The 55,719-nt window shown below is 56.5% G+C and carries 59 protein-coding genes and 1 tRNA gene (1 of these 60 only partly in view); 27 read left to right on the top strand and 33 right to left on the bottom strand.

Annotated features, from left to right (window positions below; all coding sequences use genetic code 11):
- Nucleotides 1–1,244, bottom strand: partial view of a SpoIID/LytB domain-containing protein gene (locus SynSYN20_RS00300; protein ID WP_255476303.1) — the 5' portion only. The gene continues 370 nt to the left of window position 1, outside the view; only the first 1,244 of its 1,614 coding nucleotides appear in the window; it begins with the start codon at nt 1,242–1,244; its stop codon lies off the left edge, out of view.
- A 76-nt stretch (nt 1,245–1,320) separates the two neighbouring features.
- On the opposite strand from SynSYN20_RS00300, the gene rpmI reads away from it, so the two are divergent.
- The 3 genes from rpmI (at nt 1,321) to SynSYN20_RS00285 (ending at nt 2,550) form a co-directional block, all read left to right on the top strand.
- The gene (gene rpmI / locus SynSYN20_RS00295) at nt 1,321–1,518 is read left to right on the top strand and encodes a 50S ribosomal protein L35 (protein WP_006855012.1); all 198 of its coding nucleotides are present in this window, start codon (nt 1,321–1,323) and stop codon (nt 1,516–1,518) included.
- 72 nt (nt 1,519–1,590) lie between these two features.
- On the top strand, nt 1,591–1,938 hold the full coding sequence (rplT, locus tag SynSYN20_RS00290) for a 50S ribosomal protein L20 (protein ID WP_006855011.1): 348 nt from the start codon (nt 1,591–1,593) through the stop codon (nt 1,936–1,938).
- Nucleotides 1,939–1,974: 36 nt separating this feature from the next.
- The gene (locus SynSYN20_RS00285) at nt 1,975–2,550 is read left to right on the top strand and encodes a tetratricopeptide repeat protein (RefSeq protein WP_186524260.1); all 576 of its coding nucleotides are present in this window, start codon (nt 1,975–1,977) and stop codon (nt 2,548–2,550) included.
- Here SynSYN20_RS00285 and SynSYN20_RS00280 read toward each other — a convergent pair.
- Nucleotides 2,518–3,039, bottom strand: a complete 522-nt coding sequence (locus tag SynSYN20_RS00280) for a hypothetical protein (RefSeq protein ID WP_186524259.1) — start codon at nt 3,037–3,039, stop codon at nt 2,518–2,520. The two genes, SynSYN20_RS00285 and SynSYN20_RS00280, sit on opposite strands and share 33 nt — an antisense overlap.
- Nucleotides 3,040–3,132: 93 nt before the next feature.
- Between SynSYN20_RS00280 and SynSYN20_RS00275 the strand changes: the two genes are divergently transcribed.
- The 4 genes from SynSYN20_RS00275 (at nt 3,133) to SynSYN20_RS00260 (ending at nt 6,661) form a co-directional block, all read left to right on the top strand.
- Nucleotides 3,133–3,945 carry a thiazole synthase gene (locus SynSYN20_RS00275; RefSeq protein ID WP_186525340.1) on the top strand — a complete coding sequence of 271 codons (813 nt, stop codon included), beginning with the start codon at nt 3,133–3,135 and terminating at the stop codon, nt 3,943–3,945.
- Nucleotides 3,946–4,079: 134 nt separating this feature from the next.
- A complete protein-coding gene (gene psb34 / locus SynSYN20_RS00270) occupies nt 4,080–4,247 on the top strand; it encodes a photosystem II assembly protein Psb34 (RefSeq protein WP_186524258.1) in 168 nt (55 codons plus the stop codon).
- A gap of 58 nt (nt 4,248–4,305) precedes the next feature.
- Nucleotides 4,306–5,502: an NAD-dependent epimerase/dehydratase family protein gene (locus SynSYN20_RS00265; protein ID WP_186524257.1), complete on the top strand. Its 1,197-nt coding sequence runs from the start codon at nt 4,306–4,308 to the stop codon at nt 5,500–5,502.
- Between the two features lie 13 nt (nt 5,503–5,515).
- Nucleotides 5,516–6,661: a glycosyltransferase family 1 protein gene (locus SynSYN20_RS00260; RefSeq protein WP_186524256.1), complete on the top strand. Its 1,146-nt coding sequence runs from the start codon at nt 5,516–5,518 to the stop codon at nt 6,659–6,661.
- 1 nt (nt 6,662) lies between these two features.
- On the opposite strand, the gene mrdA is transcribed toward SynSYN20_RS00260, so the two are convergent.
- The 5 genes from mrdA to cbiD all read right to left on the bottom strand — a co-directional run bounded on the left by mrdA (nt 6,663) and on the right by cbiD (nt 12,369).
- Complete coding sequence (mrdA, locus tag SynSYN20_RS00255; RefSeq protein WP_186524255.1) at nt 6,663–8,468, bottom strand: penicillin-binding protein 2; 1,806 nt, start codon at nt 8,466–8,468, stop codon at nt 6,663–6,665.
- Between the two features lie 5 nt (nt 8,469–8,473).
- Nucleotides 8,474–8,869 carry a hypothetical protein gene (locus SynSYN20_RS00250; protein ID WP_186524254.1) on the bottom strand — a complete coding sequence of 132 codons (396 nt, stop codon included), beginning with the start codon at nt 8,867–8,869 and terminating at the stop codon, nt 8,474–8,476.
- Between the two features lie 13 nt (nt 8,870–8,882).
- On the bottom strand, nt 8,883–9,494 hold the full coding sequence (locus SynSYN20_RS00245) for a hypothetical protein (protein ID WP_186524253.1): 612 nt from the start codon (nt 9,492–9,494) through the stop codon (nt 8,883–8,885).
- Nucleotides 9,495–9,558: 64 nt separating this feature from the next.
- Nucleotides 9,559–11,145, bottom strand: a complete 1,587-nt coding sequence (gene guaA, locus SynSYN20_RS00240) for a glutamine-hydrolyzing GMP synthase (protein WP_186524252.1) — start codon at nt 11,143–11,145, stop codon at nt 9,559–9,561.
- A gap of 105 nt (nt 11,146–11,250) precedes the next feature.
- Entirely contained in the window at nt 11,251–12,369 is a 1,119-nt protein-coding gene (gene cbiD, locus SynSYN20_RS00235) for a cobalt-precorrin-5B (C(1))-methyltransferase CbiD (RefSeq protein ID WP_186525338.1), read from the bottom strand.
- A gap of 54 nt (nt 12,370–12,423) precedes the next feature.
- Between cbiD and SynSYN20_RS00230 the strand changes: the two genes are divergently transcribed.
- Nucleotides 12,424–13,578 carry an alanine--glyoxylate aminotransferase family protein gene (locus SynSYN20_RS00230; RefSeq protein WP_186525339.1) on the top strand — a complete coding sequence of 385 codons (1,155 nt, stop codon included), beginning with the start codon at nt 12,424–12,426 and terminating at the stop codon, nt 13,576–13,578.
- Between the two features lie 51 nt (nt 13,579–13,629).
- Nucleotides 13,630–13,701 (top strand) — tRNA-Gly (locus SynSYN20_RS00225).
- Nucleotides 13,702–13,704: 3 nt separating this feature from the next.
- On the opposite strand, the gene SynSYN20_RS00220 is transcribed toward SynSYN20_RS00225, so the two are convergent.
- The 3 genes from SynSYN20_RS00220 to SynSYN20_RS00210 form a co-directional block, all read right to left on the bottom strand.
- A complete protein-coding gene (locus SynSYN20_RS00220) occupies nt 13,705–13,899 on the bottom strand; it encodes a hypothetical protein (protein ID WP_186525337.1) in 195 nt (64 codons plus the stop codon).
- Nucleotides 13,900–13,986: 87 nt separating this feature from the next.
- On the bottom strand, nt 13,987–14,190 hold the full coding sequence (locus SynSYN20_RS00215) for a hypothetical protein (protein ID WP_370586692.1): 204 nt from the start codon (nt 14,188–14,190) through the stop codon (nt 13,987–13,989).
- Nucleotides 14,191–14,228: 38 nt separating this feature from the next.
- Complete coding sequence (locus SynSYN20_RS00210) at nt 14,229–14,519, bottom strand: chemotaxis protein (RefSeq protein ID WP_186524250.1); 291 nt, start codon at nt 14,517–14,519, stop codon at nt 14,229–14,231.
- Between the two features lie 84 nt (nt 14,520–14,603).
- On the opposite strand from SynSYN20_RS00210, the gene SynSYN20_RS00205 reads away from it, so the two are divergent.
- From SynSYN20_RS00205 to SynSYN20_RS00195, 3 genes are all read left to right on the top strand, one after another.
- Nucleotides 14,604–15,119 carry an AbrB family transcriptional regulator gene (locus SynSYN20_RS00205; protein WP_186524249.1) on the top strand — a complete coding sequence of 172 codons (516 nt, stop codon included), beginning with the start codon at nt 14,604–14,606 and terminating at the stop codon, nt 15,117–15,119.
- 64 nt (nt 15,120–15,183) lie between these two features.
- The gene (locus tag SynSYN20_RS00200; RefSeq protein ID WP_186524248.1) at nt 15,184–15,609 is read left to right on the top strand and encodes a DUF6554 family protein; all 426 of its coding nucleotides are present in this window, start codon (nt 15,184–15,186) and stop codon (nt 15,607–15,609) included.
- A 32-nt stretch (nt 15,610–15,641) separates the two neighbouring features.
- Nucleotides 15,642–16,007 (top strand): hypothetical protein, encoded by a 366-nt coding sequence (locus tag SynSYN20_RS00195; protein ID WP_255476302.1) that lies wholly within the window; start codon nt 15,642–15,644, stop codon nt 16,005–16,007.
- On the opposite strand, the gene SynSYN20_RS00190 is transcribed toward SynSYN20_RS00195, so the two are convergent.
- A complete protein-coding gene (locus tag SynSYN20_RS00190; protein ID WP_186525335.1) occupies nt 15,962–17,470 on the bottom strand; it encodes a DEAD/DEAH box helicase in 1,509 nt (502 codons plus the stop codon). The two genes, SynSYN20_RS00195 and SynSYN20_RS00190, sit on opposite strands and share 46 nt — an antisense overlap.
- A gap of 279 nt (nt 17,471–17,749) precedes the next feature.
- Between SynSYN20_RS00190 and SynSYN20_RS00185 the strand changes: the two genes are divergently transcribed.
- Entirely contained in the window at nt 17,750–18,181 is a 432-nt protein-coding gene (locus SynSYN20_RS00185) for an HNH endonuclease (RefSeq protein WP_186524247.1), read from the top strand.
- Here SynSYN20_RS00185 and SynSYN20_RS00180 read toward each other — a convergent pair whose 3' ends face one another.
- Nucleotides 18,182–18,391, bottom strand: coding sequence for a serine protease inhibitor (locus SynSYN20_RS00180; RefSeq protein ID WP_255476301.1), 210 nt, complete (start codon nt 18,389–18,391; stop codon nt 18,182–18,184).
- A 54-nt stretch (nt 18,392–18,445) separates the two neighbouring features.
- On the opposite strand from SynSYN20_RS00180, the gene SynSYN20_RS00175 reads away from it, so the two are divergent.
- Nucleotides 18,446–19,375 carry an SDR family oxidoreductase gene (locus SynSYN20_RS00175; protein WP_186524246.1) on the top strand — a complete coding sequence of 310 codons (930 nt, stop codon included), beginning with the start codon at nt 18,446–18,448 and terminating at the stop codon, nt 19,373–19,375.
- On the opposite strand, the gene SynSYN20_RS00170 is transcribed toward SynSYN20_RS00175, so the two are convergent.
- On the bottom strand, nt 19,338–19,532 hold the full coding sequence (locus SynSYN20_RS00170) for a 4-hydroxythreonine-4-phosphate dehydrogenase (RefSeq protein ID WP_186524245.1): 195 nt from the start codon (nt 19,530–19,532) through the stop codon (nt 19,338–19,340). The two genes, SynSYN20_RS00175 and SynSYN20_RS00170, sit on opposite strands and share 38 nt — an antisense overlap.
- Between SynSYN20_RS00170 and pdxA the strand changes: the two genes are divergently transcribed.
- Complete coding sequence (gene pdxA, locus SynSYN20_RS00165; RefSeq protein ID WP_186524244.1) at nt 19,531–20,559, top strand: 4-hydroxythreonine-4-phosphate dehydrogenase PdxA; 1,029 nt, start codon at nt 19,531–19,533, stop codon at nt 20,557–20,559. The genes SynSYN20_RS00170 and pdxA overlap by 2 nt on opposite strands.
- On the opposite strand, the gene accB is transcribed toward pdxA, so the two are convergent.
- Nucleotides 20,546–21,025: an acetyl-CoA carboxylase biotin carboxyl carrier protein gene (gene accB, locus SynSYN20_RS00160; RefSeq protein WP_186524243.1), complete on the bottom strand. Its 480-nt coding sequence runs from the start codon at nt 21,023–21,025 to the stop codon at nt 20,546–20,548. The genes pdxA and accB overlap by 14 nt on opposite strands.
- A 2-nt stretch (nt 21,026–21,027) precedes the next feature.
- The gene (gene efp, locus SynSYN20_RS00155) at nt 21,028–21,591 is read right to left on the bottom strand and encodes an elongation factor P (protein ID WP_186517332.1); all 564 of its coding nucleotides are present in this window, start codon (nt 21,589–21,591) and stop codon (nt 21,028–21,030) included.
- 65 nt (nt 21,592–21,656) lie between these two features.
- Between efp and SynSYN20_RS00150 the strand changes: the two genes are divergently transcribed.
- Nucleotides 21,657–22,730, top strand: a complete 1,074-nt coding sequence (locus tag SynSYN20_RS00150; protein WP_186524242.1) for a peptidylprolyl isomerase — start codon at nt 21,657–21,659, stop codon at nt 22,728–22,730.
- 7 nt (nt 22,731–22,737) lie between these two features.
- On the top strand, nt 22,738–23,718 hold the full coding sequence (gene thiL / locus SynSYN20_RS00145; protein ID WP_186524241.1) for a thiamine-phosphate kinase: 981 nt from the start codon (nt 22,738–22,740) through the stop codon (nt 23,716–23,718).
- A gap of 65 nt (nt 23,719–23,783) precedes the next feature.
- On the opposite strand, the gene gap is transcribed toward thiL, so the two are convergent.
- Complete coding sequence (gene gap / locus SynSYN20_RS00140; RefSeq protein ID WP_186524240.1) at nt 23,784–24,809, bottom strand: type I glyceraldehyde-3-phosphate dehydrogenase; 1,026 nt, start codon at nt 24,807–24,809, stop codon at nt 23,784–23,786.
- A 166-nt stretch (nt 24,810–24,975) separates the two neighbouring features.
- Here gap and murC point away from each other — a divergent pair, with 166 nt between their 5' ends.
- Genes murC through SynSYN20_RS00125 form a run of 3 tightly spaced genes read left to right on the top strand, consistent with a single transcriptional unit; the run spans nt 24,976 to nt 27,707 of the window.
- Entirely contained in the window at nt 24,976–26,427 is a 1,452-nt protein-coding gene (gene murC, locus SynSYN20_RS00135) for a UDP-N-acetylmuramate--L-alanine ligase (RefSeq protein ID WP_186524239.1), read from the top strand.
- The gene (gene murB / locus SynSYN20_RS00130) at nt 26,403–27,341 is read left to right on the top strand and encodes a UDP-N-acetylmuramate dehydrogenase (RefSeq protein ID WP_186524238.1); all 939 of its coding nucleotides are present in this window, start codon (nt 26,403–26,405) and stop codon (nt 27,339–27,341) included. Before murC ends, murB begins: the two co-directional genes overlap by 25 nt.
- A 24-nt stretch (nt 27,342–27,365) precedes the next feature.
- Nucleotides 27,366–27,707 (top strand): YbaB/EbfC family nucleoid-associated protein, encoded by a 342-nt coding sequence (locus SynSYN20_RS00125; RefSeq protein WP_186524237.1) that lies wholly within the window; start codon nt 27,366–27,368, stop codon nt 27,705–27,707.
- On the opposite strand, the gene rsgA is transcribed toward SynSYN20_RS00125, so the two are convergent.
- The 4 genes from rsgA to grpE are packed head-to-tail and all read right to left on the bottom strand — an operon-like array spanning nt 27,682 to nt 30,808.
- Nucleotides 27,682–28,596, bottom strand: a complete 915-nt coding sequence (rsgA, locus tag SynSYN20_RS00120) for a ribosome small subunit-dependent GTPase A (protein WP_370586691.1) — start codon at nt 28,594–28,596, stop codon at nt 27,682–27,684. The genes SynSYN20_RS00125 and rsgA overlap by 26 nt on opposite strands.
- On the bottom strand, nt 28,583–28,825 hold the full coding sequence (locus SynSYN20_RS00115; protein WP_186524236.1) for a sulfurtransferase TusA family protein: 243 nt from the start codon (nt 28,823–28,825) through the stop codon (nt 28,583–28,585). Before SynSYN20_RS00115 ends, rsgA begins: the two co-directional genes overlap by 14 nt.
- A gap of 3 nt (nt 28,826–28,828) precedes the next feature.
- Nucleotides 28,829–29,959: a molecular chaperone DnaJ gene (gene dnaJ / locus SynSYN20_RS00110; protein ID WP_186524235.1), complete on the bottom strand. Its 1,131-nt coding sequence runs from the start codon at nt 29,957–29,959 to the stop codon at nt 28,829–28,831.
- A gap of 42 nt (nt 29,960–30,001) precedes the next feature.
- Nucleotides 30,002–30,808 carry a nucleotide exchange factor GrpE gene (gene grpE, locus SynSYN20_RS00105; protein ID WP_186524234.1) on the bottom strand — a complete coding sequence of 269 codons (807 nt, stop codon included), beginning with the start codon at nt 30,806–30,808 and terminating at the stop codon, nt 30,002–30,004.
- On the opposite strand from grpE, the gene SynSYN20_RS00100 reads away from it, so the two are divergent.
- The 3 genes from SynSYN20_RS00100 to SynSYN20_RS00090 are packed head-to-tail and all read left to right on the top strand — an operon-like array spanning nt 30,807 to nt 34,955.
- On the top strand, nt 30,807–32,579 hold the full coding sequence (locus SynSYN20_RS00100; RefSeq protein WP_370586690.1) for a GspE/PulE family protein: 1,773 nt from the start codon (nt 30,807–30,809) through the stop codon (nt 32,577–32,579). The genes grpE and SynSYN20_RS00100 overlap by 2 nt on opposite strands.
- Before the next feature lie 11 nt (nt 32,580–32,590).
- A complete protein-coding gene (locus SynSYN20_RS00095) occupies nt 32,591–33,664 on the top strand; it encodes a type IV pilus twitching motility protein PilT (protein WP_186525332.1) in 1,074 nt (357 codons plus the stop codon).
- Between the two features lie 16 nt (nt 33,665–33,680).
- Nucleotides 33,681–34,955: a type II secretion system F family protein gene (locus tag SynSYN20_RS00090; protein WP_186524232.1), complete on the top strand. Its 1,275-nt coding sequence runs from the start codon at nt 33,681–33,683 to the stop codon at nt 34,953–34,955.
- Here the strand turns inward: SynSYN20_RS00090 and SynSYN20_RS00085 are convergent.
- Complete coding sequence (locus SynSYN20_RS00085; protein ID WP_186524231.1) at nt 34,930–36,246, bottom strand: NAD(P)/FAD-dependent oxidoreductase; 1,317 nt, start codon at nt 36,244–36,246, stop codon at nt 34,930–34,932. The two genes, SynSYN20_RS00090 and SynSYN20_RS00085, sit on opposite strands and share 26 nt — an antisense overlap.
- Nucleotides 36,173–36,685 carry a peptide-methionine (R)-S-oxide reductase MsrB gene (gene msrB / locus SynSYN20_RS00080; protein ID WP_186524230.1) on the bottom strand — a complete coding sequence of 171 codons (513 nt, stop codon included), beginning with the start codon at nt 36,683–36,685 and terminating at the stop codon, nt 36,173–36,175. Before msrB ends, SynSYN20_RS00085 begins: the two co-directional genes overlap by 74 nt.
- Before the next feature lie 68 nt (nt 36,686–36,753).
- Here msrB and dusA point away from each other — a divergent pair, with 68 nt between their 5' ends.
- Complete coding sequence (dusA, locus tag SynSYN20_RS00075) at nt 36,754–37,758, top strand: tRNA dihydrouridine(20/20a) synthase DusA (protein ID WP_186524229.1); 1,005 nt, start codon at nt 36,754–36,756, stop codon at nt 37,756–37,758.
- Between the two features lie 18 nt (nt 37,759–37,776).
- Here dusA and SynSYN20_RS00070 read toward each other — a convergent pair whose 3' ends face one another.
- The 7 genes from SynSYN20_RS00070 to SynSYN20_RS00040 form a co-directional block, all read right to left on the bottom strand.
- Nucleotides 37,777–38,394, bottom strand: a complete 618-nt coding sequence (locus SynSYN20_RS00070) for an RNA-binding protein (RefSeq protein ID WP_186524228.1) — start codon at nt 38,392–38,394, stop codon at nt 37,777–37,779.
- 126 nt (nt 38,395–38,520) lie between these two features.
- Nucleotides 38,521–39,939, bottom strand: a complete 1,419-nt coding sequence (argH, locus tag SynSYN20_RS00065; RefSeq protein ID WP_186524227.1) for an argininosuccinate lyase — start codon at nt 39,937–39,939, stop codon at nt 38,521–38,523.
- A 31-nt stretch (nt 39,940–39,970) separates the two neighbouring features.
- Nucleotides 39,971–41,380 (bottom strand): PP2C family protein-serine/threonine phosphatase, encoded by a 1,410-nt coding sequence (locus tag SynSYN20_RS00060; RefSeq protein WP_186524226.1) that lies wholly within the window; start codon nt 41,378–41,380, stop codon nt 39,971–39,973.
- Between the two features lie 67 nt (nt 41,381–41,447).
- Nucleotides 41,448–43,121, bottom strand: a complete 1,674-nt coding sequence (gene ftsY, locus SynSYN20_RS00055) for a signal recognition particle-docking protein FtsY (protein WP_186524225.1) — start codon at nt 43,119–43,121, stop codon at nt 41,448–41,450.
- 4 nt (nt 43,122–43,125) lie between these two features.
- Nucleotides 43,126–43,758, bottom strand: a complete 633-nt coding sequence (nusB, locus tag SynSYN20_RS00050; protein ID WP_186524224.1) for a transcription antitermination factor NusB — start codon at nt 43,756–43,758, stop codon at nt 43,126–43,128.
- Between the two features lie 21 nt (nt 43,759–43,779).
- Nucleotides 43,780–44,529 carry a DUF502 domain-containing protein gene (locus SynSYN20_RS00045; protein ID WP_186524223.1) on the bottom strand — a complete coding sequence of 250 codons (750 nt, stop codon included), beginning with the start codon at nt 44,527–44,529 and terminating at the stop codon, nt 43,780–43,782.
- 54 nt (nt 44,530–44,583) lie between these two features.
- The gene (locus SynSYN20_RS00040) at nt 44,584–45,246 is read right to left on the bottom strand and encodes an HpsJ family protein (RefSeq protein WP_186524222.1); all 663 of its coding nucleotides are present in this window, start codon (nt 45,244–45,246) and stop codon (nt 44,584–44,586) included.
- Nucleotides 45,247–45,287: 41 nt separating this feature from the next.
- On the opposite strand from SynSYN20_RS00040, the gene queG reads away from it, so the two are divergent.
- From queG to SynSYN20_RS00025, 3 genes are all read left to right on the top strand, one after another.
- The gene (gene queG / locus SynSYN20_RS00035; protein WP_186524221.1) at nt 45,288–46,265 is read left to right on the top strand and encodes a tRNA epoxyqueuosine(34) reductase QueG; all 978 of its coding nucleotides are present in this window, start codon (nt 45,288–45,290) and stop codon (nt 46,263–46,265) included.
- Entirely contained in the window at nt 46,265–47,164 is a 900-nt protein-coding gene (locus SynSYN20_RS00030) for a tetratricopeptide repeat protein (protein ID WP_186524220.1), read from the top strand. The genes queG and SynSYN20_RS00030 overlap by 1 nt, the downstream gene beginning before the upstream one ends.
- A 69-nt stretch (nt 47,165–47,233) precedes the next feature.
- On the top strand, nt 47,234–49,696 hold the full coding sequence (locus SynSYN20_RS00025; RefSeq protein ID WP_186524219.1) for a DNA topoisomerase (ATP-hydrolyzing) subunit A: 2,463 nt from the start codon (nt 47,234–47,236) through the stop codon (nt 49,694–49,696).
- Here SynSYN20_RS00025 and purF read toward each other — a convergent pair whose 3' ends face one another.
- From purF to dnaN, 4 genes are read right to left on the bottom strand one after another with little or no spacing between them, the layout of a single operon-like run.
- Nucleotides 49,697–51,202: an amidophosphoribosyltransferase gene (purF, locus tag SynSYN20_RS00020; RefSeq protein ID WP_186524218.1), complete on the bottom strand. Its 1,506-nt coding sequence runs from the start codon at nt 51,200–51,202 to the stop codon at nt 49,697–49,699.
- Nucleotides 51,202–53,535 carry a phosphoribosylformylglycinamidine synthase subunit PurL gene (gene purL / locus SynSYN20_RS00015; protein ID WP_186524217.1) on the bottom strand — a complete coding sequence of 778 codons (2,334 nt, stop codon included), beginning with the start codon at nt 53,533–53,535 and terminating at the stop codon, nt 51,202–51,204. The genes purF and purL overlap by 1 nt, the downstream gene beginning before the upstream one ends.
- 36 nt (nt 53,536–53,571) lie before the next feature.
- Complete coding sequence (locus tag SynSYN20_RS00010) at nt 53,572–54,372, bottom strand: RNA methyltransferase (RefSeq protein ID WP_186524216.1); 801 nt, start codon at nt 54,370–54,372, stop codon at nt 53,572–53,574.
- Nucleotides 54,373–54,388: 16 nt separating this feature from the next.
- Complete coding sequence (dnaN, locus tag SynSYN20_RS00005) at nt 54,389–55,546, bottom strand: DNA polymerase III subunit beta (RefSeq protein ID WP_186524215.1); 1,158 nt, start codon at nt 55,544–55,546, stop codon at nt 54,389–54,391.
- Between the last annotated feature and the right edge of the window lie 173 nt (nt 55,547–55,719).

Genomic DNA, 55,719 nt, shown 5'->3' with positions numbered 1-55,719 from the left:
CGTAGAGCCTGGGCCACTTGGCCAGCGCTGTACGTCCGCGACCAACGAAAACGGGGGTGATTCGTGCCATAGGCACCCTCGCCGCGCGCCAGCAAGCCACGCACGGAGGAGACGTCCTGCAGCGGCAACACCATTCCGTTGATCCATGCTTTTGATCCATCGGCACGAGCCTGAACATATGGAAGTGAGTCCATCGCCCAGGCCTCGTCTCCTCCAGCCATCACCCCACCGTTACTGGCGTGATACCAGGCTTGAATCGGCTCACCATTCCAAGCCAAAACCTGTCCAGCCGTCGCACGAATCGCCTGACGCACCGCAGCACTGGCTTGACGGGGATCGCTGTACACCTGGCACTGCGTATCACTGCAGAGGTGATAGCCATCGATTGCAAACCGATGACTATTCGCCAGGGCCCAGGTTCTCGCCAACACCGCCTGAGCCTCAAGTGCTGCCCTAGGGGATCCAGCGCCGATTTCGTGGGGAACCACCCCCTCTAAATAACGCTCAAGCGGAACTTGCTCCAGCAACGTCCAGCTGCCGTAGGCATCCGGCTGAAGACGAAATGGGCCACGCAGAACGCCTCCCTGCCAGAGCAGACCGCTTGGAGCCTCCAGCATCAGCGGTCCCTGCAAGGTGCGTCCACCCGAGGGGCCCTCCAAGACGGCTTTCATCTCCGTTGTCAGCGTGCGCGCCGATCTCCGCACCGGGACCCCAGCGAGCCGCTCAGCATCCATGGGTGCCCACACCTCCCAGTCGCCGGGATGGGCAACACGGGCGACCACACCTTGCTCACGCCAGCGATTCGCAATGCGTTCCGCTGATTCAAAACTGGCGAAGGGGCCGGCAATCTGGCGTGCAATCTCTACAGGTTCCGCCAAAGGAGCAAGTCGCCAACTGAGACGCAGCGACCTCGCCTCGGCAACCACGGTTCCGGCTCCATCCCTCAAGCGCAAGGACTGCTGGCCAGCACTGCTCAAGCTCAGCAAGGGCCCGGAAGCTTGCGTGGTGGTGCCGCGACCAAGGTGATCATCCAGTGCCACCCATAAAGGCGCCGTATTGGCCTTGGGCGGCAATGGCACCGCTCGATGGGTCAAAACTGCAGTAGGGACGGGTTCGAGGCTCGCTTCTTGAGCGCGACAGCTACAAGCGACCGCACTGACCAAAGCCAGCGGAACAACGACCCGGCGCTTCAGCCAGCCAAAGGGAGGAGTCATCGCCACGTCCGCTGCAACTGAATTCAGCATGACGTGGCTTGAATTGATTGGCTTTAAGGAAGGCAACGTTCTATGGTTGTCGCTTATGCCGCGTGCAGCCAGACCCATGCCCAAGCTCAAGACCCGCAAAGCAGCCGCCAAGCGGTTCAAAGCAACAGGCACTGGCAAGTTCATGCGTCGCCGCGCCTTTCATAATCACCTTCTCGATCACAAATCGCCGAAACAGAAGCGTCATTTGAAGACCAAGGCAGTGGTGGATCGCACCGACGAGGAACGCGTCACGCTGATGATGCCCTACGCCTGAGCGCAGGCCTGAGTCTTGCCAGGTGATGAGCCACGCAAGACATTTTTCCCTCAATTTCTCCACATCTGATTCATGGCTCGCGTCAAGAGAGGCAATGTTGCCCGTAAACGCCGCAATAAAATTCTCCGCTTAGCCCGTGGCTTCCGCGGTAGCAACGGAACACTTTTCCGTACGGCAAACCAACGCGTCATGAAGGCGCTTTGCAATGCCTACCGCGACCGTCGTCGTCGCAAGCGTGATTTCCGCCGTCTTTGGATTGCGCGGATCAATGCTGCAGCACGGATGAATGGCGTGAGCTACAGCCGTTTGATTGGTGGCCTTAAAAAAGCAGATGTGCGGATCAACCGCAAAATGTTGGCTCAAATGGCTGTTGTTGATCCTGCGAGTTTCGCCAACGTCGTGAATGCCACTCAAGGTTAATGATCAGTCCCCATCGGGACGTTTCTTGGGTCTGACATGAATGCTTTGCTGCCTCAGACCTATCTATTGGGCCTGATTGGCCTCTTGGCGATCGTCGCTGTTGTCGGCGGTCGCCAATTTTTACGCGTCCGTCGCGACGAACAAAGCCTGCTCAAGATGGAGCAAGAGAAGGTCGCGTCCTCCAAAGACGCAGGTGCCTTGTATGAGCTGGCGTCAGTTCAATTACGCAAGCGCCTATATCCTCAGGCGATTGTGACCTTGCGACAGGCCGTTAAAAGGCTCAACAATGAGCCCGATGAAGCGCGCGCGCTCATTGAAAATGCCTTGGGCTATGCATTGGCAGCAGAGAAAGATTTCACGACTGCCGTACGCCACTACAAAGCGGCATTACGGGCCAAAGAGGATTACCCAGTGGCGATGAATAACCTCGCTTTTGCCCAAGAACGCTTACTAGAAAATGAAGAAGCCTGTGCCCTCTACCGCCAAGCACTTGCTCTTGACCCTAAAAACAAAACAGCGCGCAAACGACTAAATCGCTTGGAACGCTCTGCTGCAAGAGAAAAAAGCTCGAATCAAGCGTCACCAAAGGGCCCGGATGGGCGCGGATTCTGAAACCGCACAGCTGCGCGAAAGGTCAAGACGACCGCCAGGGTTGGTGAGCCTTGGAGCTTCCCATCCAGCCAGTGAAAAATCCTGTAGTCCTAAAAATCTCCCACCAATTTCCATGTCATCGGTGAGCTCAGGAGACAAAGGCAGAAGATCGAGCTGATCCGACTTGGCATTGAGATTGCCCTGAACAGGCGTAGAAATCGAGCCAATACGCATCTCACCGCGTAAATCCACCATCTGACCCATTGGCTTTAAACGGGTCAAGGTCAATTCCACATCCACGGTGGAGTTGGACGAAAAGGAGGTGTAATTTCCGCACCACTGGCGAGGCAGGCTGGCAGCCAGATCAGCCGCGCGCGCGACAGGGTCGAAACTCTCAACCGATCCCTCAAGTTCGAGAGGAATGGCTAGTTGTGAACTATCAAACGATTGGGAGGACGCAAACGGTGCCTGAATCTCAACCGGTATGTCGATGACGGGAGGAACGGGCATGCATGGAATAGATGATGGACGCACGGTAGAGCGGTTGCGGCCTGCTTGACCGCATCACGATCCGGTTCTCCAACCCAACCGCAGCTGACCCCTATGGATCCGACCCACTCCCACGACGATGCACTCCAAATCGGAGGGCGCAGCTTCCACAGCAGGCTGATCACGGGAACAGGCAAATACCCAAGCCTGGAGGCCATGCAGCACAGCCTGCAGCGCTCAGGCTGCGAGATGGTCACAGTTGCCGTGCGGCGGGTTCAGGCGGTCGCTGAGGGCCATGCAGGCCTGATGGAAGCGATTGACTGGTCTCGAATCTGGATGCTTCCTAATACGGCGGGGTGCACCAACGCAGAAGAGGCCGTGCGGGTGGCCAGGCTCGGCAGGGAGCTCGCCAAGCTGGCCGGTCAAGACAACAACAACTTTGTGAAATTAGAGGTGATCCCAGACAGTCGTCACTTACTGCCCGACCCCTTTGGCACATTGGAAGCCGCAGAAATGCTGGTGAAGGAGGGGTTCACAGTGCTCCCTTACATCAATGCCGACCCACTGCTGGCCAAGCGCCTAGAAGACGTGGGCTGCGCCACCGTGATGCCGCTGGGATCCCCCATCGGATCGGGACAGGGCTTGCGCAATGCCGCCAACATTGGCCTGATCATCGAGAACGCCAGGGTGCCGGTGGTGGTGGATGCAGGAATCGGCGTGCCAAGTGATGCAGCCCAAGCGATGGAGATGGGAGCCGATGCCGTTCTCATCAACAGCGCCATCGCCCTTGCGGGACAACCTCCGTTGATGGCAGAAGCGATGGCATCCGCTGTGAAGGCAGGACGCCAATCTTTGCTTGCTGGCCGGCTGCCAACCCGTGCACAAGCCTCTCCAAGCTCTCCCACCAGTGGACGCATCAACGCCTAGCAACGAACAACGCGCGCACCAGCCCATGTCATCGCCGCGAGGTAACAGCCATATCGGGGAGTAAAGGAGCATGAAGAAGCAGGGGCGCAACAACGATCAACTCCATAACGTCCCGATCAGTTGCAACTGGATTTATGCAGGTCATTCAGGAAGATGGCGGTCGCCTCAACGCCTTCGCGAAGGAACCTCGAATGGAAGTCATCAGCGAAGGAGCCTCTCTCAGCAACGGCTCTCGGCTCCTGATCATCTCCGGAGCAGTGCTTGTGATCGCCCTAATGGCTCTGTCCGTAGCCGTTAGCTAAAAAGCCTGTAGTAACTTGCCAGAAATCAGCGGCTTGCTCGCTTCAGCAGGAGTTTGGGGTGAAAGTTCTCGTTTTAGGTGGTGACGGCTTCTGCGGCTGGCCCTGTGCGGTGAATTTGGCTGACCAAAATCACGATGTTGTGATCGTGGACAACCTCAGCCGTCGCAAGATCGATGTCGACCTTGAGGTGGAGTCATTAACACCGATCGTGAGCATCGGTGAACGCCTCAAGGTGTGGGAAAGCATTGGCGGCAAGCCCATGCGATTCATCCACATGGATATCGCCCACGAATACCAGCGTCTTCTCGATCTCATCATCGAAGAGAAGCCCGATTCGATCGTGCACTTCGCCGAACAGCGCGCTGCGCCCTACTCGATGAAGAGCAGCGCCACCAAGCGCTACACCGTTGACAACAACGTGAACGGCACCCACAACCTGCTGGCCGCGATCGTGGAATCGGGCCAAGACATCCACGTGGTGCACCTCGGCACGATGGGTGTGTACGGCTATGGCTCCCATCGTGGCGCCACCATTCCTGAGGGCTACCTCAAGGTGGAAGTGCCCCAACCTGACGGCAGCCGTTTTGAAGAGGAAATTCTTCATCCGGCCAGTCCTGGCAGCGTCTATCACATGACCAAGACGCTCGATCAGTTGCTGTTCCTTTATTACAACAAGAACGACAAAGTCAGAATTACCGACCTTCATCAAGGGATTGTTTGGGGTACCAACACCGAGGCCACGGATCGTGATCCGCGTCTCACCAATCGCTTTGATTACGACGGTGACTACGGAACGGTTCTGAACCGCTTCCTGATGCAAGCAGCGATCGGATATCCACTCACCGTGCATGGCACCGGCGGTCAAACACGCGCCTTCATTCACATCCGTGACTCGGTGCGTTGCGTGCAGCTCGCGCTCGAAAACCGTCCGGAGAAAGGCGAACGGGTCAAGATCTTCAACCAAATGACCGAAAGCCATCAAGTTGGCGAACTCGCCAAAAAGGTGGCTGCTCTCACAGGTGCTCAGGTCAACAATCTTCCGAACCCCCGTAACGAAGCCGTTGAAAACGATCTGATCGTTGACAACCGCTGCTTCATCGAGCTGGGGCTCAAACCCACCACCCTTGATGATGGTCTTCTCAAAGAGGTTGTCGAGATTGCGACGAAATACGCCGATCGCTGCGACCGCAATCGCATCCTCTGCACGTCGGCCTGGACCAAGACGCAAGCCCAAGCCATTGGCAACGCCTCCTGATCAGGACTGACCCTTGAAAATCGCCTTTTTTACCGAAACCTTCCTCCCCAAAGTCGATGGCATCGTCACCCGGCTCACCAAAACGGTGAAGCACCTGGTGGATGCTGGAGATGAGGTGGTGGTGTTTTGTCCAGAAGGCGCACCCAGCAACTACATGGGAGCCAAGGTGGTGGGTGTTCCTGCCATGCCCTTGCCGCTCTACCCAGAGCTGAAGCTCGCTTTGCCACGTCCGGCTGTTTCCGAAGCCATCGATGCCTTCCAGCCAGACCTGATCCACGTAGTGAATCCAGCGGTTCTGGGCTTGGGAGGCATCTGGCTCGCCAAGAGCAAATCCATCCCCCTGATCGCCAGCTATCACACACACCTGCCGAAATATCTCGAGCACTACGGCATGGGCATGCTCGAACCCTTGTTGTGGGAACTTCTCAAAGCGGCTCATAACCAAGCTTTGCTGAATCTCTGCACCTCCACCGCGATGGTGCAAGAGCTCAGCGATAAGGGCATCCAGCACACAGCCCTGTGGCAGCGAGGCGTGGATACCGAGATGTTCCGTCCTGAGTTGCGTAGCCCAGAACTCCGTCAACGCTTGCTCGGTGAATACGATGACCGCGGAGCAGTTCTGCTGTATGTCGGTCGGCTCTCTGCAGAAAAACAGATCGAACGGATCCGTCCGGTGCTCGAGGCGTTGCCCGATGCGCGACTGGCGCTGGTAGGCGATGGCCCCCACCGGCAGCAACTGGAAAAGCATTTCGAGGGAACAGCCACCACCTTTGTGGGCTATCTGGCCGGAGAAGAACTCGCTGGGGCCTACGCCAGCGGTGATGCCTTTCTCTTCCCATCAAGCACCGAAACCCTTGGCCTTGTGTTGCTCGAGGCGATGGCCGCTGGCTGCCCAGTGGTAGGTGCTAATCGCGGCGGCATCCCGGACATCATTAGCGACGGCGTGAACGGTTGTCTCTATGAACCAGACGGGGCAGATGCGGGGGCCGGCAGCCTGATCGAAGCCACCGGCAAGCTGCTTGGCAATGACCTAGAGCGTCAAGCCCTCCGCAATGCCGCCCGCTCAGAAGCCGAACGCTGGGGCTGGGCTGGGGCAACAGAACAGCTAAGGAGCTATTACCGCCAGGTGCTCTCCTCAAACCTCAGCTCAGCGGCCTAAGTCAAGTCTGTTTGCGATTGCGGTTCCACACTTCAATCACTTTCTTCGCCATCGGCAGCGCATGCACGGAACCGCCCCCAGGGGTGTTCTGCGCAAAGGCCACCACAACGATCTCGCCGTTCGGGTAGGGGGCATAACTGGCAAACCAGGCATGATCTGGGCCACCCGTGCTGTCTTCCGCTGTACCGGTCTTGCCGGCCGCAGGAGGAATGCCCTCCCCATTCAGGCCGTAGCCGGTGCCGTCCTCTACCACCTTGCGCAAGCCTTCGCGGATCTTGGCCAGAGTTGCTGGCTTGATCGACACCTTGGAACGCCGCGATGGAGCGGTCCAATCCAAGCCTTGATCGACAAGGTGGGGGGTGACCAGCCAACCACCATTGGCAAACACGCAATAGGCCCGTGCCAATTGCAGCGGGGTGATCTGCACCACCGACTGGCCAATCGAAGCCGAGGCCATGTCCTCAGGAATCCAAGGAGTGGAACCAGGCTCCGCCCAGCCGCGGCCCTCCTTTGCCCACTCTTCATCACCAACAAGCCCTACATTTTCTTCCCAACCGATTTCAATCCCTGTCTTCCGCCCAAAACCCAGTTGCGTTGCCGCTTTCTTGAGAGCGAGCGAGCCTGCACCCACACCCACTTGATAGAAAAACGTATTGCTGGAGAAGCGCAGGGCGTCGGAGTAGCCGATCCGTCCAAAGCCAGCGCCATTGTGATCAGGGAAACAATGACCGCCATAGGTGATGCAGGAGGTGGTGTTCAACTTGACCTCCGGAGGAAATTTGCCCGACGCCATCCCTGCCATCGCCGTCACGGGCTTCCACGTGCTTCCAGGGTCGTAGGCGTTCATGGCACGGCTCAACAGCGGCTTTTTCGGATTGGAAAACAGCGCGTCGTACTCCTTCTGGGTGGTGACCAGTTTCGAGAAAAAATTGGGGTCAAAATTCGGCTTGCTCGCCAGGGCCAAGATCGCTCCGTTGCGAGGGTCCATCGCTACGATCGCGCCGCCAGGCTTATCAGCCAAAGCCTGTTCAGCCACCTTCTGAAGATCAAGATCGAGCGTGAGCGTGAGGTCTTTGCCGGCCACCGATGGCCGATCACCTAGGTGCCTCTGCACCTCACCCATGGCATTCACTTCGAGCATTTGCCCGCCCCACTTGCCCCGCAAATGCGACTCATAGGCCGCCTCGACGCCGATGCGACCAATCCGATCGCGAATTTTGTAACCCCGATCAGCCAGTGATGTGTATTCCTCCTCGGTGATCGGCTGGGTGTAGCCGAGGGTATGGGCTGCAAGCGTTCCGTGGGGATAGGCGCGAAGAATATCCACGTCCACTTGGGCTCCCTTCAGTCCAAGGGACTGCTCCCGGAAACGAAGCACCTGCTCTGAACTGAGTTCACTAGCTAAATTGATGCGATAGCCATTGCGATCCGGCCCCGACTGACGGCGACGATCCAAGGTTGACGGCTTGAGATCCAGAAGACTGGCAAGGCGATCGCGCAACTCCGGCCAGGACGCGTCATCCACCAAGCGCGGCTCCACATACAACGAATAGGTGAGTTTGCTGGAGGCCAAGACCCGCCCTTTGCGATCAAGAAGACGGCCACGCGTTGGCGATCTCGGTACCAGTCGAATGCGGTTTTCATCCGCCAACTGCCGATAGCGAGGACCCTCCAACACCTGAAGCCAGACCAAGCGAGCAACCATGGCGCTGCAAAACAGCAGCACCAATCCGAACAGAACCAGGGGCTGCTGGCGCAAACCGCTTTGACGTTGAGCGTCTCTTTGGGGAGAAGCGGAGCGCGCCATGCCCTTTAGCTCTCTTGCTCAAGCTGAGTTTCCAAGGTCTGAAGCCGCTGCGTAATTCTCGCCAGAACCTCATGCAACTGCTGTTCTTCTTGTTCTGGGGAACTGCCTTCCTCCAGGACGTCGACCATCTCAACTGAAGGCTCCTCCACAGCCACCTGAACGGGCATGACTGGATTACCGAGCCCAGGACTCACTTGATCGAGTCGTTCACGCACCCCCTTTGCTGCCAATTCACCTTCATCGCGTAACTCGCGCAGTGGATCAGGCGCACCTGATGTGAACGATTCGACCACCTTGGCGGGGCCTCCAGCACGGGCCCGCTCCACCAAAGCGAGCCCCACAGGCAACACGTCCTGCATCAATGCCAGCCGCAGGGTGTCGAACTGTTGATTGTCAGCCATGAGCAGACCCGACTCAGCGAATTCCAGTCTGCTGCGGAGGAGGCAAAAGTGTCGGACAACTTGAATTCGATGACCCAAGCCACCAACCACCCACACCTGTGAGCACCAACAACGCCACCGCTGGAGCCAAGGCATGATGAGTCGCTTCTAAAGAAAGCCATTCCCCCCAGGAGCGCCAAAAACGATCACGGTCGAAGCGACGTCTTTCCCAGGTTTCCTGCTTGGCGCGTCGCCGGTACGACTTCTCCACCCAACGCTCAAACGATCGCTTCTTGGTGATCGCCATCTTGCGCTCCACCTCGAGCAGATGCCCGGAGCTGAGCTCAGGATGAAACGTCCCAATCAGCTCCATGCTTTTGAGGAACATCTCCACGGCTCCATCCTTAATCTCTCGATCAGAATCTTTGAGCAAGGTCCAGTCGAGCTCTGGATAAAAGCGACTGCGATTCGAGGCAATCTGCTCTTCCGAGAGCTGGCCCGGTTCGCGCAACCAACGATCCGTATTGCTGTCGAAACGACGCCAATACAAAAAAGGGTTGATGTAGATCGTTTTCCCTGCCAACAAAATGCTGTCTTTCTGAAGACGGCGCTGAAGCTGGAGGTCCTGCTCTTGAGCAGCGGTCAAGGGATTGATGCCGGGCGCTAAGGGTATCGACGCTGAGGCCTGTTCACCAGCCCCTTAAACAGGCTCATTCCCACTCAATCGTTCCTGGCGGCTTGCTGGTGATGTCCAATACCACGCGATTCACTCCTTTCACCTCATTCACGATTCGATTGGAAATCGTTTCCATCAAGTCATAGGGAAGCCTCGACCAATCAGCGGTCATGCCGTCCTCACTCGAGACACAGCGCAGCACGATCGGCCAGGCATAGGTGCGCTTATCGCCCATCACCCCCACGGAGCGCACAGGAAGCAGCACCGCAAACGCCTGCCAAATGTCGTGATAGAGACCCGCCGCATTCACCTCCTCGCGCACGATCAGATCGGCGTCACGCAAACAATCAAGCTTTTCCTCCGTCACTTCGCCCAAGATGCGAATCGCCAGTCCAGGCCCTGGGAATGGATGGCGACTCACGATCTCCTCGGGCAACCCGAGCGTTCGGCCTACCTTGCGAACTTCATCCTTAAACAGTTTGCGTAGGGGCTCCACCAACTTGAAGCGCAAATCCTTCGGAAGTCCTCCCACGTTGTGATGGCTCTTGATCTTCACAGCCACACGCTCCCCGGTTTTGGGATCCACGTTGGTGCCAGCGCTCTCGATCACATCCGGATAGAGCGTTCCCTGGGCTAAATAATCAAAGGGCCCAAGCCGGCGGCTTTCCTCTTCGAACACGCGAATAAATTCCGTGCCGATGGTTTTGCGTTTCTCCTCTGGATCCGTAATGCCATCGAGCTTCTGGATAAACCGTTCTCGGGCATGGATATATTCCACATGAATATTGAATTTGCGATCAAAAAATTCCATCAGGAATTCAGGCTCGCCTTTGCGCATGAAGCCTTGATCGATAAACATGCAGGTGAGCTGATCTCCAATTGCTTTCTTCAATAAAAAAGCAAGAGTTGAAGAATCAACGCCACCGGACAGAGCAAGCAGCACACGCTTTTGACCAACCTGTTCACGCACGTTGGCGACAGCTTCATCGATAAAAGCTTCCGTAGTCCAATCGGGGTCGCAACCGCAGATGTGATAAACAAAATTACGAATCATCACCATTCCACCGGTGGAATGAACCACCTCAGGATGAAATTGAGTGCCGTATAAATGTCGGCTCTGATTTGCAATCGCCGCCTCAGGCGTATTCGCTGTATGAGCTAAGCGCACGAAGCCATCGGGCAAGGCCTCCACGGAATCACCGTGACTCATCCACATCGTGGAACCACTCTCCACATTCGTGAGCAGTGCAGTGGGGTCATCGACCACGAGCGGAGCCTTGCCGTATTCGGCCTTACCCGTGGCAGCCACCACCCGACCGCCAAGCTGCTGAACCATCAACTGCATGCCGTAGCAGACCCCCAGCACAGGGATGCCCAGATCCCAAATCTCTGGATCGCAAAGGGGAGCCTCATCGGCATAGACCGAACTTGGGCCTCCGCTGAGGATGATTCCACGGGGAGCCAACGCCCGTAATTCTTCAGCGCTGGTGCTGTAGCCCAACACCAGCGAGAACACCTCCGTCTCACGCACTCGGCGTGCAATCAGTTCCGAGTACTGGGAACCGAAATCAAGAATGACGATGGCCGGTTTGCGCTGACCTTCGCTCTGGACTGATGACATACCGCACTAGGACCGTCAAAAGAACGGCCTTCCAAACCTTCAGTTCCTTCAGCGTAGAGAAGGATCCAAGCCGGCCTCTTCCCCTTCCGAATGAATGCCAAGTCCTTAGCGGGCGAGAAGGGAGTGTCCTGTCAATCCAGTCCAGCGCAGCTGGCGTTGGCGATCAAATAACGCCGCACCGACCCGCATAGGCCAGGTGCCATAACGCTTTAGGTAAGCCTCACTTCGCCATTCAACCGCCTGTGCGATCGCTTGCCAGACCCGATCTGCCTCAGTGGAATCACGCTTCTGAAGCTCTTGGAGCGCTGATTCCATCGACGCACAACCCAGCAGCTCTTTGATCAGATCAACACCGAGTCCCTGCTGCAAGGCAATCGCAGCAAGAACCTCTAAACGACCATCAGCCAAATGATGGTGGGTATGGAAGATCCCCCCAGCCAATTTGACCAGCTTTCCGTGATATCCGAGCAACAGCAGATTGCTCACACCCGCTTCCGCACTGGCCACAAGCAAAGGCCCAATCCAGTTCCCTGCCTTCAGCAAAGGCTGTTGATCTGCAAGACCCAGCTGATGGGCGAGATCCAACCCGTTCTCCCCAATCACCAAGGTGAGAGATCCGCAGAAATCGGCTGCTCTGGCAATCGCCTGCAAGGCATCAAGACTGGCGCGCAGCTGATCGGGTGATGCACTCGACTGCACCTCAGCTTGCGTGCCAATCAAGGCCAGGCCATCCACCACACCAAAGGCTGCGTTACTGGTGCGCTGGGCCAGCTCGCGGCCAAGCGGAAACACAACTTCCAATTGCAAACATCGACCAGGAGGAACCAGGTCGCGCAGGTTGGCCTTTAACAAACGGCGGGCGAAGTCAGACGCACAAAGATCACCTTCACGCCCCTGTCTGCCGATTCCCTCCCCAGGCACGATCTCCAACCAACCTGAAACGGGCAAACTCCAACGCGCCTGAACCCAAATTTCTAAATCTCGCGTGAGATCGAGACCTGGGCCTGGATCACAGCGACTGATCGCCAAAGCTTGCTCACCCCCTTGCAAGGGCGCTGAAGACTGAATCGGCACATTCAGCGGCTGATCTCGACCTGGAATCTGCAGCGATTGTGGATTTTCAGTGGTCTGACCACACAGCACTTGTGTGGCCGCACGCGCTGCGGCGGCAACCCAGACGGGGAGAGTCAGCCCCTGGGGGGAATCTGTGAGGGATTGCGTGATACCGAATGGGAAGCGGATCGTTTTTTAGGATGGACGATTGGCGCTCTTCCGGACGTGCAGGACAAGCTCACCCTGATGATACCCGGACCCACCCCGGTGCCAGAAACGGTTCTGAAAGCGATGGGACGCCATCCCATCGGGCACCGCAGCGGTGAGTTTCAAGCGGTGGTGGAACGTACAACAGCTCAACTGCGCTGGCTGCATCAAACCAACAACGACGTGCTGGTGATCACCGGTAGCGGCACAGCTGCTATGGAAGCTGGAATCATCAACACACTCAGCCGTGGTGATCGGGTGATCTGTGGCGACAACGGCAAGTTTGGCGAGCGCTGGGTCAAGGTGGCGCGCGCCTACGGCCTTGAGGTTGACGTCATCAAGGCGGACTGGGGACAACCCCTCGACCCAGACAAGTTCCGGACCGCTTTAGACGCCGACAAGGACAAAACGATCCGCGCGGTGATCCTGACCCATTCAGAAACGTCCACAGGGGTGATCAACGATCTGGAAACGATCAGCCGCCACGTCCAAGCCCACGGCACAGCACTGACCATCGCCGACTGCGTCACCAGCCTGGGCGCCACCAACGTTCCCATGGATGACTGGAACCTGGATGTGGTCGCATCTGGGTCCCAAAAGGGCTACATGATGCCGCCAGGGCTCAGCTTTGTTGCGATGAGTGAGCGCGCTTGGACGGCCTACGAACGCTCGGATCTACCGAAGTTTTATTTGGATCTGGGCCCCTACCGGAAAACTGCAGCCAAGAACAGCAATCCGTTCACGCCTGCCGTGAATTTGTACTTCGCTCTCGAAGCCGCACTGGAGATGATGCAGGCGGAGGGTCTTGAAGCGATTTTTGCCCGCCATGCGCGTCACCGCGATGCAGCACAAGCGGCGATGAAAGCGATCGGATTGACGCTGTTTGCAGCCGAAGGCCATGGAAGTCCAGCAATTACGGCAGTTGCTCCTGCCGGAATGGATGCAGAACTGCTGCGTAAAACCATCAAAGATCGTTTCGACATTCTGTTAGCTGGGGGTCAAGACCATCTCAAAGGCAAGGTGTTCCGCATTGGCCATCTCGGCTTTGTCTGCGATCGAGATGTATTGACAGCCGTAGCTGCCATTGAATCCGTGTTGCATTCACTCGGCTTCCACGAGGGCCAGATGGGTGCTGGACTTAGCGCTGCATCAGCCGTCTTAAGCAAGAATTAGGGCGATTAATCATCAACTAGAGCATCGGGCGTGAGATAGAATCACGCCTATGCGGGTGTAATTCAGCGGTAGAATGTCAGCTTCCCAAGCTGGACGTCGCCGGTTCGAATCCGGTCACCCGCTTGATCACGATCTAGGTTTAATCAATTGCATCACTTGAGGACCGACGGTGCCTGCTCGTCGCTCTTGTTCGAGTGCTTTCAAAATGAAAGAGCCTGAAGACGAGACATCGCCTAATTCAGCTGCAGATTGAGCTTGCTGAAAAAACACATCAGCTTTGGCAAGATGCTCCTGTCTTTGATTGGGAGCAGATTGCACCATCGTTGAACTTCTATCGAGAATCGAAATCAGCACTAAGTGGACTTGAATATCAATAGTCTAACGAATGAATGAAGTACCAATCTCAACTCAAGTCCCTGGCTCTTCGATGTTGCCTCCAAGTTCAGCAATCTGACCGCGAAGCATTTCGCATCGGCTGGCATCTCCTCGGGTGATTGCAACAGCTAACGCAAATTCCAGTTTTTCAAGCTGGTGACCACCTTCAAAAAAATTTTGGCGGTTGCGCGACATGACTTCGCACGTCGCTGCGGAATTGGTAGATGGATGAGCCATAGGTGGCTTTATTCAAATTGTGCCACTCATGACATGGGTTAGGCAGCCAAGTCTTGCTCCGATGACATAGCAGAACTGGGTGGGTCAACCCTTTGCGGCTCAGAACGCAGCAAAAGGTCTTTGCAATCGGTGAGCAAGCGATCCACCCCATCCAGACGTTCCATCTCCTCTACGGGCATGGTGTTGACTTCCGATGACTGGCGTTCCAGCTGAAGCTCCAAACTCTCAAGGCGATTTTCAAGCTTGATCAGCCGTTGAGATAAAGCATTCAGGGTCTCTGCTACATCCTCAGCGGTACGCGTAATGCGGAAGGAAACGGACTGGGTCATCGCCCCAAGAAACAGATATGCCCCGATAACAGCACATCAGAACCGCTCGATCCAGACTAAGGATCAATCTGCAGCGTGGTGTTCATGCCCCCACTCACAACGGTGCTCCTCTATCTCATCGCCGGCACGAGCATGGGATTGCTTGCCACGCGCACTGGAATCCCTGCTGCACCACTGGCAGGCGCACTGATCGGGGCCGCCATGGTGAGCATGAGTGGACGGCTCGAGGTGGCTCAATGGCCAGCAGGCACAAAGACCTTTCTGGAAATCGCCATTGGCACCGTTATCGGTACAGGCCTAACCAAAACCTCACTGGATCAACTACAGCAGTTGTGGAAGCCTGCGGTCTTGATCACGCTCACCCTCGTCCTCACCGGAATTGTGGTGGGGCTCTGGAGCAGCAGGCTGCTCGGCGTTGATCCTCTCGTCACCCTGCTGGGTGCAGCGCCTGGTGGAATCAGCGGCATGAGCCTGGTCGGGGCTGACTACGGCGTTGGAGCAGCCGTTGCTGCACTGCATGCCGTCCGCTTGATCACTGTCTTGCTGGTCATCCCTGTGGTGGTGAAACTACTCACGCCACTTGGGCTGGGTGATTCCTGACTCAGGCCTAGACAGAGCGATTTCAATCGATATTTTGATCTTTAATCGCTTCACTCGTCCTGCCATGGCCCGACTGCGCCAGCGCCTTGCGCTCCTCCTCTCTCTGGCCGGATTAGCTGGGGTTGGCCTAGCTCCTGCACAGGCGATCGCCGGGACCCCTGAAGCTATGAAAGGCGCAAAAATTTACTGCTTTATGAGAAGCAGTAATAACGATCACCAGGTCAGCTGGGAAGCGGCTTACGCCCTGATCAAACGCCAAAAAAGCGGAGTGTTCAAAACCTCTCCGGAACATGCTGCGGTCATGATTACTGAGGCCGTTGTGGAAGATCCGGGCAGCTACCCCGACTGCGGTCAGTACCTCGGCGATCTTTTTGGAGGCCGCAAAGGCTCTGCAAAATCCCTCGATAGCGTTCTCAACTCAACCAATTCAAGCAATAGCAATTCATTCAATTCGTCTAATTCGAGCGATGACGATCGCTACAGCTATTGACGTCCTCTTCCATCCGATTCATTCCCATCTTGATGATTAGCGGTTTGCTTCTCACAGGTTTGGGATGCCGCAGTCGATCCGAACCAAAGCCCGCGACCGTCTCACCTGAAATATCGATTGCCGATTGCATGTCAGATCTTGATCTGAACAAGCTCGACAAAGCACTTCAACTCTGCAATCAGGTTGTGGATGCCCATGGCGATAAACCAGCCGCGCTTGCTGATCGCTCGCTTTTGCTTACGTTGATGGGCAAGACTGACCAAGCTTGCGCCGACGTGACCCAAGCCCTAGCGCTACTGAGCAAAGGCAGCAGAACTGCTGATCCAATGGTGGTGCATGAACTCAAGGTGCGTCATAAATCCTGTAAGCAACGAGACACCATCTTGGGCAATGGCTGACGATCGAGGGCGACCCGACGCGGTCCAAGCAGCAATTCGATCCGTTCCGCCTTGCTAGCCACCAAACCGTCAACGAGCTGATCAGCCAGACCGAGCTGAAGCCAATGGCTGATCAAGCCTCCTTCCATACCAATGCGATGGCAACGATCTTCTGCCTGGTCGATGTCCCCAGGCGTCCAAGGCCGCTCCAGGAGAACGACATGCTGAGCGCGATGGAGCGTAAAACCAAGCCCACCAGCAGCAAAGGTGGCCAAAAGTAAATCGGTCTCCCCAGCTTGAAAGCGGTCAACTGCAAACTGCCGCTGCTCGGGTTTCTGCCTGCCTGTCAGCAAAACGCCTCCCAGGCGTTCGTGGAGCAGCAGCAACGGATCCACAAAACTGCTGAACAAGACGATCGGCTTGTGCTGCTCCCGCAACCGCTGAATTAACTGTTGCGCAGCTGGCAACTTGAATTCGGCTGCAATTTGCCGCAATGCTGTAAGAACCGCTAGAGATTCAGCATCAGAACGCACCAATCCATGCGCCACCCGCTGGCGGTAGTCATCGATGACCAGGCGAAGGCGGTAATCAAAGCCCTTCAGCTCCTCAGCATCGAGATCGATCCCTTCAAACATCCTTTGTTTGGGGGGAAGGTCCAAAACCTGCTGCTTGCGGCGATGCAAAACAAGCGGTCGGGTCAACCGTCGCAGCTCGTCCAATCGGCTAGCTCCTGCGGTTTGCCAACGCTGTCTTCCGCCTTGCTCGCGGAAATGCCCCTGACAAAACAATTCCTCATAGGAGTGCTGGTCCCGAGCAATGGGATGGTCCATCGCAGCCAGCAAGGGATACAGCTGATCAGGCCGGCCGTTCTTCATTGGTGTGCCAGTGAGCATCCAAATGGCTCTCAGGCGGGGATGCCGGGCAAGACGCAGAAAACCCTGCGTGCGTTGTGCCCGCAGGGTTTGGGCGTAATGGGCCTCATCCACCAGCAGCAAAGTACCGGCCTCCGGGAGCTCAGAGGGAAGTCGCGCCCAGCTGCAAAGCTCCGGCATGAGCTCAAGGGCCGCGGCCTCGCGGCGCCAATGCGAATGCAACCCCACAGGGGCCACAACCAATAAACGCAACGGCAAGGCACGCAGCAAGGCTCTCGCCGCCAGCAACACAGTGAGGGTTTTGCCAAGACCCATCTCATCGGCCAGCACCGCGCCGCGCCGCGCTAGCAACCAGCGAGCACCAGAACGCTGGTGAGGCATCGGTAAGCGACCATCGCGTAAGCGTTGATCCAGATCAGCCTGAGCGATCAGATCTCGGTGGGGCGGCAGTGGGGGTAGCGGATGGCGATGCCAATGCAACCAACGCATCAGCTCCTCATCCACCCGGAAACGCCGTTCAAAACGCTGCAACAGAGCTTCAGCCGAGGCAAGCGGAAATTCCCAACCCAACCGAGCACCACGCCAGACGCCCCGTGGACGAATTCTGCGCATCTCCGCATGGGTCACCGCATCAAAGGGGTAACGGGCCTGCACCAATCCAGACGGAGTCAATCCCAGCGTGCAAGCTGTTGGTGATGAAGCCGTAATTCCGGTTCAAGGACCCAGACGCTAGTCCTCTCAACACCCCTGAAGGGCGCTGGCCAATACAGCAAATGCGGATGACTAATCCACGCATTGCTCAATAAAAACGGCACGACCATGAAAATGCAGCTTTCGACACGTTGACGAACCCTGCTCTCAGGTCAGAATCCCGGTAGCTGAGGTATTGGGATGCACAGCAGGGATGCGGTTTTCCTCGAAGATCTTTGTCCCAAGCTGCGCAATCGCCGCTGGCGTCAATCGATTCATCTCCACACCAGCAACCGCTGCATTTATTGCGGCAAACCTTCTGAGTCCATCGACCATGTCTTTCCTCTGAGTCGTGGAGGCATGAGCGTGACCGAAAATTGCGTTCCCGCTTGCCTGTCATGCAACGGTCAGAAATCTGACGCCGATGTTTTTGATTGGTACCGGCGTCAACGCTTTTATGACCCGCGCCGCGCCATGGCTATTCGCGCCTGGATCGATGGTGATCTGCGCCTCGCCTTGAGATTGCTGCAGTGGGCCCAGCCTGAACACAACCAATCATCCCGTCCCGAACGACCAAATGGCTCGCGGGCCAAGAGGGATGACGAGCAGGACTGGGGGCTTCGCACAGCCTGATCACCACACCCGACAGGCCGCCTCTGAGTGATAGTGCTGACAAATTGAGGCGCTTTGCTCAGGCCTGTCTGGAGCCATCAATAAGGCACCTGTTACCAAAGCCGCAGCCAAAAGCGCTGAACCCGTGCGAACCCTTGCTGTGTCTTGAGCCTTTGCGCGATCACGACGCGACACCCGACTCTGGGGCAGCATGGAATCCCGAGAGGGCACCAGTGAAAAGGAAGAATCAGCCACAACGAAACCGCAATTGATACGTTTGTACTGATGCTGAACGATCTTGTCAACCGCTGCGCTCCCCTCCCCCCGGATGCGACGTTGTGCATTCTTGGCGCTGGCTTCAGCGGAGGCCATCTCGCCAAGTTGTCCAAAGCACTTGGGACAAGGGTGATCTGCACGCGCCGCCGACCGGAATCCGGCAGCGATGATCTGCCCTTTGACAGTGCCAACCGGATCGTTCCAGGCCATGAAGCACTCGCCTCCGTCACCCATCTGATCAGCACAATCCCGCCCAGCAAAGAAGGAACGGATCCAGTGCTGTCGTGTCTTGGAGAGCAGCTGCAGAAGCTGCCACTGCAATGGGTGGGCTACTTCTCCACCACAGGCGTTTACGGAAATAGCAATGGCAATTGGGTGGATGAAACCCACCAGCCCCAACCCACTCAACTCCGCAGCCAGAAGCGATTGAAGTGTGAGCAGCTGTGGCGCGACAGCGGCCTACCCGTGCAGATCCTGCGCCTGCCGGGGATCTATGGGCCAGGACGTTCCCCCCTGGCTGCCATCCGCTCAGGCGAACTCACTCCTGTGGATCAACCGGGGCAGATGTTCTGCCGCATCCATGTGGATGACCTAGCTGGAGCCTGCTGGCATCTCATGCATCGAGCCGCAGCAGGACAGCGGCCATTGGTGGTAAACATCAGCGATAACAGGCCCGCCTCCCGCCTCGAGCTTCAACGTTTTGGCGCCGAACTGTTGGGATGCACGCTCCCAGCAGCGATCCCTTTCCGTGAGGCCCAAGCCAGCATGAGCCCGATGGCTCTCTCTTTTTGGGCAGACAACCGCAAAGTGAGCAACGCACTTCTGAGAGACAAGCTGGGGTACACCTTTCTGCATCCCGATTTTTCAAGCGGTCTCAAGGATTGCTTCGCTGGAGAAGGCTTCAACGGGATGAATCCTGAACCGGAGGAGGAGCCTTAAGCATCGGCAATTCATGCAACGGAATCGGCTTGCCTGAACCGGTTTCAGTGAGTCCTGCATCATCGAGCAACCGCTGCCACTGCACTTCAATCCAGCCCTTCCGCAACGCCGTCCCCAACCCGTAAAGCAATAACCCCAGGAGCAACCAGCGCAGCATGTCTTTCTCTCATCCCTCCTCTGACGCTACCGACCGCCTGGTGATTGCTCTTGGTGATCCTGCTGGAATCGGCATGGAAGTCACGTTGAAAGCCCTCGCCGACCCTCGACTGCCCGGTGGACTGAACCCACTGGTCGTTGGCTGCCGAAAAACATTGGAGCAGACGTACTCCAGGCTGAAAGCCCAACAATGCCCCCTGCTGATCGATCCCAGCGATCTAGACATTGACGATCTACCGGTCCATGACGCCATCACCCCTGGAGCTCCGAGCCCGGAAAGTGGTGCATCCAGTTTTCGCTGGCTGAGCCACGCCGTCTCGCGCATGAAAGAGGAGCGCACCCTGGCTTTAGTCACAGCACCGATTGCGAAACATGCCTGGCATGCCGCAGGACACAACTATCCAGGCCAAACAGAACGCTTGGCAGAACTCGACGGTGCGGATCAAGCCTCCATGCTGTTCACAGCTGTTGCACCCAACCACGGCTGGAGGCTGAACACCCTGCTCGCCACCACGCATATTCCGCTGCAACAGGTCCCCACTGCACTCAGCCCCGACCTCGTACTCCGCAAGCTGGACGTGCTCAGCGCGTTCTGCCTGAGGTTCAATCCCAAGCCACGCTTGCTCGTTGCAGGCCTCAATCCTCACGCGGGAGAACAGGGCCGCCTTGGCAGCGAAGAAACGAACTGGCTCATCCCTGCACTCCAGCAGTGGCAAGACAACCATCCCCACGTCCATCTGAGCGGACCACTGCCTCCTGACACCTGTTGGCTCAGCGCTGCCAAGGCCTGGCAGCTGGGACGTCAACCGGAATCACCCGATGGGATCCTGGCGCTGTATCACGACCAAGGCTTGATCCCCGTGAAGCTGATGGCCTTTGACGAGGCCGTGAACACCACACTCGGGCTGTCGTTCTTGCGCACTTCACCAGATCATGGAACCGGATTTGATATCGCAGGACAAGGGGTGGCTAGATCGACAAGCATGGTGGCAGCGATTCGGGCCGCCTGGGAGCTCAGCCGGGCTTAACCCGCATCAACACCTGACCAAATTCAACAGGGGTGCCGTTATCCACCAGGATTTCAACCACCTCACCTGCCAGCTCAGATTCGAGCTCATTCATCAGCTTCATGGCTTCAAGAATGCAGATCGTTTGGCCTACACCAATGCGGGTGCCAATCTCTACGAACGAAGGTTCTCCTGGTGCAGGAGCCCGATAGAAGGTCCCGACCATGGGAGCCGTCACGTCCAACAAATCGGAACGGGATCCAGCCGCAGGCGGAGGGGTTCCTGCAGGGAGCTCAACAGCAGAATGTTCCGGCAGAGGAGCAGCCGGTGCAGAGGCCACGGGCATTAACGGCGCAGCCACCGTCGTGACAGGAAGGTTGCGACGCACTTCCAAACGAAAGTCGTCTCCCTCTAGGCGGAATTCCTGAATATCACTCTCGACGAGAGCGGCAAGAAGGGAGTGGAGCTGATCGTGGTCGAGCTGCATGACTAACCGTTCTCCCGTCCCAAATAGGTGTCGTTACGAGTATCAACCTTAATTTTTTCGCCGATCGATAAAAACAGGGGAACCATCACCTGAGCACCGGTTTCCAAGATGGCAGGTTTCGTACCACCGGTTGCTGTGTCTCCCTTCACACCGGGATCGGTCTGAGCGATCTCCAACACAACCGAATTCGGCAGTTCAACTTCGATGGGCTTCTCATTCCAGGTAACAACATTCACCTCCATGCCCTCCTTGAGATATTTGCGACTATCTCCGATCTGTTTGGCGGTAAGGCGCGTCTCTTCATAGGACGACATGTCCATAAAGACGAAATCTTCACCCTCCATATAGGTGTGTTGAAGTTTCGACTTCTCGAGCACAGCCTGGGTAAGACTCTCTCCGGCTCGGAACGTTTTCTCAACCACGCTGCCGCTTTGAACGGACTTGAGCTTTGTGCGGACAAACGCAGATCCCTTGCCAGGCTTGACATGCAGAAACTCGACCACGCGCCAGACAGCACCGTCTAGCTCGATCGTGGTGCCGGTGCGAAAGTCGTTGCTGGAGATCATTCCGGCGGAACGGTTCAATGGATCATACGGCTGTGCCAAAGTCCTGACAGCACCTGGGGTTCTCCTTGGCTCACCGCCGTCTGACCGCTCTGCTTCTTGCCTGGCTAGCCGCCTTTGGCCTCTGGCTTGCCAAACCGGTATGGGCAGACCTGCCTCAAGGCAACGCCGTACAGGATCCAGCGGCGATCCTGCGCGATTCACTGCCGATGAATCAAGAAGATCTTCGCGAGCTGCAGCATCGTCTGGAATCCACCAGTAACGATTTACGTGCCAAGCGTTGGAGTGCTTTGGGACGCACGGTGAGCCGCACGCAGAAACTGGTGGCCACCCGCGGCAACAGCATTGTTGAAGCCGTTCCTGAAGATCAACGCCGTACGGCTGAACTGCTCCTCAACGAGGTGCGCGCTGACCTTGACCAGCTTCATGAGGAGGCGGATGCCAATGACAGAGATGGATTCATCCAGATCCGTCGCGACACTCTGAGTCGGGTGGGTGATCTGGAAGCCCTGCTAATCGACGATCGCCTTCCTGACATCCCCTCCGAATTCGATGCCTTGCCACGGCTTGCTGGACGGGCAACCGTGGTCATCGAAACCACGCAAGGAAACCTCACTGCGGTTGTGGACGGCTACAACGCTCCTCTAACAGCTGGCGCCTTTATTGATCTCAGCTTGAAGGGCTTCTATGACGGTCTCCCCTTCAATCGCGCAGAAGATTTTTACATCCTTCAAACCGGAGACCCGGAAGGTCCTGACATCGGTTACGTGGACCCAAAAACAAAAGAAGAGCGGCACGTTCCCTTAGAAATTCGCGTTCCAGGCGAAACCGAAACCCTTTACAACGAAACCTTCGAGGACGTTGGACTGTTCAAAGCAGCAGCAGTCCTTCCTTTTTCCACCCTTGGGACCCTGGGTTGGGCGCATTCAGACCAAGCCCTTGATGATGGCTCGTCGCAATTCTTCCTGTTCCTCTACGAAGCGGAACTCACGCCTGCTGGCCTCAACCTCGTGGACGGGCGGAATGCCGCCTTCGGTTATGTCGTGGATGGCTTCGATGTGCTCGAAGAACTGGGCGTTGACGACGGAATCAAACGCATCCAGGTGATCGAAGGCGCCGATCGACTGCAAGATCACGCCTGATGCTGCCGTGAGCATCACCCTGGCCGAACTCGGAGAAGCAGAGCTGCTGAGCCGTCTGACCCGCTTTGCGCCTCCTGGCCAGCTCAATGACGACACAGCCTTGCTGCCACCAGATTCCAGGGCTCTGCTGGTGAACACCGACGTGATGGTGGAGGGTGTTCATTTCAGCGATGCGACCACAGCCCCTGCCGACGTAGGTTGGCGAGCTGTGGTGGCCAACCTGTCTGATCTAGCTGCCAGCGGCTCTGAGCAAGTGGAGGGGATCACGGTGGGCCTGGTGGCCCCAGGTACCACGTCTTGGTGGTGGATTGAACAGGTGTACCAAGGCATCTCAGAATCCCTCGAGCATTTTGGTGGAACTCTGCTGGGAGGCGACTGCAGCACCGGTAACCAACGACTGCTCTCGATCAGTGCGTTTGGACGACTCGGACCGTTACGACTGCATCGGGCACAAGCCCAACCTGGTGATCTGCTGATGAGCAGTGGCCCCCATGGACTGAGCCGCCTTGGACTGGCACTTCTGCAAGACACACCGCTACCCAGCGCACTCTCAGTTCCAGCCAGGCTGAAAGAGCAGGCGATTCGATGTCACCAGCGGCCATGGCCAAGGCTTGATGCCTTGCAGACCCTGGTGGCCTGCAAACCCGAGCAGCTTCCCTGGCGAGCCGGTGGGACCGACAGCAGCGATGGCCTGCTTGCTGCCGTGAATGGTCTTTGTCAAAGCAGTGGTTGCGGCGCTGTTCTACACAGGGATGCCCTCCCACGCGCTGATGCCTGGCCCTGCGAAGGCGCATGGGATCGCTGGTGTCTCAGTGGTGGCGAAGATTTCGAACTGGTGCTGAGCCTGCCTCCTGAGTGGGCTGAATCCTGGAGACAGCATCAGCCTGGAAGTTGCTGCTTCGGCAGCATCACCGCCGACACAGGCAGGATCATCTGGAACGACGATGGTGCGTTACTGCAACCATCAGGGTTCTCCCATTACCGCTAAGCGAGCGCACAAAAAAGCCCTCCCCTAAGGGAGGGCTGGAGATCAGATCTTCTCGAACCTGAGGGTTACTTCCAACCCTTGGCAACAACCTCAGCCAAGTCGACAACACGCTGGCTGTAGCCCCACTCGTTGTCGTACCAAGCCAAGATCTTCACAGCCTTGTCGCCCATGGCATAGGTGAGATCAGCGTCGAAAATCGTCGATTCGTTCGTACCGGCGAAATCGGTGGAGACAAGAGGCAAGTCGCTGTACTTGATGATTCCCTTCATGCCGTTCTCAGAGGCCTGCTTCATCACCGCTTTAACGTCTTCCACACTCGGCCCCTTGGAGGTTCCGAAGGTGAGGTCAACAGCGGACACGTTGGGAGTGGGAACGCGCATGGCGAAACCGGTGAGCTTGCCCTTCACTTCGGGATAGACCAGGGCCACAGCCTTGGCTGCACCGGTGGTCGTCGGCACCATGTTCAGTGCGGCTGCACGCGCACGACGCAAGTCACGGTGGCTGTTGTCCAGGATTCTCTGGTCACCGGTGTAGCTGTGAATGGTGGTCATCAAACCCCATTCCATGCCGAAATTCTGATCCAGAACTTTGACAATTGGCGCCAGACAGTTCGTGGTGCAGCTTGCGTTGCTGAGGATGTCCCAATCTTCGTGGCGGTACTGGTCTGCGTTCACACCAACCACAAAGGTGCCGACGCCAGCGCCCTTACCAGGAGCAGTGAGAATCACTTTCTTGGCACCAGCCTGGATGTGCATGCTGGCCTTCTCATCGGTGTTGAACACACCTGTGGATTCGATCACTAAATCCACACCCCAATCCTTCCAAGGGCAGTTGAGAGGGTTGCGATCGGCGAAGAATTTGATTTCCTTGCCATTGATGATCATCGTGTCATCCGTGGTTTGGATGTCCACTGACGGATCCAAACGGCCCAAAATCGAGTCGTAGGTGAGCAAGTGCGCGCTGGTCTTGGGGTCAGACGTGGAATTCATTCCCACGATTTCAAGATCAGTATTCGCACCTCGGCTGATCCAACCCCGCAGCACATTGCGACCAATTCGGCCGAATCCATTGATGGCAACGCGCAGGGTCATGGCAGAAATATGCGGTCTTACCGCGTAAGGGGTTTTGGGGCAAGATCATACAGAATTTATTGGGATTTTCCTGTAATTGATCTGCCTAAAAATCAGATGAAATGAGCTTCAAGCAGTTGGCCACAAGGAAAAGCTGGATTATCGTTAGCCCTCACGTTGACTCCCCTTGGCCGATTCGATCCAGCCCCAGAAGCACATTCACTTCATTGGGATGGGCGGAATCGGCATGTCGGCCCTGGCTCTGATTCTCGCGGAACGAGGCCATTCTGTTAGCGGGTCCGATCGCAAACTCACACCGGCGATGCAGGCGCTTGAGACCAAAGCAATGGTCTTATTCGAAAGCCAGGTCTCCAACAATTTTTCCCAGCTCGGAGCGCTCAATATCGAGGAGCCATTGGTGGTGGTCAGCACGGCCATTCCTGACACCAATCCAGAGCTGATCGAAGCGCGGCGCTTGGATTTAACGATTTGGCATCGCTCTGACCTATTGGCCTGGTTGATCGAACAACAACCCGCCATTGCTGTTGCGGGTAGCCATGGAAAAACCACCACAAGCACTTTTGTGACCACACTCCTCGCCACGGTTGGTGAAGATCCAACCGCTGTGATTGGTGGTGTTGTCCCCTGCTACGGCAGCAACGGGCACACCGGCAACGGTCGTCTGCTTGTCGCTGAGGCAGACGAATCGGATGGATCGCTGGTGAAGTTCAAGGCCAGCCTGGGGATCATCACCAATCTTGAACTGGACCATACGGACCATTACCGCAATCTCGACGATTTGATCGAGACGATGAAAACCTTCGGCCGCTGCTGCAAACGCCTGCTCATCAATCAAGACGATCCGATTCTCAGCGAACACTTCCAAGCCGATGCCTGTTGGTCTGTTCAACACGTCGAGACAGCGGATTACGCCGCTTTGCCTTTGCAACTCGATGGAGATCGCACCATCGCCAACTATTACGAGCAAGGGCAACAGGTAGGGCGAATCACCCTCCCCCTGCCTGGCCTGCACAACCTGAGCAACGTCGTGGCCGCCATAGCGGCATGCCGCATGGAAGGTGTTCCTTTGGATCCCCTTCTCTCGGCCGTCAAGGAACTGCGTTCACCAGGTCGACGCTTTGATTTCCGGGGGGAATGGCAAGACCGACAAGTGGTTGATGACTATGCCCATCACCCCAGCGAAGTTCAAGCAACCTTGACCATGGCCAAGCTGATGGTGCAAAGCGGCCGCAGCCCTTTACCCCGCACACCTCAACGGCTTCTCGCTGTTTTTCAGCCCCACCGCTACAGCCGGACACAAGAATTTCTCAACGCCTTTGCCCAATCACTCGTGTCCGCTGACGCCCTCATCCTTGCTCCGATTTATGGAGCCGGTGAACAACCGATCAAGGGCATCAACAGTGAGCTTCTGGCACGCTCCATTCGGCTGATTGATCCCAACCAACCCGTCTTTGTGGCCAGCACCATGGACGAGCTCACAGGTCTGGTGAAACAACACAGCCAGCCTGATGACTTGATCTTGGCAATGGGTGCTGGTGATGTGAACAGTCTTTGGGAACGTCTGTCAAAAGAAGGAATCGGAGGAGCGGCGTCATGTTCACCAGCGATCGCAGCCTGAATGCTCTTATTGAGGCTGGGGTCCTGCAACAGCAGGTGTCCCTCGCGGACTACACCACGTGGCGGGTGGGAGGCCCGGCGCAATGGTTGGCCGAACCCAACGATGCTGAGCAATGTCTCTCGCTTCTCCAATGGGCCCAAGCGGAGGGTTTGACGACCCGCGTGATTGGAGCTGGTTCGAACCTACTGATTGCTGATGCGGGACTCCCAGGCCTCACTCTTTGTTTGCGTCGCCTCCAGGGCAGCCAGCTGGATGCCGAATCAGGGCAGGTGAAGGCTTTGGCGGGTGAACCCCTTCCAACGCTTGCCAGGCGCGCAGCCAAACTTGGATTGCACGGGCTGGAGTGGGCCGTTGGCATCCCTGGAACCGTGGGTGGGGCCGCGGCGATGAACGCCGGAGCTCAAGGCGGCTCCACAGCCGACTGCCTGACATCTGTGGAGGTCATCGATCGATCGCAGACGAACACGGTGACGGCCACAACGGTGCTCAGCAACGCTGATCTCGCCTACGACTACCGTCACAGCCTGCTTCAAGGCAGTGACCACTTGGTGATGGCAGCGCATTTTCAATTGGAACCTGGCCATGACGCCAAGGAGTTGATGCGGAAGACCAGTGGCAACCTCAGTCATCGCACCACCACCCAGCCCTACCAATGGCCAAGCTGCGGAAGCGTGTTCCGCAACCCAGAGCCCGAAAAAGCTGGTCAGCTCATCGAAGGCTTAGGTCTCAAGGGGAAACGGATCGGAGGAGCGGAAGTCTCACCGGTGCATGCCAATTTCATCGTCAACGTGGGCGAAGCCAAAGCCGATGACATCCGCACCTTGATCGACTTCGTTCAAAACGAAGTGAAGCGGGTGCACGGAATCACGTTGCATCCTGAAGTGAAGCGCTTGGGCTTTCAAACGACCGATTAGCCTTGGCATCACTTCATTGGTGTCATGGCAGGGTTTGGACTTCCCAATTTCGGACAGCTCACTGAGGCATTCCGAAAGGCTCAACAAATCCAGCAAGACGCGCAAAAACTGCAAGAAGAACTCGATGCCATGGAGATCGAGGGCAACAGTGAGGACGGTCGAGCCAGCATCTGGTTGTCTGGCAATCAACAACCGCTGAAAGTGAAGCTGGATCCATCCCTGCTGAGTGAAGGACAGGAGGCCACAGAAGCTGCCACACTCGCCGCCTTGCAGTCAGCCTATGAACGCTCCACCGGCACCATGAAAGAACGCATGGAAGAACTCACCGGTGGACTCAATCTCAACCTCCCCGGGATGGGCAGTTAAGGCCCAGAAGATCCTCCACAGCTCGTCTGTAGATCGGGTATCTCTCCCACTCGCGCGTGACCCCGCATCCAGGTTCATCACGGTGCAAACAATCCCGAAAACGACAGGGATGGGGCTCGAGCTGAGCGCGTAATTCAGGAAACAACACCTCAAGATTCCTGGGGTCATCTGGCAGCTCAGGGCGGTTGAAACCGGGCGTATCAGCAACCCGTGCCTCACCCTCCAAGCGATGCAACTCCACATGCCGCGTGGTGTGACGTCCACGCTGCAGCCGTCCTGATACGGCACCGATCCGCAAATCAAGCTGAGGGATCAAGGCATTCAACAATGAGCTCTTCCCAACTCCTGAAGGTCCACACAGCACGGAAAGAGACGATCCGGCAAGGCTTTGTTTCAGTTTGGAGAGCCCAAGGCCACTGCCCGTCGACACCAACAACGGGGGATACCCCCAGGCATGAAGACGAGCACGCAGCTGCTCCAATGCCTCAGGCTCTAAGAGATCGGTTTTCGTTAGGACCAGCTGCACATGCAGGGACGTTCGCTCTGCCGTCAACAGAAAACGACTGGCCTGATCGGGATCAAAAGCTGGTTGAGCCACGGCCAATGCCACGACCACCGTGGTGGCGTTGGCGACGGGCGGGCGTGTCAGAAAACTGACGCGAGGTTCGACATGAGAGACCACCGCTCGGGCATGGCTCGCATCAATGGCTTCCACCCTGACGCGATCACCGACGTACACAGCCTCACCGCGATGACTCAAACGCGTGCGCCGCGTGCAAAGCAGTCGTGAGGGAAGCCTTTCAGAAACCTGATCTAGCTCCACCTCCAAGTAATTGGCCTGGAGCGCAACAACCATGCCGGACTGAGCCGACTGATCAACCGCCACCACAGACCACCTGAAGGCGCACCCAATCCTTGGCTTGGTCCATCACCTCCACACGATGACCATCCCGAGTCAGACCTGGGATCACCATCTCCTCTGGCTCACCCCGATCGAGATCAACCTGAAACTGCTGCCCGGGACGCATGGCCTCCAAGGCCAAACGACAGCGAATGAAATTGGTTGGACAGGGGGTGCCCCTTAGATCCAAATAATGTTCGGGTTGGGCATCACGCATCCGTCAGCGTTGCCCAAACAGTCGGGCAAAAAGACCACTCTTGTGGTGATGGTGCTGCTCACCACGGGCTGAATGGTGTCCAGCCAAATCTTCGAGGAGACCGCGTTCCTCATCGTTGAGACGGGTGGGCAAGGTCACCGTGACGGAGATGCGCTGATGACCACGGGCTACTGGATTGCCCAGCTTTGGGATGCCCTTGTTTTCAAGCGTTAAAACGGAATTGGGCTGAGTACCTGCCGGAATCTCAAGGGATTCGGGTCCATCCACGGTTTCCACCTCAATAGTGTCTCCGAGGATTGCCTGCAGATAACTCACCTTCACCTCCGAATGAACGGTGAGCCCGTCACGCCTCAGGCTCGGGTGCGATTTAACCGTGAGGAAAACATACAAATCTCCGGATGGACCGCCACGCAGCCCAGCATTGCCTTCTCCGGAAACCCGCAAGCGGGTCCCCGTGTCGACACCGGCAGGAATATTGATTCGCAATTTCTTACGGACTTGCGTGACCCCTTGACCACCACAGGAGCTGCAAGGGTCAGCAATCACTTGACCGGTGCCATTGCAACTGGGGCATTCAGCCACCTGCTCAAAATTCCCAAACGGAGTGCGCGTGGCGCGACGCACCTGCCCAACTCCGCCACAGGTGGTACAGGTGGTGGGACCACTGCCAGTTTTGGCACCGCTGCCACCACAGGTGGTGCAGGTCTCGAGGTGGGGGATGCGAATCTCCCGCTCTTGGCCGAACACAGCCTGGTCAAAATCAATCGTGAGGTCGTAGCGGAGGTCATCTCCCTGTTGAGGTCCTCGCCTGCGCTGACGACCAGCGCCGCCAGCAGCACCACCGAATCCGCTGAAAAAGGTTTCGAAAATATCTGCAAAACCACCCATATCGCCCATATCGGGCATGCCACCGCCGCCACCGAGTCCGGCCTCACCGAACTGGTCGTACCGCCCACGGGTTTGGGGATCGCTCAGCACTTCGTAAGCGCGGCCAATCTCCTTAAAGCGGTCTTCAGCGCCAGCGTCTTTATTGATATCAGGGTGATATTGGCGAGCCATCCGCCTGTAAGCGCGCTTCAGGGTGTCGGCATCTGCATCCCTGCTGACGCCAAGGAGGTCGTAGTAATCGGCCATCAGCTCGTCATTCCGCTGCGCACACTAGGCAAAAGTTTTGAATCATTCGCTCGCCTCAGGCGTCGGGGAGCTATCAACACCTTCGCTTGCTGCACTCTCACCACCTTCAGTCCCATGAACCGCGGCATCTGACTGTTGCGGTCCAGGTCCCATCGACACCTTGACTAAGGCGTGACGCAAGACCTTGCCGCTGAGGTGATAACCACGCTGCAACTCTTCAACCACCACATCTTCTGGATGCTCATCACTGGGTTCGCGCAACACAGCTTCATGGAGGTTGGGGTCAAACTCTTGTCCAACAACCCGCATCGGGGCCACACCGAGTTGCTTCAGCACATCGACAAGTTGCTTGTAAAGGCCCTGATAACTGCGGTGAAGCGTTTGGGCTTCTTCTCCCTGAGGATCAAGCTGTTGCCGAGCGCGTTCGAAATTATCAACAACAGGGAGGATTTCAGTCAGCGTGCTGCAGGTGATCTGCAACTTCAGGTCGTCCTGATCCCGGCTCTGACGTTTGCGAAAATTGTCAAAGTCGGCCGCGATGCGCACGTACTGACCACTCAAGGTTTCGTGTTCTTGGCGGAGGGTGCTGTGCTCGCGCTCTAATTGCTCAAGCCGCGCTTCATTGTTCTGAGCAGAGGAAACCCCCTCTGAAGCAGGGTCGGGAGAAGCGGGGTCAGGTGTTTCCTCCACAGAGGCTGTGGGGTCCTGCTGGGCTTCGGGAACATCCGATGCCGAATCGTTAGCCGGGATGGAAGCGTCGCCGCTCATGCTGACCAGATGCAAAATCACGTCTAGACATGTTGAAGGGTCACATGCACCCACCACAAGCGCGGAAAGCCGAATCAGCATGAGCGCCGACTCCACCCGAATGCCGCTACCGCCTGCTCTGCCGGCAAAGCTGATTTCAGAGGCAGAGCTTGCCGCTGGAAAAGCACTCCTCCATTCCGGGCAGGTTTTAGACCTTGAAACTTGGAAGCAACTTCAAGCGCTCCCCATCCATCTCAGCGACGACGGCCTCATGGTGGCCATCGCAAGCAGCAGCGACCGAAACAGTCGTGAACAACTCAAGCAGGTTTTAAAAAGCCATGGCTACATCTCCAAACTTGTACTAGCCAATGGAGCAGATCTAAAACAGATTCTTGATCCACAAGAATTCAACTCAGGTTCAAATATCAGCCAAACATCAATTAGCGAGACAGCAAAATCGCTTCTCGATGGATTTGATACTGAAGGAATCTTAAGTGCCGATCCAGACGAAGCTGAAATTCAAAGCAATTCGGCCTCCTCGCTAGACATCAATTCATCAATAACCGGTGCATCTCCAGTCGTCACATTGGTGGATCGTATCTTAATTAAGGCATTAGACATGAATGCCAGTGATATCCATGTAGAGCCGCAACAAGCAGGATTGCAAATTAGGCTTAGAAAGGATGGTGTACTCACCAATTTAGCGCAACCACTCCCCACTAAATTAATCCCAGCGATTACCTCTCGCTTCAAGATCATGGCTGATCTTGATATCGCTGAACGCAGGCAAGCACAAGATGGTCGCATCCGTAGACAATACAAAGGACGAACTGTTGACTTTCGCGTCAACAGCCTTCCCAGCCGCTATGGCGAAAAGATTTGCTTGCGGTTACTCGATAGTCAATCCACTCAATTAGGACTGGATAAGCTCATCTCCAATCCCAACACACTCGAGCTTGTACGAACCCTTGGATCAAAACCATTCGGCATGATTCTTGTGACCGGTCCAACAGGATCTGGTAAATCGACAACTCTTTATTCGCTGTTAGCAGAGCGCAACGAACCCGGGATCAATATCTCCACCGTAGAAGATCCAATTGAATACACATTGCCTGGTATTACTCAATGTCAGGTCAATCGAGAGAAAGGATTTGACTTCAGCACGGCCCTTCGCGCCTTCATGCGCCAGGACCCAGATGTTCTGTTAGTGGGTGAGACCCGTGATCAAGAAACAGCGAAAACTGCTATCGAAGCAGCACTGACTGGGCACTTGGTCTTGACCACCCTGCACTGCAACGATGCACCGAGCGCCATCGCTCGACTCGACGAAATGGGCGTGGAACCGTTCATGGTGAGCGCATCCTTGCTCGGCATCGTTTCCCAACGCTTGCTCAGACGCGTATGTAGTGATTGCCGGATCCCCTACCACCCAGATTCGCGAGAATTAGGCCGCTTTGGCCTCATGACGAGCGATGAAGGCAATGTCACCTTTTTCAAAGCCAAACACCACGAAGGGCCAGAAACGCCATGCCCCACCTGTCAGGGCACCGGTTACAAGGGCCGTATCGGTGTGTACGAGGTGCTGCGCATGAATGAAGCCTTAGCGGCATCTGTCGCCAAAGGTGCAACCACTGATCTTGTCCGCCAGCTAGCTCTGGAAGGAGGCATGAAAACCTTGCTTGGCTACAGCCTCGATCTCGTGCGAGAAGGTCACACCACTCTGGAAGAGGTGGACCGCATGGTTTTAACGGATGCGGGCCTGGAATCCGAACAACGCGCCAGGGCCCTTAGCACTGTTACTTGCCGTGGATGTGGTGGCGGACTGCAAGAAGGTTGGCTGGAATGCCCGTATTGCCTGACACCCCGTCAGTGAGAGCTCCAAGCATGGAACGAATGATCGAAGACCTGATGGAACAGCTGGTGAACGGAGGCGGAAGCGACCTCCACATCGCCAGCGGACAACCGCCTTACGGCCGCTTCAGTGGCGAACTGCGACCGATGCAAGAGGAACCGCTCAGTGAAGAAGGCTGCAACCGCCTGATCTTTTCGATGCTCAATAACAGCCAACGCAAAACACTCGAACAAACGTGGGAGCTGGATTGTGCCTATGGCTTGAAAGGGGTCGCCCGTTTTCGCGTGAATGTGTACCGCCAGAAGGGCAGCTATGCCGCCTGCTTGCGTGCTCTTGGGAGCAAAATCCCCAGCGTTGAGCTGCTGAATCTGCCTCCAGTCGTCGTGGAAACCAGCAAACGCCCCCGTGGTCTTGTTCTGGTCACGGGCCCGACGGGTTCAGGCAAAACCACCACGCTCGCAGCACTTCTCGATCACATCAACCACACACGGGCTGAGCACATCCTCACCATCGAAGACCCGATCGAATTCGTTTACACCAGTGATAAGAGCTTGGTGCATCAACGCCAACTCAACGAGGACACGCGCAGTTTTGCCAATGCGCTGCGCGCTGCTCTGCGCGAAGACCCAGACGTGATTTTGGTGGGTGAAATGCGTGATCTCGAAACGATTCAACTGGCAATCAGCGCTGCGGAAACTGGGCATTTGGTGTTTGGAACCTTGCACACCAGTTCTGCCGCTCAGACTGTTGATCGGATGGTGGATGTGTTTCCACCTGGCCAGCAAACCCAGATCCGCGTGCAACTCTCAGGAAGCCTGACGGCAGTGTTCTCTCAAACGCTCTGCCGACGCCAAAATCCTGCACCTGGGCAGTTCGGTCGCGTGATGGCTCAAGAAATCATGATCAACACCCCAGCCATCGCCAACCTGATCCGTGAAGGCAAAACAGCTCAGCTGTATTCCCAAATTCAAACCGGAGGCGAACGGGGCATGCAAACCCTTGAAAGAGCGCTTGCCGATCTGATTGATCGCGGCGAAATCAGTCTTGATGAAGGGCACAGCAAAGCCAGCAAACCCGCGGAACTGGAACGCCTAATCAACAACTAAATCGGTCGATCAGCGCATGGTTTCCTTCACCGCCACTTACACCTCAGCCACAGGCCAACCGCGCACGGTCACGGTCAAAGCAAATGATGCTGTTTCAGCCCGTCGTCTTCTGCGCAGGCGAGGCATCAAAGCGGAAGAGCTGCGCCAAGACAAAGGAAAAGGAAACAACAACGCCAAGGCCGAATCCAAAAGCGCTGGTCAAAGCTCATCAGCAGGGTGGATGTCGATGGATCTGGGAGAAGCGTTCCAAAAGCCACCCGGGGTGAAAGAGAAAGCGATTTGGGCCAGCAAGCTGGCTGCGCTTGTGGATGCAGGGGTGCCGATTGTGCGCAGCCTCGATCTCATGGCCACGCAACAGAAACTACCGATGTTCAAAAAAGCTCTCACCAGCGTGGGACTCGAGGTGAATCAGGGCACGGCGATGGCAGCAGCGATGCGCCAATGGCCCAAGGTGTTTGATCAGCTCACCATCGCGATGGTGGAGGCAGGAGAAGCCGGCGGTGTTCTCGATGAATCCCTCAAACGCCTCGCCAAGTTGTTGGAAGACAATGCCAGGCTCCAAAACCAAATCAAAGGTGCCTTGGGTTACCCGGTGGCCGTGCTGGTGATCGCCATTTTGGTGTTTTTAGGAATGACGATCTTTTTGATTCCCACTTTCGCCGGAATCTTTGAAGATCTGGGAGCCGAATTGCCATTATTTACCCAGTTAATGGTGGATTTAAGCGCCCTACTGCGCTCTTCCGCTTCACTTGTTTTCGCAGGCATTCTCATGGTTGGCGCCTGGATGATTGGCCGTTATTACAACACTCACAAAGGCCGCAGAGTGATCGACAAATTGATCCTCAAGCTACCGTTGTTTGGTGATCTCATCATGAAAACAGCCACCGCTCAGTTTTGCAGAATTTTCAGCTCACTCACGCGTGCTGGAGTTCCAATCCTGATGACGATGGAGATCTCCAGCGAAACTGCTGGCAACTCCATCATCTCTGACGCCATCCTCGACTCGCGCACCATGGTGCAAGAAGGCGTGTTGCTGAGCACAGCATTGACGCGCCAAAAAGTCTTACCAGACATGGCACTGAGCATGCTCTCGATTGGTGAGGAAACCGGCGAAATGGATCGAATGCTCAGCAAAGTGGCCGACTTTTATGAGGACGAGGTTTCAGCTTCGGTGAAGGCACTCACCTCGATGTTGGAGCCCGCAATGATTGTGGTTGTGGGAGGAATTGTGGGTTCGATCCTCCTGGCGATGTACCTGCCGATGTTTACGGTGTTTGATCAGATTCAGTAAAACAAGACGTAGCTATCGCCTCACCTGCAAGCCAGCCGCCGCTCCAACAGGCCTGGAAATTAAAGCCTCCAGTGACCCCATCCACATCCAGTAATTCACCCGCTAAATACAACCCAGCACAGCGCCGACTTTCCATCGTCGCCAAGTTCACCTCGCCCAGATCAACACCTCCAGCGGTCACAAATTCTTCCCCGAACGGGCCGCGGCCCTGGATCGATAAGCGCTGAGCGCAGACGGTCTCCACCAAATTGCGTTCCGCCTTCGCTGGAAGATCCGCCCAACGCCGCTCTGCATCCACTCCCGCCTGCGTCAAAAAGGCAAGCCAAAGCCGCCGCGGCAGATGTTCAAACGGCTTGGCAGCCACCACCGTGCGACGCGCCTGCTCAAGGCGCGCCTGCTGCAGCTTGTTCTGAACACGCTCGCGACCCAAACCTCCACTCCAATCCACCCGCAACTCACCCTGGTAACGACTGGCATGGAGGGCCCGGGCTGCAAACGCGGTGAGCCTCAAGACGGCAGGCCCGCTCACACCCCGATGGGTCAACAGCACCCGGCCCGTCTGACGAAAACGCTGATCAGCAACGCTTAAATCCAAGCCCACGTCATCGAGGGCAATACCGCTGCATGCCGTCAAAGCAGGCGCTTGCAACTTCAAGCTGAATAACGACGGTACCGGCGGCACAATCCTGTGACCTAAATCCTGGGCAAGACGCCGGCCACTGGGATGGCCACCACTGGCCAGCAACACCCGCTTGGCCTGATGAAATGCAGACCGTTGATCGGAGATTTGAAATCCACCACCCTCCGAGCAGCTGAGTTGCCGCACAGCAGATCCGCACTGAATCTTCACCCCTGCTGATATAGCAGCCCTCCTCAGGCACTCCACCACCGCCTCGGAGCGATTCTGCTGGGGAAACATCCTTCCATCAGCCTCTTCCACAAGCGTGAGTCCGTGCTCATCGAACCAAGCAATCGAATCTCCACATGCAAACTGGCTAAATGGACCCCGCAGTGGCCTGCTGCCTCGGGGGTAGTGACCCACAAGCTCCTTGGGATCCCAGCAAGCATGGGTGACATTGCAACGACCGCCACCGCTGATGCGCACTTTTGTGAGCACTTCAGGGGTGGCCTCCAAGATCAGAACATCACGAACTCCTCGTTCGGCGGCGGTGATCGCTGCCATGAAACCGGCAGGCCCACCACCGATCACGATTAGGTCATGCCGTGGGTTGGAAACGCAGGGCGACTCCGTTGTTGCAGTAGCGCTTACCTGTCGGTCGGGGACCGTCATTAAAAACATGGCCCTGATGCCCACCGCAGCGGCTGCAGTGATATTCAGTGCGAGGAAGAATTAACTTGAAATCTACTTTTGTATTCACACCGCCCGGAAGCGGCTGCCAAAAACTGGGCCAACCGGTACCGCTATCAAACTTGGCGGAGGAAGCAAACAACGGCAGGTCGCAACCGGCGCAGTGGTAGGTGCCCTCTCGTTTTTCGTTGTTGAACGGGCTGGTGAAAGGTCGTTCTGTGCCTTCCTGACGCAACACTTGGTAGGCCTCAGGCGAGAGACGCTTTTTCCATTCCTCATCGCTGAGATCCCAGGCGGATTCACCAGCCTTGGAAGCAGCCAACACCTGTTCTGGCACTTTCATCACACCAATGAGCCCAGCAATCGAAGCGAGAAGCATCGAACGACGGCTTAACAACCAACTTTGCATCGAAGTACTCATCTGCACGCCTTTTAAAGACACTCTTTGTTCTAAAGCGCCTCGTGCGGAAAGCGAGGCAGCATGGAGGCATGGATTCCCTCCAAAAACCTGATCGGGAACCCGCCTGGCGCTTCAGCGTGGCGCCCATGCTGGATTGCACGGATCGGCATTTCCGCATGCTGATGCGCCAAATCAGCAAACAAAGCCTGCTCTACAGCGAAATGGTGGTGGCGCAAGCTCTCCACCACAGCAAGCGGCGTGAACGGCTACTGGACTTCGACGCCGAGGAACACCCCATAGCCCTGCAGGTGGGGGGCGACGATCCTGCATTGCTGGCCGACGCCACGCGGATGGCTGCCGATTGGGGGTACGACGAAATCAATCTCAATGTGGGCTGTCCAAGTCCAAGAGTTCAAGCCGGGAATTTTGGGGCTTGTTTGATGGCAGAACCAGAAACCGTGGCTCGCTGTGTGGAGGCCATGGTGGCGGCATCATCTCTCCCTGTCACGGTGAAGCATCGCGTGGGCATCGATGATCTCGACAGTGATGACCTGCTCAGACAGTTTGTGGATCAAGTGGCTGCTGCAGGTGCATGGCGTTTTTCCGTACATGCACGTAAGGCATGGCTGGAGGGATTAGATCCCAAACAAAACCGCACGATTCCAGCTCTTCAGCACGATCGAGTGATTGCCTTAAAAGAATCCAGACCGGATCTCACGATTGAATTAAATGGTGGTCTTGATACCCCTGAGGATTGCCTCAACGCCCTAAAACATTGCGATGGGGCCATGGTCGGACGGGCCGCCTATGCACACCCAATGCGCTGGCGCGACATCGACAACCTGATCTACGGCGCAACGCCACGCCAAGTGCTGGCTTCAGATGTCGTGCTTGGGCTGATCCCCCATGCCGAACGCCATCTTCAGCGAGGAGGAAGACTTTGGGATCTATGCCGGCATCTCGTCCACGTTGTGGAAGCAGTGCCCGGGGCACGGTATTGGCGCAACAATCTGAGCACCAAAGCTCAAAAAGCTGGTGCTGGGATTGAAATTATTGAGGAAGCAGCCCAGCAACTGCTTGATGCAGGGCTCTAAACAGCTCCGATCAGGCGATCAGCCCTCGGCTCCGCCATATCCGCTGTTGTCGTCGGCTCCACCACGGCGGCGACGGGTGCGTCCATCGTCATAGGCACTCCCGCCAGCTGGAGGAGCACCACTGCCATAGCTGCGATCTTCCCAGCCACTGGCACCAGAAGGGCGATCGCCACCACCGCCGTAGTTGCCACCGCCACCACCGCCGTAGTTGCCACCACCGCCACCGCCGTAGTTGCCACCACCGCCACCGCCGTAGTTGCCACCACCGCCACCGCCGTAGTTGCCACCACCGCCACCGCCGTAGTTGCCACCGCCACCACCGCCGTAGTTGCCACCGCCACCACCGCCGTAGTTGCCACCGCCACCACCGCCGAAATCGCGACGAGGGGCACTGCCACGGGGCTCAGCTTTGTTGATGCGCAGAGGACGGCCCATCAGCTCAGCACCTTGAAGCGCCTCAATGGCAGATGCTTCAGCTGCTTCGTCGCTCATTTCGACAAAGGCAAAGCCGCGCTTACGACCGGTATCTCGCTCTAGAGGGAGGGCACAATTCGTGACCTCTCCATAGGTGGAGAACAATTCAATGATGTCTTCCTGCTCAGCGCGGAACGGAAGATTGCCGACAAAAATGCTCACTTATCTGATGGACCGAAGTTAAGAGGGGTCAATGGAATCAAAGGGCCAACAATTCATGGACCTATTGAAGATCATTGAATCTCTGGCTCTCTCAGCGTAGTCCGATCTCAGCCGAATGATCACCCTCTAAACAACCTGATCCGCAAGCCCCAATCGTTTGTTCCAAATGGCCAGCTGTTCATGGACACGAACGAAACCTGTTCCCCCTTCGCTGGTTCGAGCTGCCACCACATTGCGGGGTGTTAAAGCCTCAAACAAATCAGCCTCGATCGCAGGATGGAACTGCTGCCAACGCTCCAGAGTGAGTTCGCGAAGAAGCACGCCTTCCTGAAGGCAATGTTTCACCACAGCACCCACCAACTGGTAGGCCTCCCGGAAAGGGACCTGCTTAGCGACGAGATAGTCGGCCACATCAGTGGCATTGGAATAGTCCGCAGCAACAGCCGCCTCCAGCCGTTCGGTCCTGAAACTCAAGCCTTCCTGCAGCAAAATCGTCATCGCCTCAAGGCATTGCGATGTGGTGGCCACCACATCGAACAACGCCTCCTTGTCCTCCTGGAAATCTTTGTTGTAGGCCAGTGGTAGGCCCTTAATCATCGTCAGCAGGCCTTGCAAATGGCCAAACACCCGTCCGCATTTGCCACGCACCAATTCAGGAACATCGGGATTCTTTTTCTGCGGCATCAGGCTGCTGCCCGTCGCACAGCGATCGGTGAGTCGTACAAAGCCACATTCCTCTGATGCCCAAAAAATCACCTCCTCAGCAAGACGACTGAGATGCACCATCACCAGTGAGGCCGCGGCCGAAAATTCCACTGTGAAATCACGATCACTGACCGCGTCCAGGCTGTTGGCATAGATGCCATCGAAGCCGAGGGCCAACGCGGTGCTCCTGCGATCAATCGGTACCGGGGTGCCGGCCAAAGCTGCAGCACCCAGAGGAGAGAGATTCAGGCGTTTGCGCAAGTCCGCCATCCGCTGTCGATCCCGCTCCACCATCTCGACATAGGCAAGAAGATGGTGAGCGAGGCAGAGAGGCTGGGCACGCTGCAGATGCGTGTAACCGGGAATCAAGGTGTTGCTGTGAAGGTTCGCTTGGTCAAGCAAGGCGCGCTGAAAACCGAGCAAATACTGTTCAAGCTCGTCCAAACGCCGCCTAAGCCAAAGCCGCAAATCAGTCCCCACCTGGTCGTTACGACTCCGGCCGGTGTGCAATTTTTTGCCAACTGGACCAAGCAAAGCAATCAGACGTCGCTCAACAGCGAAATGAACATCTTCATCAGCTAGCCCTGGCTGAAATTGTCCAGATGCAGCTTCCTGGCGGACTTGTTCAAGACCACTGACAAGTTGATCTGCCTCTTCCTCCTGGATCACACCGCACTCAGCGAGCATGCGGGCATGGGCGATCGAACCATCCAGATCCTCTTGAAGAAGCGTGATATCAAAGCCTATCGACGCATTAAAACGCTCAATCGCCGGATGCAATCCCTGCTCAAACCGATCACTCCAGGTTGCGGAGCCTCCTCCCGTCACCCCGCCTGCCATGTCACTCTCCTCTGCTCTTGTCCTCAGCTTGTCAGGCCAAAGACCGGGGGACAGACGGCAGCATGATCTCCTCTTTGACCTTGAGCACCACCATCGAGGCATCGTCATCTAACTGACGGGTGGGTCCCACAAAACGATCGAGACGACTGAACAACTGATCAAGAATCCCTTGGGAACCAGTTCCTGATCGACAGGCTTGTTCGAGTGAGCGCATCAAGCGCGCCTCATCAAAACGATCACCGGTGATCCCAGGGGCTTCAGTGACTCCATCCGTGTAATAAAGAAGAACATCACCTGGCTCAAGCACAAGCGATTCGCAGCCATATTCCGCCTCAGGCTGAAGACCAATCAGCAGCCCGGGGGCATCCAAGCGCATCAATTTCCGTGATTGGGCACGCCAAATCAATGGTGGATTATGGGCGGCGTTGGCATAACGCAGGCGCCTCGTGCGTGGATCGAAATCGGAATAAAACAGCGTGACGAACCGATGGGACTGAGACAGGTCCTCCAGCGCTAATTGGTTGAGGTCATAAAGAATGCGATCGGGCGGTAGGCCACTCAAAACCTCGGCTCGCAGCATGCCGCGGAGCATGGTCATCAATAATCCCGCTGGCACACCCTTACCCATCACATCCCCCATCACGAAAGCCCAACGGCCGCGCTCCCGACGGCGCCCGATCAGTTCTGGACGGGTAGGAATGAAGTCGTAGTAGTCACCGCCAACTTGAAAGGCAGGCCGGCAACGCGCCGCAAGATCCACGCCTTCGATCACAGGGCAGTGATCAGGCAACAGCTGAGCCTGAATGTCGGCTCCGATGCTGAGCTGACGATCAACCCGTTCGTGGCGACGGGCCTCCTGAAGCATCAAATCATTTTCGATCGCAACCCCGGTGAGGTCAGCCACCAACTGCACATGTCGGCGATAAACATCACTCCAAGCGAGAGGGCTCGACGGATTGAACACGTAAAGGCGTCCCCTCGGCCGACCACGAGCGATCAACGACGTTGCAAAAAGACCAGCACTCCCCAGCTGCCGCTGAACCAGGCGATCCATGGCCCGCAAAAGGCTTTCGTCGGATCCAAACCCGATGATGTTCCCAGGCTCATGCGCGGCAAGCGCCCGCAACAAGCCCTCCGTGCGGGGACCAGGAAGCATCTGCAGCTGGTCACGCCACAGGCGTCCGTCGGCCTGAAACGGAACGAGTAGTGAACCTTGCACCCCCACAAGCCGGGCAGCCACCACCGGCACCAACTCCAAAAAGCGGTTGAGATTGCTGAAGCTGCGCAACGCAAACCCAAGCGACACAAGCAGCTCCTGATTGGAACGCTGCTCCCGCGACATGCTCTCCAATAGCTGCCGTAGCGAGGCTGTAGCCGTCAACGATTGGTTGATTCCACGTTGCGGGGGTGCCGGATGTCGCCATGAAGGTGTGCTGCTCACGACCTAGCACCCAGCAGAAGGCGCAACGTAGCAAGTTCAGCTTGATCAGGCCGCAATGCGAAACGCATCAACGCGATGCCAAGAGGGCCTCCACAAACTCAAAACTATTGAAAGGACGAAGATCGCGAATTCCCTCACCAGCTCCAATAAAACGAATCGGCAACTTTGCTTCTGAGGCAACAGCCAGAGCCACGCCTCCTCTCGCAGTGCCATCGAGCTTGGTGATCACCACACCTGTGAGCCCAGCAGCACGGGCAAAAGCCATCGCCTGCTTCAAACCGTTCTGGCCCTGGCTTGCATCCAGCACCAACAGCGATTCCACATGGGCATCGGGAGCGAGACGATCCACCACACGACGGATCTTTTCAAGCTCCTCCATCAAGTTGTGCTTGGTCTGAAGGCGACCGGCCGTGTCCACCAGAACCAAATCAGTGCCCTTGGAACGGGCGGCGCCGATCGCATCAAACACCACCGCTGCGGGATCCGCATTCGCTGAGGGATTGGCCACAACTGGCACATCACTGCGATCCCCCCACACTTGAACTTGCTGAACAGCTGCAGCACGGAAGGTATCTGCCGCGGCGATTAAGGCGGAATACCCACTGCGAACAGCAAGATTGGCGAGCTTGCCAAGGGTGGTGGTTTTACCGACACCGTTCACACCAACCAAAAGCCAAACATTCAGGCGATCCCTTTGAGGAGCGAGGACGTCAACAGCACTGGCCTTGATCGGCTCATCAAGAAGGTCACGCAGCTGTTCCTTCAGAAAGCGAATGCCTTCACTCGGATCAACAACCTGTTCGTTCATCCGCTGCCGCAAGGCATCGAGCACCTGATCCGTGGCTTGAACGCCCGCATCCGCCCGCAATAAAAGCGATTCGAGGTCGTCCAGCACCTCTGGAGTCAACGGGTCGTCGCCCAAGTTCTCCAGCAGACCAGTAACAAAGCCTTGGCGCGTTTTCTCCAAGCCTTGGCGCAGGCGCCCTAACCAATCGATCTCCTCAAGAGTGACCTGCTCGGCGCTACGCCCTTGGGCCGCTAAGACTTCAGCCGACCAGGTGAATGCATCGTCAAAGTCTCCAAGGCTGGGTTCATCCTGATCAATCGTCGGCGCCGCTTGGGCTGCGACTGGAACTACCGAAACAAGGTCTGGCTCAGCTGGTTGCTCTAGCTCCTGCTGACGCTGATCCCGCTGGGCAGCAGCCTGTTCAAGAAAAGACAGGGCAGGAGCAGGAGGCGTAGGAGTTGGGGCAGGAGACGCCGGTGCGGTCGTAGTAGGCGCGGGAACAACAGCAGACTCCACCACCGGGGCCTGTTGTGCCGACTCGACCGTCTCAACAGGGGGCTCCTGGGGCTCAACCGAAGAAGTTTCGCTGGCAGGAGAGGCTTCTGGAGGAGCAACTTCTGGAGGAGCGACAACAGCTGTTGGCATCACCGCTGGAGGCTCCATCACTGGAGGAACCGCCACGTTCTGTTCCGACGTCGAATCGATCTGGGCTGTCTTGGCGGTCTCAGCAGCCTCAGCTTTCTGAGCTTTTAAACGGGCATAGGCCTGGCGGGCCCATTCAAGAGAATCGTCTTCCGGCTCAGACGATTGGGGTTCAGACGCTTGCACGTCTGCTGGTTGCGTTGCGGAAGGTTGAGGCGCAGAAGAATGATCGGGTTGCACCTCTGAATCCACTGGAGGGTCAGCTGGGGTTTCAGGAGGAACGGATCCGCGATTAAACCAGTCGTAGACCATGAGTTCAGGACAACACCAGTGAGGGGGCGTTCTGCAGACGACGCAGCACACCATTAATCATCTTTCGTCCCTGCTCGTCACTGAAACGGTGCGCTAACTCAACAGCTTCGTTGCAAGCCACTGCAGCAGGGGTATGGAGTTCGGAAAGATCAATCACAGCCAAACGCAAAATATCGCGATCGATGCGTGGTAATCGGGTGAGGCGCCAGCCCTCCATCACACCGTCGAGCAACTGATCAATCGCTTTGCGCTTCTTCAGAACCAACATCACGCGCTGCATGGCCTCGCGACGCACCTGATCTTGATTGGATAAGGCCAGTAAGCGCGGCAACTCAAGACTGGCTGACAGACCATTCAAAACTTGTTCGGCCCCAGTGAGAGACGACTGCAACGACTCACGAACCGAAGCTTGATCTGAGGAAGGACCATCCTTCAGTTCACTCTCAAGCAAATGTTGCTGAGCTTTTTCCAGATCTCCAGCACAACAGTCCAGGACTTCTGTCCAGTGCTGCATCAAGCTATCGAGTGCTTTTTGAAGCAAAGTATCCAAAGAAAGATCAGGGGGATCATCCACCCGTTCAGGGCATTGACCGAGCACTAGCAGCGCTAGTTCACGGGACAGGGATCGGGACTGCATGGACATAGGGCCGAGTCGAGTTCAGGCTCCAGTGGTGGACGACGAGGGTGACCCAGAACCCCTCAGCTGAGAGATCAGGCTGGAAAAACTTCGATTCACAGGAGCTTCACGCTCATCAGGATTCACAATGCCAGCGGAAATGATCGTTCGAAATGCATCCTCCACTGAAATGTCCAGATCTTTGACAGATGTTTCAGGCACCAAGGTGTACCAGCCCGTTGTTGGATTTGGTGCTGTGGGAATAAACACACTGAGAAGGGGCTGAGTGAGCTCAGCTTGGAGGGAAGGACCCACCACACCGGTCACAAAGCCCACGCTGTAAAGACCCTCACGGGGATATTCCACTAAAACTACGCGCCTAAAACGCTGAGAATTGTCTCTCAAAAAGGTGGCGAGCAGCTGTTTCAGGGTTTTGTAAACCGAACCAGCAAGAGGAATGCGTTGGAGGGTTTCTTCGCCGAACTCGAGCAACCAGCGCCCGACAATGTTCCTCGCCATCAAGCCGATCAGCAAAATCGCAAACAGCGGAACCGTTAATCCCAGCGCCAGGTTGATCAAATCCTGGAGAAGAGGATTAAGGGTGATGAAGGGATTGAACTGCTTGGGAATTGACGTCAGAAAAGCCAGCACAAAACGACTGACCGTCGTTGCCAACCAAAAAGTGGTTGCCAGCGGAATGACCACCAACAACCCAGCGATTAAATCGTTTTTCAGATCTTGCTGAAGCCTGGCGCTAAGCGGCAGGTCAGGTCTTGGATTGGACTGCACCAAGGAGCGCCTGTGGCCTAAGGCTGACGTGATCTCACCAACCTAACCAGCAGATCGTTAGATCACGGCCGCCAGAGCCAAGAGCACGAAAGCAACGGCAAGAATCACCGCACTCAAGGTTCCGCCAAAACGACGCTGATTCACAGCAAGGTTGCGCTGACGTTCACCCTGCTTGATCTGCTGTTCCATCTGAGCCAGCTGCTTATCGATGAAAGCCTGAGCAGCTTTGACCTTGTCGTCCTCACTGGCATCAGCAGGCAACTGCCCGGCCTGGGTGAGCTGGTTACCAAGCATTTTTACGTTCTCGGGATTCGCCGATTGCTGGCGAGCCATCTCCAACTGACCCTTTTGCTGCTCAAGCGTTTGATCGGATTCACCTGAGAGGTTCTGATTGCCTGAGATCGAGACAGGAACAACCACGATCATCAAAATCGCCAACAACGCAGAAATCACGCAAACCAGCCAACGAATCGGAGGTCTTGCGGTCTCCGGTTGGTCAAGACGCGAGCCAAGAAGCATGAGCAAAAGCCCGATCAGCCCCATGGGAGCTTGATTGACCAAGCGCTCGATCAACAGTTGCTTAAAAACACCATCCGCCCAATCGGCTGCACTCAGCAGAACAGCCATCTGCAAGGCCAGCAGCGCAACCAGGGTGATGCCCAACCACCTCAGAACAAACGACAGTCGTAAGGATTGAGAACCCGATGGGGATGCGGACACGTAAGGATGTTTAAAGGTAAGTAATTTTACGACCCGTTTCCGTGACGTCCTCCGCTGGACAACCAGAACTCAGTGCAGCTCTCAAGGAACGTGCCCGCCAGGAAGGATTCGATCCTGTAGGAATCGCCTGTCTGCCGGGAAGTTCAAGGTTGCAGATGCGAACAGCAGCTTTACAGCGCTGGCTTGACGCTGGTTTTCAAGCGGAGATGGGCTGGATGGCTGCTCCACGAAGACTTGACGCAAGAACACTTCTCGATGGAGCGCGCAGCTTGCTTGCCGTTGGGCTGAACTACTACGTCTCCGACTCGCGCCAACCCAACAGCCTTGCGATTGCTCGCTACGCGTGGGGGCGTGACTATCACCGCGTCGTCAACCAAAGGCTGCGCCGCGTTGGCCGCTGGCTTGAAACACAAAGGCCCGAATCGCGCTGGCGGGTTTGCGTGGATGCCGAACCCCTACTGGATAAGGCATGGGCGGAAGAGGCAGGTCTGGGATGGATTGGCAAACACAGCAACGTGATTCATCGGCAGCGAGGGTCGTGGATGGTGATCGGCCACCTACTCAGCACAGAAGATTTAGAGGCGGATCAGCCAGCGCAAGCTCGCTGCGGCCGCTGCAGAGCGTGCATGGACGCCTGCCCCACCGACGCCATACGGGAGCCGTTCGTCGTTGATTCACGGCGATGCATCGCTTATCACACGATTGAAAACCGAGAGGAGCAGCTTCCAGAACTGATTAAGACTGGGATGGGTCCATGGGTCGCTGGCTGTGATATTTGCCAGGACGTCTGTCCGTTCAATCAAAAGGAGCTTCCATCGAGTCAAGATCCAGAGGTCCAGCCCCGTCCCTGGGTCTTAGATCTAAGTGCTGCGCAGGTTGAACAATGGGATCCGGCAACCTGGGATCAGAAGTTGCGCGGATCCGCACTCAGACGCATCAAACCTTGGATGTGGCGACGCAATGCCGCTTCAGCAAAGTCAGTAGATCCACCTACCCTGACTACATCTGAGATTCGGTAATGGGATCCCATCAGCGTTCAAGCCAATTGTTCAATAAAGCTTGGGCGTTAGCCGCTCTGATGAGCGCGATCGGTCTGTGCAGCGCTGAACCAGCCAAAGCCCTCATCCCCTATGTCTTCACGCCCAGCAGCCAAGAGTTAGAGGGGGCTGGGATCGGCATCGGTCGCACTGCAGCGCAATTACTAAGGCTTGGACAACCCAAAGAAGCCGCCCGCTTAGCCGCTCTAGCCGTGCGCTTACAACCCAATGATGAACGGCTCTGGTCTGTGTTGGCTGAGGCCCAACTCCGTAGCGAACAAATCGATGACGCAGCCGGATCCCTGGCCCGAGCGAAATTACTCAACCCAAATAATGCAGGTCTTTGGTTCGCAGAAGCATCCTTAGCGTTGCGTGACAACCGACCAGACGACGCCATCCCCCTGTTGGATCGCGGACTCAGTCTGGATCCAAAAAACGCAACGGCCTACTTCGATCTTGGCAACGCCAGGGTGATGCAATCCGATCAAAAGCGGGCCCTCAAAGCTTTTGAACGCGCAACAGCGATTAAGCCCAGTTTTTGGGAAGCCTTAAACAACCAAAGCCTGGTGTTGTTTGAAATGGGAAACATCAAGGAAGCCATTCGCCGCTGGCGTTCCGTCTTAGCGATCAATGCCAACCCAGAGCCGATGCTGGCCCTTGCTTCCGCATTGAACAAAATGAATCCTGGTGATCAGGAATCGTTGAAGCTCGCTCAAAAAGCTCTTGCTGAATCTCCAAATTACGTGCTGCCTGGCCACCAAAAAAAACAACTTTGGGGCTTGAAATTACGCCGAGCGACAGCTGAACTTTTCAACAATCCGAGCCTTCAAAACGCCGTCGAACGTGCTGAAGCGAATGCAGATCCAAAAAGCGCTAATTAACCAAAACTTGGGTCAAGCAGTAGAAGATCTGTAGGCTGACACCCGACTGCCCTCTTATTTCCCTGCAGGATGGCCGAGGAGCGCGTTCAATCGATCGCCCTGCATCACGAGATGCAGCGCTCATATCTCGAATACGCGATGAGCGTGATCGTGGGCCGAGCGCTTCCTGATGTGCGTGATGGACTGAAACCCGTCCAACGCCGAATTCTGTTTGCGATGCATGAACTGGGGCTGACCCCTGACCGCCCCTATCGGAAATGTGCCCGCGTTGTTGGGGACGTGCTTGGTAAGTACCACCCTCATGGTGATCAAGCGGTTTATGACGCCCTAGTGCGTTTGGTTCAAACCTTTTCCAGTCGTCACCCATTACTCGATGGTCACGGCAACTTTGGCTCGGTGGATGACGATCCGCCTGCGGCCATGCGTTACACCGAGACGCGACTAGCGCGGATCTCCCACGAGGGCTTACTTGATGAAATCGGCGACGACACCGTCGATTTTGCCTCCAACTTTGATGGGTCCCAACAGGAACCCACGGTTCTTCCTGCCCAGCTTCCGTTTTTACTGCTCAATGGCTGCTCGGGTATCGCTGTTGGCATGGCCACCAGCATCCCTCCCCACAACCTCGGCGAGGTGGTGGATGGTCTGATTGCACTGGTTCAAAACCCCGATCTAAGCGAAGAGGACGTCTTAAAACTGATCCCTGGACCCGATTTCCCCACCGGCGGAGAAGTGCTTCTGGGAAGCGGCGTCCGCGAAACGTATTTACGAGGCCGAGGCAGCATTCCCATGCGTGGCGTGGCCCATGTTGAGGAGGTGCATCCCGGCAAAGGAAAGCATCGGCGAAACGCTGTGATCGTGACCGAGCTCCCCTACCAGCTGAGTAAGGCCGGCTGGATTGAAAAACTGGCTGAGTACGTCAACGACGGAAAAATTGGTGGCATTGCCGATATCCGTGATGAAAGTGACCGTGAGGGGATGCGCGTGGTGGTGGAGCTCCGGCGTGATGCCGATCCAGAAACGGTGCTGACCGACTTGCAACGGCGCACGTCACTGCAAAGCAACTTCGGCGCAATCCTGTTGGCCCTGGTCGATGGCAGACCCCAGCAACTAACGCTGCGGCAGCTCCTCCAAACCTTCCTGGATTACAGAGAGCTCACGATCATTCGGCGTACCAACCATGCGCTGCGCAAAACAGAAGATCGTCTTGAAGTGGTAGAGGGCCTGACCACCGCCCTGGCATCACTACAACAGGTGATCGCCATGATCCAAGAAGCCAGAGATGCCGCCAAGGCACGGGCGAGCTTGATGGTGCATTTCGATCTGAGCGAACGGCAAGCTGATGCCGTATTGGCCATGCCATTGCGCAGGCTCACAGGCTTGGAACAGGAAAGCCTGCGTAAGGAGGCAGATGATCTTCGCAAGGAAAGACAGCGACTCACCCTGCTGCTGGAAAACCGCGACCAATTGCTTGATGCCCTGATCGAAGAACTGCGCCAACTGAAAAAACGCTTTGCAACGCCGAGACGCACCCGACTGGTGGAAGGTGGTGACCACCTGCTTGCCGAGCGGGCCGCCAGCCAAAGGCCCAATGCCGAATTACAGAGGCGCCAGGCCCTAGATGCCCTCCCTAGCGATTCAAGACTGCTGATTCAAGACGATGGTCAAGTGAAAATCGTGAGTCCTCAGCTGCTGGGACGCCTGCATCTCAACGATCCAGTTCCGATGGGAGATGAACCATCTCCAGCCCTGATTAGCCTGCCAATCCAGCCGCCGCCGCGGCTGTTGGCCGTAACCATGAGCGGTCGTGTCGCACTTGTGCGCTGGGAATTTGCAGGGCAGCAACAAGGAACCCTGGAGCGATTCCTACCCACAGCCCTTGAAGGCGATGAGGTGGTGTCCCTCTTGCCTTTGCCCAATCCGGAGGATGTCAACGCCAATGAAACGAAATCCCTGGGCCTGCTGACCAGTGATGGCCGCTTCAAACGGCTCCCTCTCAAAGACATTCAGGAATTGTCGGGGCGAGCTGCCACCGTTTTAAAACTGAAGGAAGGCGTGAGCCTAAAAGCGGCCTTGATTTGTCAAGACGGCGCTGATGTGGTCCTCATCAGCGATATCGGCAGGGTTCTTCGTCTGCAAGCAGGAGAAACCAATCTGCCTTTGATGGGCAAGTTGGCCCAAGGACCGATCACCATGCGACTACTCCCTGGCGAACAACTGGTCACCGCAATCGCAGGGCACGCTGAACGTCCTACAAGCATCTTGCTGGCGAGCCAAACAGGTCGTCTGCACTGGTTGGAACTCACGACGATCCGGCATTGCAAACGGGGCGATCTCGGTGAAATCGGCTGGGAACTGAATTCAGAATCCAGCAGTGGAACGGAACGGATTGCGGCGGCTTGCCTCGCTGATTCCCTGATTGGTGTGGTGACATCAAACGGTCGCCACGGACGACTGAAAGTAAACGAGGAGAATCAGCTCACGCTCAAAGACAACGAATCAATCCTGCGATTGGTGCCCTTAATCAGCTGATCAGAGATTCGTTGCTGCCACCCCTGCTGGTTCGAGCATTAATTTGCTCGCTTTGATCGAAGCGTCCATCGGAACCGGGTAGTTCCCATCGAAGCAAGCGGTACAGAAATGTTCCGACTGAGCGTGCGCCGCTTCCACCATTCCTTCTTTGCTGAGATAGGCCAAGGAATCCACCTTGAGGTGCTCCTCGATCTCTTGAAGCGTGAATCGAGCAGCGATCAGCTGATCCTGCGTATCGGTGTCGATGCCGTAAAAACAGGGATGGGTCACCGGTGGGGAACTAATACGCATGTGCACTTCAATGGCGCCTGCATCCCGGAGGGCCTGAACCAATTTTTTACTGGTCGTTCCACGAACAATCGAATCATCAATTACCACAACCCGTTTGCCATTTAAAACATCTGGAAGTGGGTTGAGCTTCACGCGAATCCCGGCTTCACGCATTGCCTGGGTCGGCTGGATGAAGGTTCGGCCGACATAGCGATTTTTGATCAGTCCATCGGCATAGGGAATGCCACTGCTTTGGGAATAACCGATCGCAGCTGGAATTCCGGAATCAGGGACACCAATCACGAGATCCGCCTCAACTGCCGATTCACGGGCCAGGATCTGGCCGATGCGCTGTCGATAGCTGTAGAGCGATTCACCAAAGAAACGACTGTCGGGGCGAGCGAAATAGATCATTTCAAACACGCACATCCGTGTAGTGGGTTCAATCCAACGATGACGTTCTGGTGTGGGGTCCCCGCAACGAAACACCACTAATTCGCCAGGTTCCACATCCGCGACGAACGGCGAACCAATGATGTCGAGCCCACAGGTTTCGCTACTGAGAACCCAATGCCCACGGTCTTGATCACCGAGGTAGCCATACACCAGCGGTCGAATCCCATAGCCATCACGCAAGCCGTACAGGGCATCTGACGTTCCAATCACCAAGCTGAAAGCTCCTTGGCACTGGGATGCGGCCGCCTTAATCCCCTCTGTCCAATCCAAGCCCCCATCCACAGTTTGCTGAACCGCGTAAGCGATCAACTCCGAATCCGTGGTGGAGGTGAACTCCACCTCACCGTCATCCACCTGAGCTCGCAGCTCTGCTGCATTCACAAGATTGCCGTTATGCGCCAGCGCGAAGGGGCCGAGACGGGTCATCAGGACCACGGGCTGGGCATTGCAAACCTTGCTACTCCCGGTGGTGGAATAACGGTTATGGCCAACGGCTAGAGCACCAGGCATACGCTCGAGCACATCCTGATCAAACACCTGGCTCACCAAGCCCATGTCCTTGTGGAGCCTGACCTTTCCGTTGTTGAAAACAGCAATGCCAGCAGATTCCTGACCTCGATGCTGCAGGGCGTATAGACCGAAATAAACGAGGTTGGCCACCGGCTGCTCTAGGGCCTGAACAGCAAACACACCGCAGGCTTCTTCCATGCGATCGGGACGCTCTAGCTCGAGCTGATGCACCGGTCGCCTCGACTTCGGATGGGTCTCAAGATTCTGCATCAAACCGCTCCGAGGCGACGGGGAACTGCTTGTTCGTATTGCTCTCGCAGCGTCTCAACAGAAAGATCAATCACTGGCAATTTTCCCACTGCTAAACGGAAACAACCATGGTCGGCAACAGTTCCAAGCTCTGTCACAGGAACACGTTGATGCTCTTGCGAGGCCACTAAGGCTTGCCAAGCACTGCGCCGTTCTGAACGAACCGAAACAACGATGCGTGCACCACCCTCAGCAAACAAAACACGATCCAGGCGAGCAGACCCAGGCGGCAGGTTGAGATCAACACCAAGACCAGAGGCCATGGCACTTTCCGCAAGCGCTATGGCCAAACCACCATCACTGCTGTCATGAGCTGAAGCCAACACACCCTGCGAAAACGCCTGACGGACCAAGGCTTGAACTTGACCCTCCAACTCCAGATCCACATTCGGAGGCCGGCCAGTCAGCAACCCATGAACAACTCCCTGATAGCTGCTGCCTGCCAAGCCAAGGCCTTCATTCCCCTCCTCGTCGGTGGAGACCCCAAGCAACACCACAAGATCACCAGGTTGTCGCCAAGCCAAACCTCCGGAGCGATCGAGATCTTCCACCAGTCCCACCATGCCTACGACAGGCGTGGGATGAATGGGCTGAAGGCTTCCATCATCTGCCCTGGTTTCGTTGTACAGAGAGACGTTGCCACCGGTCACAGGGGTGCCCAAGATGCGACAGGCATGGGATAGGCCGCGGCATGCCATCGCCAATTGCCAATACCCCTTGGGGGTTTCTGGAGACGGGAAGTTCAGGTTGTCGGTCACAGCGATCGGCTGGGCTCCAACACAGCTGAGATTGCGGGCTGCCTCTGCCACCGCTGCGATCGCTCCCCGCTCTGGGTCAAGCGCCACCCAGCGATTGGGACAATCCACGGTGGCCGCAACTCCACGCTGAGTTGGTTGCAGCGACGCATCACCCTGTTGCGGACGAAGACGAATCACTGCAGCATCAGCGCCACCGGCTCGAATCACCGTATTGGCCAACACCTGCTGGTCGTATTGGCGATAGATCCAGCGCTTGCAGGCAATCGTGGGGTCATCAAGCAAACGCAACAGATCCGCATTCCAATCGCGATCGGGGGCTGGACGAGGAAGATCTGATTCACGCCAGGTCCAATGCGTCTGGATGTCCTCTGGTGGCTCAGAGAGAAGCTCGTGCTGGTTGATCGGGGTGTCTTCTGCCAAGGCACGGGCCGGTACTTCTGCTGCCACCGCACCGTGTTGCAACACCCTCACCACTGGCTCCTCCAAAACGCGACCGACAACGGCCGCTTGAAGTCCCCAACGCCGGAAACGCTGCATCAACTGCTCCTCCCGACCCGAACGCACAACAAACAACATGCGCTCTTGGGATTCCGAAAGCAGGAATTCGTAGGCGGTCATGCCGTGTTCTCTTGCGGGCACCCGATCGAGGTCCAACTCAACGCCCACATCTCCCTTCGCTGCCATCTCCGAACAACTACAGGTGAGACCCGCTGCACCCATATCCTGAGCGGCAACGACATCACCGCTCTGAAAGGCTTCCAAGCAAGCCTCAATCAAGCCCTTCTCGAGAAACGGATCTCCAACCTGCACGGCAGGCCGGTCATCCAGTGAATCCGCACTGAGTTCAGCGCTCGCAAAACTGGCGCCTCCCATGCCATCCCGGCCCGTGGTGCTTCCCACGTACACCACCGGATTGCCCACACCAGCGGCTCCAGAACGGACGATGTCATCCGTTTCCATCAGGCCCAAGGCCATGGCGTTCACCAGGGGATTGCCCTGATACGACGGATCGAATGCCACCTCTCCACCCACGGTGGGCACGCCAACGCAATTGCCGTAATGGGCGATACCAGCCACAACCCCTTCCACCAAACCACGGGTTGCTGGTTCTTCCAACGGTCCAAAACGCAGGGCATTCAGCAACGCAATCGGCCTGGCGCCCATCGTGAAAATGTCGCGCAAAATTCCACCCACCCCAGTGGCAGCGCCCTGAAAAGGCTCAACAGCTGAAGGGTGGTTATGACTTTCAATTTTGAACGCCAAGCGGTGACCTTCACCCAGGTCCACCACGCCAGCGTTCTCTCCAGGACCCACGAGAATGCGTGGGCCTTCCGTTGGAAAACCACTTAACAGGGGTCTGGAATTGCGGTAGCAGCAATGCTCCGACCACATCACACCAAACATGCCCAACTCAGCGCGGTTGGGATCCCGTCCGAGACGACGCTGAATTTCGCTGTAATCCGTTTCGTTGAGCCCTTCCTGGCGCAGAGCTGCCCCAAGATCAAATGCCGCAACCGCATGAGAGGACTGGGTCACAACCGCTGACTTATCTGTACCCAGTGTTGCCGACGATCAGACCCAAGGATCTTCCTCGTGATCAGGCCAATCATTTCGATCGATCGGATCCTTTCGAACGGAGCGGCCACGCTCTACCTGGGGTTCATCGGGCCAATCGCCATCATCCCAGTCATCTAGTGGGTCCACCGCAGAAGATGCTTCTGACGGATAGGACGATGCAGCGTCAGAAGCCGCAGGATGCTCGTCCCAAGGCGGTTCCTCTAACCACCCTTCCAGGCGCTCCCCAGCGCGATCACCAAACTGCTGCAGCTGTTCCCTCCACTGCTTTGAGCGCTGAAGAAAATCCTGCCGAACACTGGCCCTAGCCAGAGGCAAATCATCGAGTTCATGGATCGCCGTCGACACCAAGCCCGGCTGTTGGTCAACGATGCGATCCGGCAATAAGCGCCAGCGACTGCTTCCAGGCAGCCGAGGGTCACTCCGTGCCACGAGGTAATGACTGATCTGCCCGCTCGCTGGCAGGAAAGCTAAATCGGCGATGATGCCGACCCTCTCTCCATCGGCATTGAGAAGGTCGGCATCCAAAAGAGTTGGCAACCGATCCAAAGTGATCTGATCGGCTTCTGCCGGAGCCCCCTTCACAAAAACCTGTTGATCGTCGAATCCACGACATTGATCAAGACGCCAAACATCTCGGCTCGTACGCAACGCAGACGGGCGACTCACCCAACCGAGCAGGCGATGCACAGGCGGGTGCATCCAAGCCATGACCCCTGGCCCATGATCAAGGCCCTGATCACAGCGCACCCGGTGGTGCAACAGATCGCTCAAGAGGAGCTGGTCCGGAACAGTCAAGGCGTCGTGAACGGTTTCAAGAACGGATCTGAACCGGCATCACCAGGTAGGTGAGGCCAGGATCATCATTGGAAGGGGTGAGGATCGCCGGCGTTGTTGGGGCATTGCAAGACAACCTGACACGATCACAATCCATGGCTTTGAGGCCATCCAAGACGTAGCGCACATTGAAGGCAATTTGCACGGCCTCGCCGTTGATGTCGGCCGGTAAAGACTCAGAGCCACTCCCCACGTCTTGGGCATCAGCACTGATCTGAACCAATCCCGTGGCTGGCTCAGTCGCGATGCGGACCACATTGTTGTGTTGGTCAGCCAAGACAGCGATGCGTTCCAAGGCGGAAATAAAAGCCCTCCGATCGAAATCAATCGTGCGACTAAAACCATCGGGAATCAGCTGGCGGTAATTGGGATAGGTGCCTTCCAGGGTTCGGCTCGTCACCATTTGATCGGCCGCGAGCACCACAACTTGACCGCGCTCACAAAACAGGCTGACTGGATCGTTTCCTTTCCAGCTCGCCATTAATCGCTCCACCTCACGCAGGGAGCGTGCCGGAAGCGTGACAGCTAATTCCTCAGTCTCAGCGTCCTCAGCATTGATTTCAGTCTGCAAAGCGTCCTCAACCGTCAACATCGCCAAGCGATGCCCATCGGTGGATGCGGCCTCCAAAGATTTCTGATTGAAGCGCAGATGGACTCCTGTAAGGAGCTGTTTCGCTTCATCACCACTACTGGCAAACAAGGTTGCACGCAGGGCTTTCAGCAGGGATGCGGGATCCACGCGCAAGGCTGTTCCGTTCTCCACGAGCGGGAGCTCAGGAAAATCATCAGCAGGCATTCCGCGCATTTGATAGCTGCCGCTGGAGCTGGTGAGCTCGACCTGGTCAGCGCCCGCATCACTGGACAACGACACCGGCGAATCACTGGACAACTTGGAGACGATTTCGCCAAGCAAACGGGCGGGCAAAGTTACTGCCCCACTGCTGTCGACAGAAGCAGGGAGTGACGTCTGAATTCCCAGATTCAGATCGAATCCTGTGAGGCTGAGCCGATCCGTGCCGGCATCAGCGGTGAGCAAAACATTGGCCAACACCGGATGGGTTGGTCGCGAGGCGACAGCGCGACTGACCAACTGCAGAGCCGTGTTGAGTTCTGCCTGAGAACAGACCAATTTCATGAGGTCCGAGCCAACGGCGGAAACAAATCTCTCCACACGATTTCACAGGCTCGGGAGAAGCGCAATGGTTTCACGTTTTTTTTGTGTTCCCCGGCTTTAGGGCTGTTTTTATTCTCTTAAAAGAACTACTAAAACAGCCGTAGTAGGTCCTGTGGAAACGGGGGAAAGAAGCT

Source organism: Synechococcus sp. SYN20, assembly GCF_014279555.1.
Lineage (GTDB): Bacteria > Cyanobacteriota > Cyanobacteriia > PCC-6307 > Cyanobiaceae > Synechococcus_C.
The sequence above is the reverse complement of the archived record's forward strand: the minus strand, read 5'-3'. Positions and strand labels throughout refer to the sequence as shown.

What these genes read in the sequence shown, in the direction of transcription:
- rpmI (WP_006855012.1), top strand. Translation starts at nt 1,321, where the DNA reads ATGCCCAAGCTCAAGACCCGCAAAGCAGCCGCCAAGCGGTTCAAAGCA.
- rplT (WP_006855011.1), top strand. Translation starts at nt 1,591, where the DNA reads ATGGCTCGCGTCAAGAGAGGCAATGTTGCCCGTAAACGCCGCAATAAA.
- SynSYN20_RS00285 (WP_186524260.1), top strand. Translation starts at nt 1,975, where the DNA reads ATGAATGCTTTGCTGCCTCAGACCTATCTATTGGGCCTGATTGGCCTC.
- SynSYN20_RS00280 (WP_186524259.1), bottom strand. Translation starts at nt 3,039, where the DNA reads ATGCCCGTTCCTCCCGTCATCGACATACCGGTTGAGATTCAGGCACCG.
- SynSYN20_RS00275 (WP_186525340.1), top strand. Translation starts at nt 3,133, where the DNA reads ATGGATCCGACCCACTCCCACGACGATGCACTCCAAATCGGAGGGCGC.
- psb34 (WP_186524258.1), top strand. Translation starts at nt 4,080, where the DNA reads ATGCAGGTCATTCAGGAAGATGGCGGTCGCCTCAACGCCTTCGCGAAG.
- mrdA (WP_186524255.1), bottom strand. Translation starts at nt 8,468, where the DNA reads ATGGCGCGCTCCGCTTCTCCCCAAAGAGACGCTCAACGTCAAAGCGGT.
- SynSYN20_RS00250 (WP_186524254.1), bottom strand. Translation starts at nt 8,869, where the DNA reads ATGGCTGACAATCAACAGTTCGACACCCTGCGGCTGGCATTGATGCAG.
- guaA (WP_186524252.1), bottom strand. Translation starts at nt 11,145, where the DNA reads ATGTCATCAGTCCAGAGCGAAGGTCAGCGCAAACCGGCCATCGTCATT.
- SynSYN20_RS00220 (WP_186525337.1), bottom strand. Translation starts at nt 13,899, where the DNA reads ATGGTGCAATCTGCTCCCAATCAAAGACAGGAGCATCTTGCCAAAGCT.
- SynSYN20_RS00215 (WP_370586692.1), bottom strand. Translation starts at nt 14,190, where the DNA reads ATGGCTCATCCATCTACCAATTCCGCAGCGACGTGCGAAGTCATGTCG.
- SynSYN20_RS00210 (WP_186524250.1), bottom strand. Translation starts at nt 14,519, where the DNA reads ATGACCCAGTCCGTTTCCTTCCGCATTACGCGTACCGCTGAGGATGTA.
- SynSYN20_RS00205 (WP_186524249.1), top strand. Translation starts at nt 14,604, where the DNA reads ATGCCCCCACTCACAACGGTGCTCCTCTATCTCATCGCCGGCACGAGC.
- SynSYN20_RS00200 (WP_186524248.1), top strand. Translation starts at nt 15,184, where the DNA reads ATGGCCCGACTGCGCCAGCGCCTTGCGCTCCTCCTCTCTCTGGCCGGA.
- SynSYN20_RS00195 (WP_255476302.1), top strand. Translation starts at nt 15,642, where the DNA reads ATGATTAGCGGTTTGCTTCTCACAGGTTTGGGATGCCGCAGTCGATCC.
- SynSYN20_RS00190 (WP_186525335.1), bottom strand. Translation starts at nt 17,470, where the DNA reads ATGCGCAGAATTCGTCCACGGGGCGTCTGGCGTGGTGCTCGGTTGGGT.
- SynSYN20_RS00185 (WP_186524247.1), top strand. Translation starts at nt 17,750, where the DNA reads ATGCACAGCAGGGATGCGGTTTTCCTCGAAGATCTTTGTCCCAAGCTG.
- SynSYN20_RS00175 (WP_186524246.1), top strand. Translation starts at nt 18,446, where the DNA reads ATGCTGAACGATCTTGTCAACCGCTGCGCTCCCCTCCCCCCGGATGCG.
- pdxA (WP_186524244.1), top strand. Translation starts at nt 19,531, where the DNA reads ATGTCTTTCTCTCATCCCTCCTCTGACGCTACCGACCGCCTGGTGATT.
- SynSYN20_RS00170 (WP_186524245.1), bottom strand. Translation starts at nt 19,532, where the DNA reads ATGCTGCGCTGGTTGCTCCTGGGGTTATTGCTTTACGGGTTGGGGACG.
- accB (WP_186524243.1), bottom strand. Translation starts at nt 21,025, where the DNA reads ATGCAGCTCGACCACGATCAGCTCCACTCCCTTCTTGCCGCTCTCGTC.
- efp (WP_186517332.1), bottom strand. Translation starts at nt 21,591, where the DNA reads ATGATCTCCAGCAACGACTTTCGCACCGGCACCACGATCGAGCTAGAC.
- gap (WP_186524240.1), bottom strand. Translation starts at nt 24,809, where the DNA reads ATGACCCTGCGCGTTGCCATCAATGGATTCGGCCGAATTGGTCGCAAT.
- murB (WP_186524238.1), top strand. Translation starts at nt 26,403, where the DNA reads ATGTTCACCAGCGATCGCAGCCTGAATGCTCTTATTGAGGCTGGGGTC.
- SynSYN20_RS00125 (WP_186524237.1), top strand. Translation starts at nt 27,366, where the DNA reads ATGGCAGGGTTTGGACTTCCCAATTTCGGACAGCTCACTGAGGCATTC.
- SynSYN20_RS00115 (WP_186524236.1), bottom strand. Translation starts at nt 28,825, where the DNA reads ATGCGTGATGCCCAACCCGAACATTATTTGGATCTAAGGGGCACCCCC.
- dnaJ (WP_186524235.1), bottom strand. Translation starts at nt 29,959, where the DNA reads ATGGCCGATTACTACGACCTCCTTGGCGTCAGCAGGGATGCAGATGCC.
- SynSYN20_RS00100 (WP_370586690.1), top strand. Translation starts at nt 30,807, where the DNA reads ATGAGCGCCGACTCCACCCGAATGCCGCTACCGCCTGCTCTGCCGGCA.
- grpE (WP_186524234.1), bottom strand. Translation starts at nt 30,808, where the DNA reads ATGCTGATTCGGCTTTCCGCGCTTGTGGTGGGTGCATGTGACCCTTCA.
- SynSYN20_RS00095 (WP_186525332.1), top strand. Translation starts at nt 32,591, where the DNA reads ATGGAACGAATGATCGAAGACCTGATGGAACAGCTGGTGAACGGAGGC.
- SynSYN20_RS00090 (WP_186524232.1), top strand. Translation starts at nt 33,681, where the DNA reads ATGGTTTCCTTCACCGCCACTTACACCTCAGCCACAGGCCAACCGCGC.
- SynSYN20_RS00085 (WP_186524231.1), bottom strand. Translation starts at nt 36,246, where the DNA reads ATGACGGTCCCCGACCGACAGGTAAGCGCTACTGCAACAACGGAGTCG.
- msrB (WP_186524230.1), bottom strand. Translation starts at nt 36,685, where the DNA reads ATGAGTACTTCGATGCAAAGTTGGTTGTTAAGCCGTCGTTCGATGCTT.
- dusA (WP_186524229.1), top strand. Translation starts at nt 36,754, where the DNA reads ATGGATTCCCTCCAAAAACCTGATCGGGAACCCGCCTGGCGCTTCAGC.
- argH (WP_186524227.1), bottom strand. Translation starts at nt 39,939, where the DNA reads ATGGCAGGCGGGGTGACGGGAGGAGGCTCCGCAACCTGGAGTGATCGG.
- ftsY (WP_186524225.1), bottom strand. Translation starts at nt 43,121, where the DNA reads ATGGTCTACGACTGGTTTAATCGCGGATCCGTTCCTCCTGAAACCCCA.
- nusB (WP_186524224.1), bottom strand. Translation starts at nt 43,758, where the DNA reads ATGCAGTCCCGATCCCTGTCCCGTGAACTAGCGCTGCTAGTGCTCGGT.
- SynSYN20_RS00030 (WP_186524220.1), top strand. Translation starts at nt 46,265, where the DNA reads ATGGGATCCCATCAGCGTTCAAGCCAATTGTTCAATAAAGCTTGGGCG.
- SynSYN20_RS00025 (WP_186524219.1), top strand. Translation starts at nt 47,234, where the DNA reads ATGGCCGAGGAGCGCGTTCAATCGATCGCCCTGCATCACGAGATGCAG.
- purF (WP_186524218.1), bottom strand. Translation starts at nt 51,202, where the DNA reads ATGCAGAATCTTGAGACCCATCCGAAGTCGAGGCGACCGGTGCATCAG.
- dnaN (WP_186524215.1), bottom strand. Translation starts at nt 55,546, where the DNA reads ATGAAATTGGTCTGTTCTCAGGCAGAACTCAACACGGCTCTGCAGTTG.